Source organism: uncultured Pseudoteredinibacter sp. (genome assembly GCF_947500695.1).
Lineage (GTDB): Bacteria > Pseudomonadota > Gammaproteobacteria > Pseudomonadales > Cellvibrionaceae > Pseudoteredinibacter.
Window position 1 is genome coordinate 230,686 of sequence record NZ_CANMSS010000006.1, and the last position, 57,671, is coordinate 288,356.

Consider the following 57,671-nt stretch of genomic DNA (forward strand, 5'->3'; position numbering starts at 1 on the left):
GGCCAGCGGTGGGCATTGCCCATAAACCATCATGACATTGGAAGGCTTCGCAGCCATCGGTGGCTACCCACATATTACCTTTTGGGTCGAATGCTAAATTATCGGGGCAAGCAAACCAGCCATTTTCCGAAACTGTTTCACCCTTTGGGCCGGTGCCATAAAAACCGCGATCATTAATTTTATTACTATTGGGATGGCCACCTAGGGCGAAAGTATTCCACTGGAATGTTTGGCTGCTATGATCGCGCTTACCGTCAACACCAGGGTGCAAGATTTCGAGAATATGCCCTGCGGTATTTTTCGGGCGCATATTGGCAACATCGCTTTTTTTGCGCTTTTTGTTTTTGGTTAGCATGACGTAGGTGCAATCGTTAACCGGATTGGTTTCGATATCTTCTGGCCTATCCATAGGCGTAGCGCCAATCAGCTGCGCAGCACGGCGGCACTCGATAAGTACATCAGCCTGAGAGACAAAACCTTGATGCTCTGTTAATGCTCCTTGACCGTGCACTAACGGAAGCCACTCGCCACTGCCGTCTTCATTAAATTTGGCAACATATAAAACACCCTCTTGCAGAAGGCTGCGATTAAGGTGCTCGGCTTCTGGTTTGTACTCCTCATGGGAGACATATTTATAAATAAACTGAAACTCATCATCATCGCCAGTATAGGCTGCGATGGGTTCACCGGGCTTTGCTACAATAGTGGTGCCCTCATGTTCGAAGCGTCCTAGCGTAGTGAGTTTTTTGGGTGTCGATGTAGGGTCGTAGGGATCAAACTCCAACATCCAGCCAAAGCGATTAGCCTCGTTGGGCTCCCATTCGATATGAAATCGTGAAGCAGTTTTACCCCAGCGCCTGCTATCTTCACCACCAATACTTAGGCGCTCGAAGTTATCTTTTTCTTGCTCGCTTAAGGTATCTCGGTTGCCCATAAAGAAGCCGCCAAAACCCTCTTCGGCGATCAGTACTGTACCCCAGGGCGTTTTGCCTCCAGCACAATTCCCAACCGTGCCCAGCACCTTTTTGCCACTTGGATCTGCCATCGTTTGTAAGCGAGGATGGCCTGCTGCTGGGCCGGTTATTTCGCAGGGAGTGTCCAGAGTAATACGGCGTGTGTAATCGCTGCGCTTGTTAACTCGCCACTCATCACCTCTTAGCTCCACCTCTACAACACTATGACCACAAGCCTGCATTTCAACTTCGGTTTGTTCACGGTTGGCATTGGCAATGCCATCTTCCTCGTCGCTAAAACCAGGGAACATTAAATGGGGTAAAGTGTACTCGTGATTAATGCACAGGAGACCACGCTCACTATTCCCACTATTGTAGTTTTCGCTCGCACTCAGATCTTCATCCTCTAGGGGCATAAATCCGATAAAGTCATTATTAAAACCAAAGCTCTCAGCTTGCTGAGGAGCAGTAATACGACTGGGATCGAATTCTTTATCTGAAAACAAATCATCACCCCAGCGCAGTAATACCTGGGCATTATGATTGGGAGCGACGTGATGTTGCTGATCAAGAGCGTGGGGGATTTCGCTAAATTCCAACTTAGGGTAGGAGCTACACCCTGTTAGGCTACCGGCAAACATCCCCAAACCACCGATACCTGCGCTGCCCTTGATAAAACCGCGTCGATTGATCTTTTTCATCATAACCCTATTGCCCTAGCCTGTTGTGCCGGCCTTCTATTCACTACATCACCAAACTAAATATTATTTGATATTTTTATGACAGCTAAATTAAAGCCTTGTAACAGGCCTATCGATGGCTTCCATTTCTGATCTCATTAACTTTTTTCAGTCAAAAATCTGTCATCATTTTTACACATAGGCGTAACCCAATAGTCACCTGTCCTTTTTAGACTGGCGCGATACTTTTAAGAATTACGACTAAAAACGTCGCTTCAGTAGGCCTAGGCAGTTATCAATTGGCCAATCGATAAACAGGGGACAGCATGAACAAATCACTAAAAGCAATAGCATTAATGTCAGCGGGGAGCTTTATCTTCTCGATGAATAGCATGGCCGATGGCCGCTTAGAAGGCCGCATCAGCGATGCGACTTCCAGCGTTTACTTTGATGGCGCGATTGTAAAAATTAAAGAGCTGAAACTGGAATCCAGCTCTAAAAATGGCGGGCGCTTCTCATTCAACAATCTGCCGGCTGGCGACTACACCCTAGTGGTGGATTACCTTGGCGCCGAAACCGTACAACAGTTAATCAGTATCTCTGATAACAAAACCACTAGCGAAGCGGTTCGCATCGGTGATGACGTTAGCGAGATGGATAATGTGATCGTAATTGGCCAAGCCGCCGGTGCGGCCAATGCCTTGAATAAGCAACGTGCGGCAGATAATTTTAAATCGATTGTTTCGGCTGACTCGATTGGTCAGTTCCCAGATGAAAATGTTTCTGAAGCCCTTCAGCGTGTACCGGGTGTATTTATCGAACGCGACCAGGGCGAAGGACGTTTTGTAGGTGTTCGTGGTGTTAACCCAAACCTTAACAGTGCCTCGATCAACGGTGTGAATATTCCAGCCCCAGAGCGTGATCGCCGCTCAGTAGCACTGGATGTTATTCCATCTGGCCTGCTAGAAAGCTTAGAAGTCACTAAAACAATCACCCCAGATATGGACGGTGACACCATCGGCGCGAACATTGAAATCAAGAGCCTATCAGCCTTTGATCGCGATGGCATGAGTTACAAACTGCAAGCCGAAGGCAACTATAACGATCTGGAAGAAGAAACCAGCCCTAAGCTGGCTGGTAGCTTTACCAATGTGTTCGACGTTGCCGGTGGCGAGCTTGGCGTTGCTGCCGCTGTCAGCTGGCAAGATCGTGATTTCGGCTCTGAAGTTATTGAAGGCGATGGCGAATGGGAATCCGACATTGAAGATTCAGGTGTGCGTGGTGTTAAGGAGCTTCAGCAGCGTGATTACACTGTAAACCGTAAGCGTTTAGGCGTAGCTCTTAATCTGGATTGGCGTCCGAACGAGCTATCTGAATACTATATGCGCTCTTTGTATAGCCACTTTGAAGATCAAGAGTTTCGTCAACGTATCAAGTACAAGTTTGATAAAGGCGATCTACTAAACATAGATAGCAACTCAGCGCTTTGGGACGAAGGCGATATGGAGCGTGACTTCAAAGATCGCTTCGAAGAGCAGAAGATCACCTCTGTAGTATTTGGCGGCAGCAATATCGTTGACGATTGGACCCTAGAATATAACCTATCGTACTCAAAAGCCTCGGAAAATGAGCCAGATCGTCGTGATACTGGCTTTAAGCAAAAGAACATCAGCGAGATGGGCTATAGCTCTTTGGGCAGTAGCCCACGCATCTTTGCCTCGGACGAAGCCTTTGATGCATCCGGGTTTGAACTCGATGAAGTGGTTATAGAAAACAACTACACCGAAGATGTGCAACAGGGCTTTAAGCTGGATATCACCCGTGATATGTACTTCGGCGAAAACCCCGGCTATATCAAATTTGGTTTAAAACGCAGCGAGCGCGAAAAGACTGATGATGTCAATGCCGATATCTACAATGACTTTGGCGATATCGACGACCCAACCATGGACGCCTTTATCAACGGCAACCTGAACTACGCTATTGGTAACTTTGGCCCTGCCCTAAACAAATCCGCCATTGACGCTTTAATTAATGGTCAGATTAAAGGTAATACCGCCCTCCAGGACGAAGAAGCCTTGGCCGAGAGTTTGGTAAGCTCCGCGCGTGATTACAATGTGAATGAAGACGTTACCGCGGCCTACATCATGAGCCGTGTAGACATCAACGATTGGCGCCTTGTGTATGGCGTACGCTACGAGCACACTGACTTCAGTGCCGAAGGTTACAATGCTCGCTTACTTGATGGTGAACAAGCTGAAATCGTAAAAGCCAATTACGAGCGTGATTACAGTCACTTCCTACCTAGCGTTAATGTACGCTACCGTTTTAGCGACGAAATGATTGTACGCGCCGCCTTCTCACAATCGATTTCACGACCTTCTTTTGGTGATATCACTCCGTCACCCGATAAGATCGAAATTGATCAGGAAGACAATGAGCTACAGGTTGAAGCCGGTAATCCTCAGCTTAAAGCGTATGAATCCAACAACTTCGATCTATCGATGGAATACTACCCAGATAATGGCATTGGTGCATTCGGCGCCGCGTTATTTTACAAGCAGATCGACAACTTTATTTTCAATGCCGATGTAAGTAGCGATGCGAATGCTGCGCTTTATGCGCCTGGTGTAAACTTTGATGATATCGAAATTACTCAGCCACAAAATGGTGACGAAGCCGATCTATATGGTTTAGAACTCACCTACACCAAGCACTTTGCTAACGGCTTACTGCTGCAAGCCAATGCCACCTTCACAGACTCGGAGGCCACATTAGATTTAGGTGAAGATCCTGATCGTAATACCGATATCCAATTACCCGAACAAGCCGACCGCGTGGGTAACTTGGTACTGGGTTATGAAAAAGGTCCACTTAGCCTGCGTGTTTCTGCCGCCTATAAAAGTGAGCGTTTGATGGAGCTTAACTACGAAGATGCCAACAATGATTTGTATCAAGATGAGCATATGCAAATCGACCTAAGCGCTAAATACGAAGTGAACGAAAACCTTCAGTTCCACTTCAATGCCATCAACATCAACGATGAGCCATTCTTCCGCTACCACGGCAGCCGCTCTTTCAACGCTCAATATGAAGAGTATGGCCCATCCTATGTCCTAGGTGTGACCTATCGTAATTTCTAAAACACAAGAATAGCTAGCCATAAAAAACCCCAGCAGAGATTACTGCTGGGGTTTTTTATTAAATTGTGTAGCTAACTGCTACCAAGGCCAACTTAGCTTTTACGAGCCGCAGCAATTAGGCAAAACGCCAACAACAAAGTCGCCAACACACCTGTCGCACCTGCAACAGCTGATGGTAAAAAACCATCGCGACCAAATGTGATCAAAATGGCATTAGCAAGTACAGCAATACCGCCAACAAGGGCCGTTAAACCACCCAAGGCTTTGTTGCCCTCAGACATAAGTGCCGAGCCCATTCCCAACGCCGCCATGCCCAATAAAAGTTTGGCCGCGTAATAAATCATAAAGGACAAGGCGACTACACCACTTAGCGCAGGCTTCAATCCTTCTACTTCAGATACCGCCTCATTAAAGCTGCCAAACAGGGTTATCCCAACACTCACCTGAACCACATTAAGCACAGCACTAAAGGCAATAGCCGACCAAATAAGCTGATTTTCTTTTAGTTGTACCATGGCGGCACCCGCAAAAGCGATTAATACCGTGAACAGCAAGCCCTCAGAGCCCCACAAAAATTGCCTTGGTACATCAAGCTTGGCAACATAGAGCGCTGTATAAACGACTTGAGTAAGCGCCAATACCAACAAAATATAGGCGGAGAATTGGGTTAATTGTTTAGGGGTAAAGTTCACAGTCGTACCTCGGCTGGTGTTGTGTTTATTGTTTTGATGTTTTGATGTTTTTATGTTTTTAGTACGGCTTAGATTAATATCTAAGCCACTGAAATCAAACAGGCGACTGTAGCAGCAATAAAATTAAGTCTTTTCTTATATACGGTGACTTGAGAGCTTATGGGGTTAAGCCGGTGAGAATATGGGGTATGAGGAGCCATCGTGCGGCATGCAAGAACACATTGCCCCGATGGTAAGTGTGGTTAAAGGCCTCAATTGTAGATTCAAAACTAATCTAGAGTTTTATCTGCAATGGATTCGATATTTGTGTTAGACGGCGCTGGGGTTTGACTTCGGCGCCGTCTAACACAAGCTCAAAGCTAAACGACTACTTATCGAATGCGGGGAAAATTACCTGAGCAATTTGATCCATAATCGTACCCTCTTGAGTCGCCCCAGTAACAACGACAATCAAGTCTAGCTCCTTGAATACAATAATTCGCTGGTCACCGCCACCCCAGGCCATATCTACCGTTATTTGTTTACCATTAACTGTAAAGTCCGTTGGGTACCAATAAAAACCATAGTAGTAATTGTCAGGAATCCAGTCATCGGTCGGCTGCGTAATTTTACTGGTCGCCGCCTCCAAAAAAACTTTCGAAATTAACTGTTCACCTTTCCATTGTCCGTCGTTTAGCACCAAGGAACCCAGCTTCAACATATCTCGAGATGTGATACTGGAACCGCTCGCGCCTATCGCTACTCCATTGGCATCAGTCCTCCATCGATAAACCGAGATACCAAGCTTGCTCAACAATTCTTTATCAATGAAGTTCATTGATGAGCCCGGCACGACTTCTTCCAACACCTGCATGACTATGCTTAGATCCACACCCTGATACAAAAAGCTCTGTGATTCGGGACTGATGGCAGCCGTTGCTTCTAACAACTGCTGAACAATATTGCTTCCCTTGGTTTCTCTAGCACTGCGCGTTAATTGGCGAAGCTTTTCTTCCTCAATCCTAAGACCAGAGCTCATAGTCATGGCTTTACGAAGGGTAATATGTTCAACGCCTTTGGCCAGCTTTGCTTTATCCAAGCCCTTTAACAGCTGAACAATGGGTTTGTCCAAATCATCCATAGTCAGATAACCCAACTGAATAGCTCGCCCGACAGCCAAAGCCGTATGGGATTTAGTTACAGAAGCTTGAAAGTGCGGCAGATTTACCCGCCCTTTTCTAAAATATGATTCAAATACAAGTTTGTTTTTGTGGGCAATCAGCAAGCTATCGTATTCACCAAACTTTGACACTGCTGCTTCCTTTGCAAAAGCCAAAATATCACTGCTTGCGCTGGTATGTGAACTTAACTTCGCTACCTCGATGCCATCACCTCGATTTAGAGGACTAGGCTCTATATAGACCGGCGATAAGTTCGGCAGATCTTTTTCAAAGGAGTAGGACAGCTTAGCAGGATCTACTTCCGCAAGCTCTGGAGCTCCAGAGCTTATCGCCAAACTTGAAAGGCATAAGGCAAGGGTGCCCACTGCTATATTTAAAAACCTAGTCGAATCCAACATAAAACCCTTCCTCATTATTGTTATTCCTGTGATTTATCCTAGTCATGCTTATCTAGGGCATATACTAGGGGCTCAATAAAAAGGTGAATACTCTATGCTCGACAAAGCGAGTGATAAAGGGGGTTGAATACTACTCATCAAGAATTTCACAAGGCGTAACAACGAAACAATAATTTAAGAAAGCATCTATTTAGATTTTCGTAACGCGTCACAGCTTAAACTAAAGAAGATATTTGACCCACTTGTTAAGACAATATACTGTTTGTTTAAAGATTAGGCTTGGGTGGCTATTTTCCCTGTCTTATCGGCACATAGACGTTATCAGCCAGGAGGGCTCAGATTAATAAACTACTATCTTTATCTGTTTTTATAGCTCTCACATTTACCTTAGCTTGTGCTTGCTTGTCGTTGTTTTTTACCTATTCATTTTACGAGTATGGGAAGAGCTCAATTCGTTTTATCAATGGAGTATTGGTCGCTCACGCCGTTGCATATGGAGGAATTTCAGCAACTTATGCAATCTTGGTGAGCATTATCTTTTGGAGCAGAGTGCACAAGTCGCTAATCATATTGTCATCGATATCCCTCGCCATCCTATTGGCAAGTTTCGGGCTATACACTCTTCTTGAAGGAAAGCTAGGTTTGCTGGGTTAGTTGTACGACAAAAGCGGCTGAAGAAAATCTTCCAACTATACGAACGTCAGCCCGCGTGGTGCGCAATAATCCTCACCACTCTCGATGCTACTTGATCCAATTTCACCGTTAATTAAACAAGCTTTCTACGCCGAAAGAATACCACTAGTGGCATCAACAAACTTAGAAATAGTTGCCCCCAAACCCCAATAGTCGGCACTTGTCTTGGCGGCACTGGCTCATCATCTACAATGGTGCCCATCACCTGCGAAACAATGGTTCCGTTACAGGTAGAATCGTTGAACTCAAGGTTTTTATCTGCTGTGCTACCACCCCCACTTTGAATCGATCCCAAGTTATAGACTATCGTTTCATCACCTTCGTAAATAGCATCGGCACTAATACTCAAGGGCAAAACGATTACCCCCTGCTGATTCAAGCTATTATTTGTTTGGTTAGGATCATACTCCCCTGCCGGTAGAGTAATTTGAATTTCACCACTACCGCTATTGAAGCTATTAACTTCACCCCGACCTGCCAATGCGCCTACAGCGACGCTATAATCCAGTTGCGGCGAGGCGCTTGAAGCCGCGTCTAAAGTTAAATTAAACACCGCATCACTATCTAAGGTGCCGCTAATAATCAAGGCAAACTCCATGCTTCCTACGCTATCTTCAGAACCAGAAGCCGGTGACATTGTATTCAATTGAATTTCTACCAACGGCCTTAGATCGACCGTGATATTATCAATGAAGTTACCAACTGGGCTAGCTGGTGATAGAGATTCAAAACTAAATTGTCGTGCTCCTGCCACTGCATCATTAGTTAAGGCCCCGGAATGCTGCACCCAGCCATCCCCTAAAGACACCGCATCGAGTGGGCCATTAAACACCAGTGCGCCGGCAGCGTCATGTAAAGAGGCACGAGTGGTTTCATTGGCTTGGGCTCTTGCACGATGGTAATACTGATAGTTTACAGATTCATTGGCCGTCAAACATACTTCTTGGTACAAGCGAGCAACACTCTCGGCATTTACCTCGGCAAACTGATTTCCTTCAAAGGCTGGGACTGATAAAAAACCATCAGACCAAATTTCAATGGGTGACCCGTTTGCGGGACCACAACTCAAACCGCCTTGGCTAGGTGCTGTTGTTAACCAACCTTGAACGGCACTTTGATCAATTTGATCAAAGCCCGAACCTGGGATACCACAAGTTGCGTTTAAGTCTGGTCGTTCAAAACCCTCATTAACAATGATACGAGTGGGAATTTGGGCTTTAGTAAGTGAGAATGGCAGAAAAGCGATGGCTAGCAATAGGCATCGAAAGATAATTGAGCGCGACACAAGGACTCCTTAAATACATTATGTCTTTAGCTTTATATCTCCTGTACTGAGCTGCCAATTTTGACAATCAAATCACACCCAATTTATATTTTGGGCAGCAAAGTTTTTGGGAGAAATTTATTAGTGATTGCCTATGCAATTATAATAAATTTCTCTTACTGAATGTAAACTTGACGCGAAATCCAAATTATGAATATCACATATAACAAAAACCCCGCATCGGACGCGGGGCTTCTAAACCTCGAATGACAAACACCAGTGGTAACTACGTCCCCTTAGCGAACATACTGGCCGACCAAATCGTTTAACTGGTTTACACTATTCATTAACTGAACAGTAGCCTCTGACGCCGACTTAACTTGTTGTGACGAGTTTCTCGCGCTGCCAGATACCTCCACTACACTGCGATTAATCTCTTCAGCTACAGAGCTCTGCTCTTCGGCCGCCGTCGCAATCTGTGCGTTCATATCAGTTACCATCGCGATTTCCGATTTGATATTTCGCATTACCTCATTGGATTCTTGTGCTAGCTGAGAAGTTTTACGCGTTTGTTCTACGCCAAGCTTCATTGCAGAAACTGCTTTTTCTGAACCTGCTTGAGCCGCTTCGATAATACTTTTAATTTCGGTAGTAGAGTCTTGTGTTTTCTGCGCCAAGGTTCGCACTTCATCGGCAACAACAGCAAAACCTCGCCCTTGATCACCAGCCCTAGCCGCCTCAATAGCGGCGTTTAACGCAAGCAAATTAGTTTGCTCTGCAATGCCCACGATCACATCTAGAACAGAACCTACACCAGCCACCAAAGATTCAAGCTCTTCCAATGCCTCCGCCGTATTTTCTACATCGGTTTCAAGTGCGTGCATTGAAGTAATGGTTTTATCCATAGTTTGCCTGCCTATCTCGGTATTATCATTTACCGTACTAGCCGAATCTGCAGCGGAAGTGGCATTCCTAGACACTTCTTGAATAGACGCCGACATTTCATTAGTAGCTGTTGCCGAGTGCTCAACATTCTTTTGAATCGATTCTGAATCACGCTGAATCTCGCCAGAGATTATCGATACGGAATCGGAAACTTCAGTCAGATTCTTCGCCGACCCCTCCATAGCTTCCAGCATTGAGACTAGAGAGTGGCGCATTTCTTCTAAACCACCACCAATCTGCCCAAGCTCATCTTTCGAAGAAACCTGAACGGGCTGAGAAAAATCTTTACCCTTGATCAAATCTAAAGATTCAATAAGCGCTCTCGTTGGCTTTACGATATTGCGATTCATAATCGCCGTACCAATCAGCAATACGATAACCTGCCCTAGAAGAATTGATGGTAGTGCCCAGCGTTCAACCGTAGCAGAGCTAGCAATATTGCTTTTAGTTTGCTGGCTTACATCTAAAGATACTGATTTCGCCGTTTCTGCCAGGAGCTTCGACGGCCCCCTATCGATACCACGAACATAGCTATCCGCCGCATTCGAATCTAAATCGCCGACAAAGATATCGTAAGCTTCTTCATACTTAGTCATCATGACACGATAATCTTGCATAAAGCTTTTCAAATTACCGCTTACCGCAGCACTATCCGAGCGCCCCATAATGGCCTTAGTGTCGGCCATAATTGACTGCTTTCGCTCTTGGAAGCGCCCCCAGTACTTTTCTAGATCGGCAGGCTTATGCCCTCGCAGCAGAACATTCTTCCACTCTTGCACCTGAGTTTTAAACTCACTGTTAAGCAAAAGAATATCGCGCTCTATCGCTACCTCTTTGTCGAGAAGTAAACGAAATCTATTTAGCTGTTTGTTTTCAAGGTGTACAGCTACACCCGCAATAATGGAAACAGCAATAGCACCTAGAGCCAAAACGCTCAAAAGCTTGTTTCTCACCGATCCGCTGATAATATTCATTAGTTAACTCTAATAAAACAATTGGTAGACTATTCAATATAGTTATCGGCACTATTCCTTAAAGATTAGGTTTTTTGATTGTTATTTGAGCTAAAAAGGGGAATTTAATAAAAAGGACTAGGGCTGGACTAGCCTTAGCTAGTTAGTTTTATAGGAAGACTTATTGAGAACTATTAGCCCCAAAGACAGGGGCTAATAGTTAGGGTAAGACGAGGCCCTCTATAGATGAGTGGGCGCAGTAAGCTCAGTAGCGAAAGCTGCCTTATAACTTGGTCGACTTCTTGAGCCAGCCCAATATCAACAAAGCAAAACCAGGCAATAGCAAAAACATCGAGGTCCAGTTGCTATTCTCCCAACCGATACTGGCAAATAACCAGCCCGCAGAAAATGCACCGATAGTGTTGAGCACCGCCACTGCAGACTCATTCAAGCCCTGCAACTTGTGGGCATCGCCTGGTAAGGAAGCTACTAAAGAGCTCCCCCCAACGTATAACATATTCCAACCTAGCCCAATACCTATTAGCGCCACCAAAATACCATTGTAACTTTCGAAATTAATGGCAATAAGCATCGAAGCTAGCATCACCATATAGCCCGCAAAGATCACGCGCCCCACACCAATTAAGGCAATAATCCGCCCCATAAACAATGATGGGATAAACATGGCGAGTACATGGCTTTGAATAACCAACATGATGCTAGCGAACTCTATGCCCATCGCATTCATTTTTAGCGAAGACTGCATCATTAATAAAGCCATCAACATATAGCCAAAACCAGAGGCATAAATAGCCAGTATTAACTCGGTTTTGTAATTTTGTTTGGAAGAAGAATTCTTAGCTGTAACTTTGTCAGCGGCCTCCCTACTTTGTGTATTAGCAGGAACAGTACTTAAGACAACTGCCAGCAATACCGCCAAAGCAATAAACATCAAATAGCTGGCACTGAAGGCGTAATCAGGAATTAGTAAACGACTGTGGGTCGTTAAAATAGGAGCTACAAAAGCAGCGACCACACCGCCTAAAGTCACCAGCGATACAGCTTTTGCTGTTTGTTCAGAACTCAAGCCATCGGTAGCAGCAAATCGAAAATAGGCAAAGGCGCTGAAGGCCATTCCAAACAAGGCATGTGCTATGCAGTTTATAACAAAGGAATGGCTGTAAATCGAGTAAGCCCCTAAACCGCCCCCCAAAGCGAAACTAAAGCAAGCCAAATAGAAAACGGGCTTGCGACCAAAACGCTTCATCGCCATAGACAGTAAATAGGAGCACACAATTACTGAAGCAAACTGTAATCCATACGGCAAAGTAGACAATTCAGCGCTGGGTGCCAATACCTTTCCAACCAGTGGTGCGACGGATACGGTAATAACCGCACCACTTAATGCCAAGGCTTGTGCCGCTGAATACAATAGAGTTGTTTTGCGCATAAATACATGTCACTGCAGCAATAAAGTGGGTAGGCATGATACGAGATAAACCGATCAATCCAAAATTTAGATATTAGCCGTTCAGAGTTTATTCAGCATTTACAGATCGGCCCTAAATTGACGCCTTAGGCCGCTTGAATCTTGGCCTCAGTTATTGATAATAGCCGGCCGACTAAAAAATAGTGGTCACGGTTAGAAACTGTACGCATTGCCCAATTAATAGCCGGAACAAATCTTAAGTACGACTTTTAGAACACTGGCTTACGGCACGCGTTAGATACATGGCTCAAATCTCTATAGAAGGCTCTCGTTTAGTTCGTTTTTTGAACGATCTAGATGTATCCAATGCCGACCTTTTCGACAAGGCATTTGCTGAACGTATTAGCCAGCTTATTGGCTTGCACAAATCCTTAGCACTTTCTGGCTTACCCCTGAAACTCGCAAGACTGCGCTTTGAACCGCGCTCTGTAAGCGCAGATAAAGTGCAGCAGGAATTTTTACGGGTTAATCAGGAGCTCATTGAAACACTGATTGAGTGTTTCACCCCCGGCAATGGCAGTGCTCGGGTCCGCTTTCCAGGCTATCGCGAAGATGCTACTGAAGAGCAACTCAATAACTTTGATCTCTATGTGCAGTTCTATAGCGCTAGGCAAAGACAGATAGAGTTAAAAGTTCAGCATCTTCTGTCCTATGTACGCGATGCCGCCGCTGGTCATTCACAAAGACTGGCACAACTGGTTATGCTAGAAAGCTCCTTTGGGGAAGCCATCGTCGGCTACGACAGACAATGTTTGGCCGTAGTGCCCAGATTGTTAGAAGCTTACTTTGAGCAACTGCGCCAAGAGCATCAGGATATACTTGCCGAACAATCTGGCGAATCCATACCCGAAGAAACTCCAAGCTGGATAAATCAATTTTCTGACGACATGCGCGAGTTACTGTTTGCCGAGCTAGAACTACGTTTAATGCCGGTAATGGGACTGATAGAAGCCTTTGACGAGGACAGCCCTGAGCTTGTTAAAAACAGCCTTGAGCCGGATAAAAACAACCTTGAGCCTGGCAAAAGCAGCCATTCGAAAAAACAATCCGCCGAAGCCCTAACCGAACAGGCCAAAGCCTAAAGAATAAATATCCGCATTCCACCACACATAAAGATTTAAGCGTTTTCATAGTAAGACACTGGTGAAGGGAAGCGAAAAAGGAAACAACTAAGAAGACCTTATGAACAGACTATTATTCGCCCTCGCCTTCGCTCTTGGTTCTGCCGCCGTCATTTGGATGGCGCTGATATTTGCCGGCAGTGACGCACTGGCTTTTACCGTCACGGCTGTTATTGGCGGTGTTTTTGTATTGGGCGCCATTGAGTTATTAGGCTTTCGTAAGGCCACCGCCTCCTTAGCTGATGCGTTGAATGAGCTAGATGATAAAAAAGAGGCCCCAGAATCATTAGATCCATGGATTAGCAAATTAGCCCCGGTGTTAAGAAATGCCACCCAAGCCCGTATTGAAGGTGAGCGTGTCGCACTACCCGCACCCGTTTTAACACCGTATTTGGTTGGCCTACTCGTCATGTTAGGTTTATTGGGTACCTTTATTGGTATGGTAGAAACCTTGCAAGGCGCGGTCACAGCTTTAGAGAGCAATAGCGAATTGCAGGCCATCCGAGCCGGCCTTGCTGCACCTATTCAAGGTTTGGGTTTGGCCTTTGGCACCTCAGTGGCCGGTGTTGCTGCTTCAGCCATGTTGGGTTTGATGTCGACTCTTAGCCGACGTGCTCGAATCTTCGAGACTCAACGCCTCGATCAAAAAATCAATAGCAGCCTGAGAACTTTTTCCCTGAATCATAGCCGCCAACAAACTTATCGCGCTTTACAACTCCAGGCCGATACTCTGCCAGCGGTAGCTGAGCGCTTAGACAGCCTAGCACACACCTTGGAAAATATGGGTGAGAAGCTGGGCCAAAACCTGGCCAACAATCAAAATGAACTCAATCAATCATTAACTTCCCTGTTTGGCAATCTGGCAACAACCGTTGAGAAAACCTTGAGTGACAGTGTTGCAGAAACCAGCCGCTTAAGTGTTGAGAATAGCCGCCTAGTTGGCGAGAGCATTAAACCTGTACTGCAAGAAACCCTTGGCGATATTCAAACCGAGTTACAGCGCTGTAATGACAAGAGCTTGCAACAACTTACGGATAATGCCGAGTCAACTCAGCAACAATTGCTAGAACAGACCCAGCAATGTCTACAAGAACTAAACGGTAAAACTGAAACCGTACAAAAACAAATCACAGAGCTGAGCACTGCAACGCTTGAGCAACTTAAGAATACAGCCCAAGATAACCAGCAAGCACTTATTGGCAACGCCCAAGAGACATTGCAAAAAATCGACAGCAACAGCGACGCTACCTATAAGTTACTGCAAGAAAGCACTGAGAAAACCTTATCGCAGTTGCGTGACAGTAGCTTGGCAACCGAGCAGAAACTAGAAGAAAGCAGCGGCGCCACCCATAAGCTGCTACAAGAAGCTACTGAGCAAACGCTATCACAACTGCGCGAAAGCAGCCTAGCAACCGGACAAAAACTCGAAGAAAGCGGCAGCGCTACTCAGCAACGCATCACTGAGCTAGCAGGCTCCCAATTGCAAGCATTAAGCGCGCACTTTAGTAATAGCGCCCAAGATGTTGCGCAAGCTTGGCAACAAGGCCTTGAGGCCCATCAAGAAGCGAATCAGAGCTTACTGGCCCAGGGGAAAGATAATTTGAACGCTTACAGCGCAGAGTTTGAACGACTTTCTAAAGACCTGATGGCACAGGTTGAATCTAACAGTAATAGCTGGCTACAGCAGCAACAAGAAGCCGAACAGCTACGTGTTAATAGTTGGCAGACTGCCTTAGAAAATAACCAGCAACAATCTGCCAAAGAGCTGCAACAGAACGCTGTAGAATTTAATCAGCAGCTGCAGGAGCAAAGCCAGCATCAACAGCAAGCATTTGAGCAGTTATTAACGCGCTTTGAAAATGTCTCCAATGAACTAAATATTCAATGGCGAGAAAATGGCGAACAGCACAAGACTCAGCAACAAGAGCTCGCCCAGACCTTGCAGCAGAGTGCTCAAGATATGAATAGCCATTGGCTGCAAAATGCTAAGCAGATGCTAGAACAGATTAACGGCTTGATGACTTCTTCTGAGCAGTTATTACAGCAGCGTATGGACAGTGAAACCGAATGGTTAACGGCCCAGCAGCAACGCATGAGCGAAGTCAGTAATGTACTAGGCGAACAACTAGAGCAATTGCGCCTGCAAGAGCAAAGCCGTGGTGAAGCCGCCGTGGCTCAGCTAGGCGAGCTTGAAGCTACTGTGGCCAATCACCTAGCTGGCCTTGGGCAGTCCCTTGAAGCGCCAATGACGCGCTTGATTGAAACCGCGTCGCAAGCGCCACGAGCAGCGGCAGAAGTGATAGAGCACCTGCGAGCGGAGATCTCTAAGAACATCGAGCGCGATAACGGCCTCTTAAGCGAGCGTCGCGATGTCTTGGTAGAACTGAACAGCTTATCGGAATCCATCCAACAAACGGCGGCAGGCCAACAGCAAGCCATCGAGAGCTTGGTTAGCGAGTCTACCGATAAACTGGACACCATAGGCGAGCAGTTTACCCAGCAAGTCGCCGATGAATCAGAAAAGCTCAACGATATGGTGGCTCTATTCGCTGGCAGTAGCGCCGAATTAGCAAGCCTTGGCGAAGCCTTTAGTCTCGCAGTTGAAATGTTCCGCGATTCGAATACGTCGATGACCGAGAACCTAGCCCGCATCGAAAGCTCGCTTAGCGAAGCCGGCAACCGCAGCGATGAGCAACTAGGCTATTACGTCGCCCAGGCACGTGAAATCATCGATCAAAGTATTGTTTCCCAGCAGCAAATGCTAGACGGTTTGCGTCAGCTGCGTGAAGAAAAAGCCGTTAACTAAGGTTACGACATGGAAGAACTGGAAGACGCCAATAGCGAATCCTCACCGGTCTGGGCCATTTTCGGCGATCTAATGTCAGGCTTGGTAGGTGTATTTGTTTTAATTCTAGTATGGGTGCTTGGCTTTCAATTAGAGCTGGCCAAAACCCTAGAAGAAGAGGTTAAAAAACGCGAAGCTGAAGAGCAGCGCCGTCTTGCACTAGAGCAAGCTTTGGCAGATCCACTGTCTAGTGGCCGAGTAACGTTGCGCGATGGCCGCATTGGTATTCGTGGTAGCTTCTTATTTGCTAGCAACTCAGATCAACTGCAACCTGAAGGCGAAGCCTTATTGCAAACCTTGGTAGAGCCGCTGCATGTATACCTGACTGATCGCGATCAATTATTGATGATCAGCGGCTTTACCGATAACCGCCCTATCCAAAGTGGCAATCTACACTATAAGGATAATTGGGAGCTTTCTGCCCAACGTGCATTAACGGTTACTCGCGCCTTGATCGACTCGGGCATGCCACAGGATCGCGTTTTTGCGGCTGCCTTTGGTGCTCAGCAGCCCGTGGTTGAAAATAGCGATGATGAAAGCCGCGCGAAAAACCGTCGCGTAGAAATGGCACCAGTACCTAGAAACAAATCACAAACTGGCGCCAGTCAAGCCAATGCAATGGCAATAGACAATCCAGGCAGTCGTTCATGAGCAATGTCGCCGAAGCACTAGCGCAACTGCACAGTCGCGGTGGCCATCATTTCGATCCGATTCGCTATGCCTATATCGACGCCCTGATTCAGCGTGCCATTTTACTCCCCGACGAAGCCTCTAACTTAGTGCTCGCTAAGGCCAATAAAGCCTTGCAGCGCTATCAGCGGGACTTCGAGGCCGCAGAGGCCAAACAACAAAAGATCAAACAAGAGATCGCAACAGAAAATCAGCCCGCCATCAGCAAACTCTCGGCGCTCACCCAAGAGCTCCTGAATCGAGATATTGAGATGGGCGAGCAAAGCCAGGAAGAATCACTCACAGATTTCTTGCAGCAACAAGAAAAGGCCGTGCTTAACAATGTAGGCAAAAGCCCTAGACGTAAATCCGGTAGCCGTAAAGAGTTAAAGTCCTTAGCGTCCTTTCGCAGCTCTTGGGAGAAAATGCGCGGTAGCCGTGTCGCCATGGCAGTTGGCAATGAAGCCCCAGAAAACCCAGGCCCGCTTAACCAGCATATGCTGGTAATCACTACCCTAACCAAGATGCAGGAACTATCACCGGCTTATTTTAATCGCTTCGTGTCTTATATGGGCTCACTAATGTGGTTAGAAGAAGCGGCTCAGGAAGCTAAATCCAAAAGTAAATCAAAGGGCTCTAAGAAAGCAAAATCTTAAGGGCCAGTCCGAATCTGGCACAAGGCTGCTGAGTTTTGACATCCAAAGGGCGTCTTAGGTAAGGTAAGCACCATCTTTTAGCTCTGTTCAGGCTTCACGCCAAGCCTTGTATATAGGTTTCCACTTTATGCCAGCCACGCAGCACGATTTAGTTAACTGCCACGAATGTGACTGGCCAAGCGCTCTACCTGAGCTTGCACACAATCAAAATGCCCATTGCCCACGCTGCGGCTATAAACTAGCCGCACAAAAGCATAATCATGAACAGGCGATAGTGGCGCTATCTTTAACTGCGTTGATTTTCCTTGGTTTTTCTCTGCCCTTTGAGTTTCTATCGTTTTCTAGCCAGGGCTTATCTCAATCAATGAACTTACCCGGCAGTATTCAGATATTAGCCAGTAGAGAATATTTATCATTGGCGACTTTACTGCTTTTAGTCATTTTTATCTTACCGGCAACAATCCTATTAAGTTTATTCTACCTTTATTGCTGCCACCTTTGTAAATTCAGTCCCTGGGGCGCCAACCGCATTGCCAAGCTGATTTACCTGTTTTTACCCTGGAGCATGGTAGAGATCTTCCTAGTAGGTGTAACCGTTAGCTTGATCAAAATCGTATCTTTAGCCGATGTTGGATTAGGCCCCTCTTTTTACAGTTATATTGGTTTTACTGTTGCCACTGTCGCGACATTACTCTATGTCGACAAACAGCAATTAAAAACACTTTTTGAAGTTGAGTTTGCACACCGCCCCGTTCAGCAAGAGCTTAGTATTCAGCGAACTTGGGCCTTGTTACTGACATCCCTGATTCTCTATATACCAGCAAATGTTTTACCCATTATGTATACCCGCACCCTAGGGCAAGACGAGCCCAGTACCATTATGGGGGGCGTCATTTTGTTATGGGAACTGGGTTCTTACCCCATTGCGGCCATCATTTTTATTGCCAGTGTCGTTGTGCCAATAGCAAAGCTGATTATTCTCTGCTGGCTAAACTACAGCGTGCAAAAAGGCCTAAGTAGAAACCGCCAAAAGCGAATCTACTGGTATCGTGTAACAGAGTTTATCGGTCGCTGGTCTATGGTGGACGTATTTGTGGTTGCGATATTGGTAAGCCTGATTCAGCTGGGTAATATAATGAGCATCTACCCGGGGCCAGCCGCTATGGCTTTTTGTGGTGTGGTCATAGCAACCATGCTGGCGGCGATGAGTTTTGATACACGATTAATTTGGGCCAATCGCCACTGGTCTACTATAACATCTGGAGCAGGTAAGCCTGTATGAGCGAAGACAATCAATACTCTGATATAGCCGATATACAAGACTCTAGAAAGCTATCCGCTGTCTGGCTGGTTCCCTTTGTCGCACTCATTATTGGCTTGTGGTTTATTTATTATCAATGGAGCAACCAAGGCCCAATGATCAGCATCGCCTTTGAACATGCCGAAGGTCTTGAAGCAGGTAAAACTAAAATCAAAGCCAGGGAAGTTGATATTGGTCTAGTTAAAAGCATTAAATTGAAACCCGATTTAAGCGGTGTGGTGATCACAGCGCAAATGTCCAAAGAAGCTGAGGACATGTTGACCGAAAACACCGAGTTTTGGATAGTTACGCCTAGAGTGTCACTTAACGGTATTTCTGGCATGAGTACCCTGCTGTCTGGCCCTTACATTAATATGGAGCCTAGCTTAGAGGGCAAAGCCGAAACAGATTTTGACGCCCGCAATGAGCCACCAGTCACCCCGATTGGCACACCTGGGTTACATATCACCCTAAATAGCAATGATGAGTTTGCCTATGAGAAGGGTGATGCCGTTGTCTATAAAGGCTTGAAGGTGGGCGAGTTCGAAGACATCTACTTTAACCTCGAAGAACGTATCGTCTATTACAATGTTTTTATTAAAGCCCCTTACCACCAACTCATAACCAAAAACACTCGCTTTTGGAATGTCAGTGGAGTTAAGTTTAAACTGGGAGCAAATGGCCTAGAAGTTCAAACCGGCAGCGTGGAAACACTTTTAACCAATGGGGTCACTTTTGATGTGCCCAAGGGCATGCCCCTAGGTCAACAAATTACCGAAAGAGACTATTTCGATATTTATCCCGATTATCAAAGTGCCAGCGATCAGCGTTATAAACACGGAGTAAAGTTCGCCCTAATGATCGATGACACCGTGCGTGGTTTGAAAGTAGGAGCACCTGTCGAATACCGCGGATTAGTCGTCGGCAAAGTGCTTGAAATCAACCCCGAAATCTACGCCAAGCAACTGGTCATGGATAACAATTACTCCATACCAGTAATTATCGAAATCCAACCAGGGCGAGTTCAGCAGGATGACAGCCCAGAAGGTGTAGCAATCTTGGAAAAGCAAACACTAGCCGAAATTAAACGAGGCATGCGGGCGACACTGGAAACCGGGAACCTAATTACCGGTGCGCTTTATGTCGATATTGATATCTACCCAGAAATGGATGCCCCGGATTCAATTAGCAGCTTTAACGGCTTTACCGTGATACCGACAGTGCCAGAAGAAATCGGTCAAATAGCTGAAAAGATGAACCAGGTACTTAATAAAATTAATCAATTACCTCTAGAAGAGTTCGCCAAGAATGCGAATGAGCTACTAACTGATTTGTCGAGAACGGCTAAGGCTTTACAACATACCAGCCAACAGGCAGACAAACATATAATTGCTGAGATGGGTAATACGCTGACAGAGCTGAATGTACTCTTGAAGGATTATCAGCACGGCTCAAATACCAACAGTGAAATAATCCGCACTATGAAAAGTGTACAACAGGCTCTAGACGAGTTTCAGCCTCTATTAAAACAGCTTAACCGCGCACCAAATAGTTTAGTTTTTCCGAGTGCAGCGCGTGAAGAAATTGAGCCTACGAGAGAAAAGTAAGGTAACTATATGCGTTCTAAAATAATCACAATATCTCTTATATGTACGGCTGCGCTGTTATCTGCCTGTGCATCGCAGCCAGAAGAGGTCAGCTATTACCTACTGCACAACCCAACTAGTAGCGAGGTTCATCAAAGTAGAGATTCGGTAGAACAAACTATTGTTTTGCAACAACTGGAGTTAGCTGACTACCTAAACAGCCAACATATTGTAATGCAACTCAGCTCCAGCCAGCTGCAGTTTTCCAATAAACACCGCTGGGCTGAGAGCCTGCAAGTAGGGGTTAAGAAGGCCCTGCTGCATGAACTTAATAAGACGTCTGTCTCTACTCAATATGTAGACAGCAGACAATTGGGAAGAGCCAAAGCTAAAGCCTTGCAGGTAAATATCGATCACCTTCTAATCACAGATAATTCCAAGATATTAGTATCTGGAAGCTATTGGCTTCAAAACGACAAGGCGCAAGCTGCCATACACAACTTTGAGATAAGCAATGCCCTTAGCCACGATGGCTATGAGCACGCAATAGCACAATTACGACTTGCACTTGTGGAGCTCGCTAGAAAGATAGATCAGTCAGTTAACAAGAACTAAAATATAGATGGGCTCAACACCATAAGAAAAATAAACGGATAGAATTAGGCAAAAACATCTAGCGATAGGCCTGTATAAATTCAGCAAGCCCATTGACAGATAAGGGCTTACAGTAAAAGTATCCCTGCATATTGCTGCAGCCACTTTCAAGAAGAAAGTGCTCCTGCTCATCGGTTTCCACACCCTCGGCCACTACACAAAGGCCCATTCTATCTGCCATCCCAATGATTACTTCAGTAATAGTATTGTCGTCCTGACTGCCGATATCACTAATAAAGGTTTTATCAATCTTCAACTTATCGATTGGCAGCTGCTTAAGGTAGCTCAGCGATGAGTAACCCGTTCCAAAATCGTCAATAGCAATAGAAACTCCCAGTTTCTTTAGCTGCTCTAATTGCCGAACTGCGAATTCTGGATCTTCCAACAACATACTCTCTGTGATTTCCAACTCTAAATACTTCGCATTCAGTGAAGATTCTGCAAGTGTTGAAGCTACTCGCTCTGGAAAGTCGCCTTTTAGTAACTGACGACTAGAAACATTTACAGCCACATTCGATATTCTATAGCCTTCATCAATCCATTGCTTAACACTTTGACAGGCACCTTTCAGCACCCAACCTCCAATCTCTTCAATCAAGCCAATCTCTTCAGCCAAGGGAATAAATTTATCTGGAGGAATAAAACCTAACTGCGGATGAATCCATCGCAATAATGCTTCTAGAGAAACAGAGTCCGGTTTTTCCATATTAATCTGTGGCTGATAATAGATTTGCAATTGACCCTTACGAATAGCATCATGCAAATCAGCTTCTAGAGACATCCGCTCCATGGCATTAAGCGTTAGTTCTTCAGTATAAAATTGATAGTTCATTTTTCCTGAAGACTTAGCTCTATACATCGCTGCATCGGCATTGCGGATCAAGGTCGATCGGTCTTCACCATCATTCGGGTATACTGCCACGCCCATGCTTGTCGACACACGAATATCTTGCCCTGCCAGATTAACTTTAGAATTCACTTTTGCCATAAGCTTTTCGACGACATAAGCTACATTTTCTGGGTCAGCTATATCCCCTAAAACCAACAAAAACTCATCACCACCAATTCTTGCTACGGTGTCTTCGGCCCTAACGGTCTCACTAAGAACCTCAGCAACCTGCTTTAATAGGAGATCGCCAGTTGCATGACCCATCCCATCATTCACAAACTTAAAATTATCGAGGTCAATAAACACCACTGCAACATATCGCTTTCGCCGCTGGGCATGCTTCAGAGCCTGTTCCAAGCGTTCGTTTAAAAGCAGCCTATTGGGTAAGCCCGTTAAAGCATCATGATGGGCCATATGATAGAGCATCTGCTCAGATCTTTTGATTTCACTAATGTCCGTCATCAAGCCTACGTAGTGAGTCAGTGTGTCTTCGTCATACACACAGCTGATTGTTAACCAGCTCGGTCGTTTACTCTTGTTTTTGTGGTAGGTCCAGATTTCCCCTTGCCACTGTTTAAAGTGCTTCAAACCATCCCAAACATTACTGTAACTAGAGCGATGCTTGCGCTCAGAAGAAAACATTTCCGGGCGGCTACCTACTACCTCAGACTTCTTAAACCCGAGAATTTTTTCAAAGGCACTGTTCACATCCATAACAACGCCACTTCTGTTGAGGATCATTACGCCCTCAGCAGCATTTTCGTAAACACTCGCAACTAGTCGTAGGCGCTCATCCAATCGCCGGCGTTCGGTAATATCGAATTCAGAACCAGCCATTCGAGATACCGAGCCGTCATCTTCGAATTTTGCAACTCCGCGATCGGCGACCCACCTAATGTCACCATTTTTACAGACTATTCGGTACTCTTCTTGGAATACCTCGGTCTTACCATCAAAATGGTCATGTACCGCCGCCATAACACGCTGAACGTCGTCCGGGTGAATCCCCCGAATCCACTCGTCTTGTGAGTCAGACAACTCACCGAGAGTATAGCCTCGTAATTGAGCCCAACTCTCTGAAAAATAAACAGACTGAGTTTTTACGTCCCAATCCCAAATCGCGCCATAGGAACCTTTGACAACTAATTCATAACGTAGAATCGTTTCGTTTAGCTGCTTATCAATACGACGCTGCTCAGTCATATCGCTTAGGCTGACAGGTACTAAATAGTAATCTCTATCTTCCTTTGGCAGTTGGATATTAAGCTCTACAACAATTGTTTCGTTAAGTGCATTAACGAAGTTGAACTCAGCCTTGAAGGACTCATCCTGTCGCCACAGTGCCGCAACTTCCTTTTTAAACATACTAACAGCACCAGGGCCTAGCAGTTTTTTAGAAATTGAATAGAATTCTTCCTCACTAGCCACCTTAAATAACTTCAGGCAAGCGGAATTGATTTTTAATATGGGCATCTTTAGAAGTATTGAATAAACCTCTTTGCTATTTTCTTCTAGATATTTATCGATATCTTGGATGCCGCGTTTTCTCAAGCGCTTCAAGTAGTCATTTAGCTCGCTCAGGTCTTCGCACCACATAGGAGTTTCGGAGTTGTCGAAAAGCAGACTCTGGCTCTTTAATCTATGGAGAGTGCATATATTTTTCTTAAACTCGTCCGACAGTTTAGAAAAATGCAAAGTCTCATGCGGAGTGTAAATACGCTCACTGTCTCGGTGTGATACCCCCAACAACATGGGCTCACCTGTTTCGATTTCAATTTTTGCAAACAGGGTCTGTTGAACGATTAAAGGTTCAGTAAAGCAGGGGTTTAAAGCTTGCCCATCAAAATGGAGCGAGGAAAAACAAGCAAATACTTGCTCTGATAGCCCATGGCTATTTGGGAGAAGCTCATCAAATACTACATCGTAGACCGAAAAGCCGTTACCCCCAGATACTGAATAGGCCTTAGCAAGCAGCACGTCGCCGCCGAAAGGGGTAATTAAAAATGCCTGATCTACTTGGAAATATCTTCGAATGGCTTCCAGCGCATTCTCGAAATACTCACCTGAACCGGACGATTGATGAAAGATGTCATAAAGATCGGTAATGGCTTCTTCGCAATTTATATTCAATTGCTTATTTAGCTTAAGCTCATCTAATTCGTTTTGGAGGTCAATCAGGAGCTTATTATTATTTTCATTAGTAGCAAATTGGGTCACGAAACTATTCAACCTCATCAGGCTCTAAAACTTCGACCACCATTAAAGCCAGATTGAATCAGGCTAGTTGTCATATCACCATAAAGAACTATATGTATAACAGACAATCAGTACTATTCAACTATTTTGTATACAATCACACAAAGTTTTAGCACAAGAAGATAAAACAGCACAATATTGTGCCAAAAATGAATCTGGCGCCACGAATTTGGAAGGCAATATATTGATTAACGCTTGATTTAGTCCCTGTAATTTATGCGGGTAAAACAAAATACAAGTTCAAGTATTGCTGTTTTATAAGGATCCATTCAGGAATAATGATTCGGGTTTTACCCAAAGCTAAAGAAGATAAACTAAATAAAATAAAGGGGGGTGTTGGCTAAATAGATCCTATAATGATTTCTACAACCACAATAGGACCATTTTCACCTATAGGCTATAGCTTATGATGCTTGAAAATATCTAACAGCAAACGCTCAATCATTTCTGTATTGAAGAAAACTGTACGCGGCAAATCACCCTCTTCTACTTTAAGATAGTAACTTCTCGAAGAATCCCAGCGTTTTCTAAGCTTAGAAATTTTTTTCTTCACTTTTTCCGGGTAACCATTGCTTTCAATTTTAGCTAATCCGTCATCAAAGGTTTTTACCGTATTACTGGTTTGCTTGGCAACGTTAAAATCTTTGAATCCTGCTATAGAAATGATGTACAACTTCGCCATACGTTCAATCAAATAGCGCTGCTGCTCGATAACATCAATCATTTCACCAGCATCAGGGCTCGTTCCGTAGAGAACTCTAGCAATATTTTCAGATCCTTCCAAAAGTACTTCACCCATATCAATCACTAGTAAACCTGTGTCTCGGCTGTACTCTTGATTGAGGGTATCCTTAAACTCAGCCCATATCATTTCAACAAACATTAAATCATCTTCAATCTGATCTTGATTCTTGAATGATTTCAGCTTGCTCAAGCTCGCATCCACATTAGCAATATGCTTGCTTAGCATCTGCTCTGAACGTGAGGCATTTAAGTTCTCCCCTAGGTAGAAATAGTTTTTTACCAAGCTTTGACTCATCACTGCGATATCTTCTGCAGCAGTTAGGTAATCAATATTTTCCACCTTTCCAAAGGCGGCCTGGCTTAGACTCAAGATCGATAACGCCAGTATCGCAGCTTTTTTAGCGAGGGCACTGGCCAGTATATTTAAGAAACTCATTTTACTTCTCTTCAATCGCCACAATTAAATCATGTATGACGTCGTTAATTTGTGTCACTAGTCGGGTTGCCGACCGTTGCCCTAGGGCGGGTACAAAGCGGCCAGATTTGCTCTCAGCCATTCGCTCGAACACTAGAAAAGATTTTTCAATCTTATCCAATTTCACTTTGGTAGCATCACTCACGTACTTCGGATAAGCTTTTTCAATAAGCTCATGATAGTAAGCTTCAAACTCCTCCAAGATGGTTCGCACCTCCTCAAAGTACTTTGGATTTGGCACATCCCAAGCTCTCATCATGTAGAGTGCAGCTAATCTTTGAACTTCCATTCCCAGTTCTGCCGCCACTATGACGTAGTGCTCTCCTTCAATACGAGTTTCAGCAGCAATTAGCTCCGCGATTGCCCAACACTCCTTATCAAAATCCTCGATAATATGATGCAACTCTAGGACTTTTTCTCGATCAGGATTGGCGAGAGCAATCTTCTTGATCTTTATCCAGGTCTTCTCCTTTTCGATCACCATTGCGTCAATCTTAGGCCCCAAATGGTGCCCTTCTTTCAGAGCCTGAAACTCAGCATCGATCTTCTCAATGGTTTTCTTTAGGTGCTTGGCGGGATCATCGTATTTAACCCCCATCCCGACTAGGGAGTAGTCTTTTAGAACGGTCTGAACGTTGGTGCAGATATCCGCAATATTATGCACATCCTCAACCGAGGCAGCTGCATACACACGGAAATTGACACAACAGAGAAACAACAAACAACTCAGTATTTTGGGCCTCCACAAGCGCCCTCTATCTATATATTGCACGGCTATAGATTCCTACGATCTAGTTAATGATTAAAAGCTCTTCACTCGAATGTATCTTCGATTATGAATATCAGCCTTTCTCCGTAGAATAACGGAGGACTTAGTATGCCTATAATATTATGACTGCCCAATGAATAGGCTATATCAAACGCATATAGACGCCTCACCCTTTTACACCGACTACTCTAAACAGCGCTCACTTCCCGGTGTTAGCCGTTTAAAAATCGCGCGGAAAACTAACACATTTTCTTAGTTATAAATTGGCAGCAAAGAAAGTTTTCAAGCCAATTAACAACAAATAGTTACTTTATCTGATTAACGGTAGCTATTTTATGATTACCAAAAAAGACAAGTATCAAAGCCAAACAAGCTACTTGCCTAGACGACTTCAAATTTGTCATTTTTGGCAATACTCAAATCTGAGCGGCACGCTAAGTGCCTAAATAGTTAACTCAATGTAGGAGCCTCAGATGATTAACTCGATTAAGCAATCAGGTGAGAGATTGAGCTTAGCGTGTTTGCTTATTCAGGTTTTTCTATATGCCGAAACATTATCCGCGGGGCAGCAAAACCCATCTACTAAACAAGGGTTTATCAGTGCTAGCACAGTTGGGTTGAGTTTTCGCCTGCGTCATGAGCTGGTAGACCAAGATGGTCTAAGCGAAGACGCTAAAGCCAACACTGTTCGTACACGTGTAAGCTGGCAGTCGGGCACTTCCTCTAACATTTCAGCTAAAATTGAATTTGATGATGTTCGAAGTATTGGGGATGATAATTACAATAGTACTAGCAATGGCAATACTCAATACCCTGTGATTGCCGATCCAGAAGGCAGCGAGATCAATCAAGCCTTTATCCAATATAAAGATAAGCTCTTCAGTGCTATCTTGGGAAGACAGGGAATTAAATTGGACGATCAGCGATTTGTGGGCACTGTTGGCTGGCGTCAAAACGAGCAGACCTATGATGCATTGAGACTAAAATACCTTGGTGATTCCAAGCAGTTCGACTACAGCTATATCGATAATGTGAACCGTATATTTGGCCCTGATGGCGATAAAGCAAACCTCAAAGCTCAAAGTCACCTATTCAATGCAAAATTCACACTTACCGAAAACCAACAATTAGCGCTTTTCAATTATTACTTAGATTTTGATCTCTCGGCAGCACTTTCTAATAACAGCTATGGTTTACGTTATGCAGGGAAGCATAAATCTCTAAGCATTACCGCCAGCTACGCTCAGCAAACTGATGCTAGCAGCAACCCTACTTCCTACAGCGCCGATTACTGGATGCTAGAAGCTTCGGGGAAAACCGGCATCGTGAAATGGAAAATCGGGCAGGAAACACTTGGAAGTGACAATGGTAAAAAAGCATTTACCACGCCGTTGGCAACACTACACAAATTTCAGGGCTTTGCTGATAAATTCCTGGGTACCCCCAATAACGGAGTCGAAGATCGATGCATGGGTTTCGGCAGCAAGCTTTCAGATATCGCAATCAACGTTAGCTATCACCAGCTAACATCGGAATATGGTAATGATAGCTTGGGCGATGAGTGGAATGCTTCTGCCGCCTATACGTTTAACAAGCATTTTAATGGGCTTTTAAAATATGCAGACTACAATTCAGATAGCCATGCTACCGATACTCGTAAGCTATGGTTACAACTACTTATAAGCATTTAAGCGAGCTGCCTATAATATAGGTGATCACATAGATTGGTAATTACACACCAAGCTATCTACAAAGAAATACGTCAAGGGCAAGCGCCCGTCAAAAAAGCGCTTTGGTAAACCCTACAAGCTTATCGCTTCCAAACTCCGCCCAATCTCCTTGCAAATACGCAAGTTGTTTTTAACTCTATACAAACCATAAAATACGCTTTACCATATATATGAATAAACGCATTTATATAGAAAGGTAGTCGCTATGGGTGTTTTCGAGAGGTTCCTGTCAATTTGGGTGGCAATCAGCATCTTAGCCGGTATTGCTCTAGGAAATGTTTTCCCCAATACATTTCAGGTTTTGGCAGGCCTTGAATTCGCCCATATCAATATCTTAGTGGCTGCGCTGATATGGCTGATGATTTTTCCAATGATGCTGCAAATTGAGTTCCGAGCCTTAGCTAAAATCAAGCAACAACCTCAAGGATTACTGCTCACTATTATCCTAAATTGGCTGCTAAAGCCCTTTAGCATGGCGTTTTTAGCCTGGTTGTTTTTCAAACTGATTTTTGCTGATTGGGTAGACCCTAAGAGCGCTGAGGAATACATCGCGGGTATGATTCTGCTCGGGGTTGCACCTTGTACAGCGATGGTATTCATTTGGAGCCAACTCACCAAAGGAGATCCAAACTACACCTTGCTGCAGGTATCACTCAATGATGTCATCATGGTATTCGCCTTTGCACCAATCACTGCTTTGCTACTAGGCGTAAGTGATATTCAGATTCCATGGGGCACGTTGCTATTATCGGTGCTCCTCTATGTTATTCTCCCCTTAATCGCAGCTGTGCTTATACGAAACCTCTATGAAAGATTCCAACGAGAGAATCAGCTGAGTTCACTGCTGCAACAAATGAAGCCTTGGTCGATCGCGGGCCTCATGGGGACAGTAGTCTTACTATTTGGTTTTCAAGCACAAACGATCTTACAAAAGCCCTATGAAATTGTATTAATTGCTATACCCTTATTGATTCAAACATATGGCATTTTTGCTATTGCCTACTTTGCCGCTTTAAAGCTAAAACTACCCCATAATATTGCCGCGCCCGCTTGTATGATCAGCACCTCAAATTTCTTTGAATTGGCTGTTGCTGTAGCCATTTCTTTATTTGGCTTGCACTCTGGTGCTGCACTGGCGACAGTGGTTGGAGTATTAGTAGAAGTGCCGGTAATGCTTAGCCTTGTAGGCTTTGCTAATCGAACAAGACACTACTTCGATTGATAACTAAGGTTTCAATTTGCTTGGAGTCGTGTGGTATTGCTTTTTAAAGGCACGCGTAAAGTGAGCCTGATCATTAAAGCCGCATTCTATCGCGACCGATGATATGCTCTTGTTTCCTGCGATAAGCTTTTCACGGGATAAGGTCAAGCGTTGATTAATAAGGTACTGATAGGGTGTTACTCCGGTGAGTTTTTTAAATTCTCGTAAGAAGTAAAATTTGCTGCAATTGAGCAGCCCAGACATTTCTTCAATCGTGATCGACCGGCTAATATTTTGCACTATAAGTTTATCAATCTTTTCCAATTCTTGATGAGAAAATTTCGAACCATCTTCTTGCTCTTTTTGCTTATCTAAATAATCGGAATAATTATTAATATAATGCACTGCCAACAAAGACAGTAAATTTTCCAAATAGGCTGACCCATTTCGACCTAGCGCTTGAACTTCATGCAAAAATAACTCAAGGGTAGCCCTCAGACTATCATCTTGTACATTGTAGTTTTTGAGAAAACGTAATTGCTTACCCTGCAAATCAATAGGGCAAGCATCTATAAACCTCTGCTTTTCGATAGCGACAATAAGGAAGTAACAGGGCTCATCAATGCTATGGGTAAAAGGTGTTGCTGGTGGATTAATCCATATCTCACCAGGTATTGTATGCAACTCAGATAAAACGCCTTCAGTATCAGCCTGCCAATTCAGGTCCTGCTCCAACCCTAAAGCGAAATAGAAATAGGGGGTTGAGACATGGCTAGGGTAAAAATGGGGAGATGAGCCCTTTTCCACAACAATACCACGCCAGCCCAGGCTGCGACTCGATATTTCGATATCAAGAACTTCGCCACAGTTCGATGGCTCCCCAGTATTGTGATCAATAAATTTTAGCAGCGATTCCACATTAATCCTCAAGGCACATGGTTTTTGAAGCCCCTCTCAATACAACGCATGGATCAATATTAACGCCACTTTGGACAACACAAAAGCCCTACGACAGGGCAATTGTGCTGACTCATTTTGAAAGTAACGACTAAAGCTCGTTTGGCAAAAGCGATTGTCTGAGCCGATGCTTAGCCCCAGCAAGGCTAGGGGCTTGCTGGAGAATTTCTCGACTCCCCTCCTCCCGTTGCAGCTCAACCACTACCGAATCTATTAGCCAATGACCATCCAATCTGATCAGCCCAAAGCGGTATTGACCATCTATCGACCAATAACCTTCTTGTCCCAGCCAGTGGCTGGCAGTGAAGTTAGCCGCAGCATTTGCACGACTGCCCTCGATACTGACTTGAATACTACTCAAGTTGTGAAATGTTTTGTCGAACCCCGGCAGGAAAGCCATCCAACGTTTCATCAAATCGATACGTTGAACTCGCTCAGGTTCCCCTCCAAAGATAGAGCGATAATCCAACTCCACTTCAGGAGCGAGTACGCGAGCTAAATATGAAAATGCACCATGATCAGCGAAGACCGAAAAGCCATTGATGGCGTTTCGTATTTCAGCCTCATCTTTGTCAACAGCTTGTACATTACTACTCATCACAACAACCCCAATAAACAGGATAAACCACAGCTTTGCAGACATAGCGCCCCCTCAACCTAAAGCGTCTTAGTGAAGTGCTCACTTACAGCATCAACCGCTTTCTTTACAGCCAGCTCTTGATCATAGAAATCAAACTGTGAAATATTATCCAGCCAAACCGCCTTAACATTAGGGCCAGATTTTTCTACATACTGTTCGGCACCGGCGGGTAATGCCATCGCCTCAGAGGCAACCACTAGGACCGGTTTTGTTTGTTGGCTTGCGCTTTGCAGTGCATTGTAGTTCAACCAACCTTCCCAAGACGCTAAGTTAAATTGGTTATCGTATTCGGGAATTAAGCCTCGATTTACCTCAGTATAGTAAGGTGCCTGAAACATCAGTGCTTCTTCATTGCTCCGACTCGCTGCTTCGATAAATTGGTTTAAACCTCTGAATTTTTCCGCCACTGAGAGTAGATTTTCGACGCCCTCAGCTCCACCATAAATAGATTCCACTAGAACCCTATCATGTAGCCAAGGCGCGACAACGGCCACGGACTTCAAATTGTTCGAGCTAATAGCGGCATCCAACATATATCCAGATGAAGCACAAATGCCCAAACCAGCCAATCTCGAAGAATCAACACCCTTTATCGAGCCAGCAGCCTCGATCACCGCGGTAATATCTTCAATTTTACGAGTAGGATCTTCCAAAAACTTGATATCATCGGCCGATTGCCCCCAGCCCCTGAAATCAAAGCTTAATGCGGCGAAACCTTTCTCAGCCAAAGCCTTTGCATAGACTGCCGGCATTTGCTCTTTCACGGTTGTCCATGCGCCAGTTACGATAACCAAAGGCGGATTCTCTTTACCCTCTGGCAAATATAAGTTAGCAGCAAGTTTGCCTACCCGAGTTTCTAGCTCTAAAGATTTCATCTCAATAGACTCCGTTGTGATAATAGAAGATTGTCCATTCGCTAATACGAATGGCGTAAATAGAACCAACAGAAATATGAAAATAAACTTTTGCATCGACGCCTCCAGTTCAATAGTTGATAGGAGGCATCATAGGGCCTGTCGGCTATCAATGATTGAACAAAGCTGCTCAATCATTTGTACTTTATTGCAACACTTCCACCCTATACTCACTGATGCTGATAGACTGCTGATCATCAAGCTCTAGCTGCCAGTATTCATTCACCAGTAAGTTTAAGTCCTCACCATTAAATGGCGAATCACTCTGGGTTTGAGCAATCAAACGTACACGAATCTCGACTTGGTATTGATCACCTTCGAGCGCTTTGATGGACAGCTGTTCTACCTGATGTTCACAGGGTGATTTAAAGTTTTCGCGTGCCAATTGATACCAATCTTTAAAGCCTGCATGGCCCTTGAACTCTCCTTCGGGGGAAGACCATACTAAGTCCTTGGAAAGATGTTCGAGAAAGAAGTCCGGGCTTTCCCCCAAATGATCAAACTCAGCAAACCAGTCGGAAACAAACTTAGAAATTAGGTAGTCGGCATCGCCATGTAGTGTTTGTAAGCGTTTAATCAACGCATCACCATGAACATCAGCTCTTCGCTCAACCTCTTCCAAAGTGTTATACACCCCAGGGATATAGACCATTCGATGACTATAAACTGCTTTGACAAAGTTCATGCCAGCCAAATAGGCGGTTTGCTGCAGTGGGTGTAAGAACTGCTCGATACTAAAGTGGTTGTAACCCAAAGGTTGATAGGATTCTGCAGGACCACCAATCGTAAATGATAGTAAAAGATTCTTACCTTTTAACTTGTCGCCGTTTGCGCCATAGGCAAAATCGTAGGCAAACACATCGTCCAACCATTTTTTCAATAAAGCGGGAACGGAGTACCAGTAAAATGGGTACTGCAAAACCACAGTATCTGCCGCAAGTAGAGCCGCTTGCTCTGCCTCCACATCAATCTGATAGTCTGGGTACAAAGCACCTAGATCTCGTACGCTCACATTATCGAGCTGTTCTTGCAAGCGATTGATTACGCGTTGGTTAGCATTAGATTCTGCTAGATTCGGGTGCCCAGAGATGACTAGGACCTGTGGTTTGCTCATGTTATGACTCCTTCGACGAATTTGATCATTAGCGATTTGCCTGGTCTACCATGCTACCCAGTGCAACTGTTAATTTTTAGATGATCTTTACTTAGTTCACTATTTGATAAAAACTAACAATCAGTAGAGGCATGTGTGGTAGTCAAGCACCCCAGAGGCCTAGTCAGGCCGCTAAAGGAGAATCACAATGAAAGGCTCAACTTTTAACCAATTAAGGATCTTTGAAGCCATCGTAGCCGAAGGCAGTATCCGTGGGGCTGCTCGTCGCCTCTCTATGGCGGCGCCCAGCGTGAGCCTGGCCTTGCAACAACTGGAGACGCAGCTCGATTTACCGCTGTTTCAACGCAGTACTCGCAAGATTGAACTTACCGAGGCGGGTCTTTTGTTATCGCAGAGAATAGATGGACTAATGAATGAATTAGATCTGGCCTTTGAAAGTGTGCAGGATTTAAGCTCACAACCCAGCGGGGTCGTCAGTTTAAATCTGCCTCATTTTGCTTTTGAGTGTTTAATAAAACCGATTTATGCCGAATTTTGTGAGCGCTATCCAGATATTGAGTTAGAGCTTTATATCGATGATGCCAAGGTGGATATTCTCGAAACAGGACATGATATAGGCATTCGATTCGGGCATATGTTGGCACCCAATACGGTGGCTTACCCACTGAGCAAGGAATTAAAAGACGCACTCTTTGTTTCGCCGGCTTATGCCGAAAAACACGGCGTCCCTACAACTCCAGATGAGCTACAAGGACACAAGCTAATTCGTTACCGTTTTATTGGCTCGAATAAGCTCATAAATCTACGTTTAAATAACAATGGCCAAGAAATCCAACTTGCGATGCCCACCGCCTTAGTGGCGAATAATACCGACGTTATGGTAGATGCAGCCATACAAGGTCTAGGGGTAGGACGTATGGCACTTCCGCTGGTAGAAGCTAAGTTTGATAAGGGAGAATTAATTCCGGTAATGGAGGATTATTGGTTAAGCATACCAGCATTGCATATATATTTTTTGCAAAACAGTCAAAAGACAAAACGAGTTAGAGTTCTTGTCGATTTTCTCAAAGAAAAATATTTCTGAGTAAACCGGTAAGTGGATACTTTGAAAAATTTGGAGTTAACACTAAAAATAGGCTCTATAAATTCGAACACTAAAGACAAATTATTGGTGATATGCGCCAGCAAATTAAGAAATGTAAGTCCCACTAAGCTTATAACTGCAATATCTTTGGCAAAGCCCTGCACTTGCAATTAAGCTAGTGGGGTATTTATATCTAATCAAATTTTCTTTTGCCGAGGCCATTTTATGAGCGAGCAAGAATATACCCCAGCGGCGGTTTGGACTTGGGACAAAAACGATGACAATCGATTTGCCAGCATTAACCGCCCTATTGCCGGACCAACCCACGATAAAGATCTACCTGTAGGCGAGCATCCATTTCAGTTGTACTCCTTAGCCACTCCTAACGGTGTAAAAGTTACCGTGATGCTCGAAGAGCTACTCGCCCTTGGGCACCAGGGCGCGGAGTATGACGCCTGGATTACCAACATTATGGAGGGTGATCAGTTCGGCAGTGGCTTTGTATCGGTAAACCCTAATTCAAAAATTCCAGCGCTGCATGATCGCAGCAGTGAAGAACCAATCCGGGTATTTGAATCTGGAGCAATTTTGATGCACCTTGCGGAGAAGTTTGGTGAGTTTTTACCAACTGAGCCGGCCGCCCGCGCGGAGTGTTTATCATGGTTATTCTGGCAAATGGGTAGCGCACCCTATCTTGGCGGTGGTTTCGGACACTTCTACGCTTATGCCCCAACCAAACAGGAATATCCGATAAATCGCTTTACCATGGAAGTTAAGCGTCAACTAGACGTGCTTAACCGCAATTTGTCGGAGCGTCGTTTTTTATGCGGTGATGAATACACTATCGCCGATATCGCTAACTATCCTTGGTATGGCGTCTTGGTCGAAGGGCATTTATACAATGCCGCCGAGTTTTTGGATGTTGAATCTTATACTCATGTGCGACGCTGGGCAGATGAAATTAGCGCCCGCCCTGCTGTGCAACGTGGCCGTAAGGTCAACCGTGTTTGGGGTGAAGAGCATGAGCAAGTTAAGGAGCGACACAGCGCTAGCGACTTAGATTAAGAGCTGATAAGCGGCCTGCTGTGCAGATTCATAGCAGGCTTCCTTTGATCACAGCTGCTCAATTAACCCCTACACTGGCGATTGCCCCCACCCCTGCTTGGCCTTACTATAAATACGATAACAACAACGAATAAAGGCTTTGCAATGAGCTACGAATCTTTGATGTTTTTGCATTTACTGACCGTTGGCCCAGCCGCCTTAATCGGTATATATCTTTTTTTACGCCGCAAAGGCACTGCAATACATAAGCTCTTAGGAAAGATTTACATGGTGTTAATGTTACTCACAGGGCTTATCACTCTTTTCATGCCAGCTGCTATAGGTAGCCGTCTTTTCGGGCATTTTGGCTTCATACACCTATTTAGCCTGCTCACACTTTATGCTGTGCCTTCCGCGTACCTAGCTGCACGCAGGGGAAATATAGTCGCGCACAAGAGCGCAATGTTAGGGTTATTTATCGGCGGCGTATTGATTGCTGGGACCTTTGCTTTTATGCCGGGGCGCATCCTGCACAGTTGGCTTTTCGGCGCCGCCTAAAACCCCAAATGAAAACCATTATCACTTTCCATATTCAGTGTTATGTTATAACATTATGATTTCACTTCCCCCCTAGCTAACAAGGACACCATGATTAAAGCCAGCCAACTGGGTGATAGATTCGCCATTAGCCTTTCCGCACTTTGTAGCATTCATTGCCTCGCGACACCTATTCTGCTGGCGGCATTGCCCTCTCTGACGGGCTTAGCGTTACTGGACGAAGCATTTCACAGCTGGATGGTTCTGGCTGTAGTACCATGCAGCCTGTTAAGCCTTTTAATAGGCTGCAGAGAGCACCGTCAAGGCTCCGTCGCCTGGCTTGGCCTACTTGGTATTGCCATCTTGCTAGCGCCACTGGTATTAGGCCATGAAACCGTTGGCGAGTGGGGTGAAAAAGCCTTGAGTGTGGTAGCGGCAATCGTTATTGCCTTGGCACACTGGAAAAACTACCGCCTTTGCCAAACAGAGCGATGCACATGCGATGAGAAACCTATTTAGATTAAGCCATGACTATTAAAGCTGTACCTTGCAACATCATTACCGGCTTTTTAGGTGTTGGTAAAACCAGCAGTATATTAAACCTGCTCAAACAAAAACCCGAAAATGAGCGCTGGGCTGTTTTAGTCAACGAGTTCGGTGAAATTGGCATCGACGGAAAGCTCATCGAATCACAACAACAAGATCAAATTTTTGTCCGAGAAGTGCCCGGCGGATGTATGTGTTGTGCCGCGGGCCTGCCCATGCATATTGCCTTGAATCAATTGCTACAGCGAGCCAAACCTGACCGCCTACTCATTGAACCAAGCGGCCTGGGCCATCCAAAAGAAGTCATGGAAGTATTGCATGCCGAGCACTATCAAGATGTGCTGGATATTCAAAAGTGCCTGACCTTGATTGATGCTCGCAAACTCAATGATGAGCGATACACAGAAAACCCCATCTATTTACAACAGGTGACTATTGCTGATGTTGTAGTCGCCAATAAAGAAGATCTATATCGCCCAGAACATAAGCAGTTATTACACAGCTTTTTAGACTCCCAAGGAAAATCACAAGTAAAGACAGTCTTTTGCAGTCAAGGTGATTTCCCTTTCGAGCTTTTATCAGGAGCCAGTGGCTTTCAATTGCAGAAATGCTGCTCTCACCATCATGATTCGGCAGCCGAGGAAGAATCAGCAGAAGAAGCGTTAGCTATTAATAGTTTTGAAGAAGCCGTTATCCCCCAAGAAGGCTTTATTAGTCAAAGCAATAGCTCCGAAGAGTTTTCCAGCATTGGTTGGCGCTTCTCCCCCAATGTACTGTTTAATCATTCTAAGCTTTATGCTTGGGCAAACGAGCTATTGGCCGAGCGAATGAAAGCCGTTTGTATTACCGAAAGCGGCGTTTGGGGCTTTAACAAAACCCCAGACGGACTACAGGAAATCGAACTAGATGACTGTATGGAAAGTCGATTCGAGATTATAGCTAGCAAGCTCGACCCGAACTGGGAAAAGGAATTGTTGGCCTGTCGCCTGCCAAGCGCTTAACAAACTCACTCAAAACGCCTAGGTCACTCTAGCATTAGCCTAGGCGTTCAAAGTTTTGGCTTTAGTTTTTACAACTTACCTCTGCAAGGTTACTCAGCCTTGTCATTGGCATACTGCCACTTCCCATGGAACTGCTGCTCCAACTCAGTGTCGCTTTGCTACAGTCCTCTGGGTCGAGCGCGAGGTCTAGACTTCCCCAATTACTACGAGTGATATTATTTGCATTAAAGGCCGTACCAAATTCACCACCTGACACAGTAATCGCTTGAGTTTCTATGGCGGGCCCAACGACTTTGCCGGTGCCTACGATCCACAGTGGCGCTCCGGCCTGATCGAAGGTATACCAATAAATCACGGCTCTGCCATCATTCAAAACCTCTACCGACAGACCGTGCCCCGATTGCTCTGGGTTATACCAAGATGCACTGGCATTCGCCGAGGCTACTGGATAAAACAAAGGATGCGCCTTAAGTACAGTCGCCTGCTGAGCGCTCATATTAAAAGGCATAAAATCAGCAACGCCACTGTAAAACATATAATTGCTGGCGCCACCGTCTCTACCACATTCAAAATCATCTACGGCCTTATCTCCAGCACGGCCATCAACACCTAAGTTGCTACGCCCATCGAAATCTCGCAAAGCACACTCCAAAGTATCACTAAAGCTATCATGCTTTTCGCCACTTTCTTCGGTGGTATGCGGTATAGACATCAAATGTGACATCTCATGCACTAGATTTGCCGCGTGCCCCGCTATATCACCACCATAAGCTCGCTCCGACATCAATACACAACTGTTACGATAATTTTCATGCATGACCGTTGCAGGTAGACCAGGTGAAACACCAGCAATACCACTTACCTGCGATGAGCTAATCGTCTCGACCAGACCAATATTCAATGCGCGACCAGAACCAAAATCCTGCCCCAAACGTTGGCACAGTGCCGGTATTTCATCTTCGTTGGTGTCCGCGAAGCTAGCAAGCAAGCTCTGATCGGCTTCCTGAATATTTAATTTACCAGGACGCAGCTGGTGTGGGCGCATTAATCGGCTTATTTCGCTCACTAAACCCGTTTTAAAACTGTCACTCAAACTACGCTGGCGAGTGTTTGCACTACGATCTAAAACCAAGATATTAATATCTATGGCCTGACTACCATTAACGTGCTGCTTGAAAACAGCGCGCACATCCATAGCTCGGGTATCGCCACCATTCGAAATGGCACGAATTTTATATTTTCCTGCCTTTAGCTGACTATCTGGGTGATTATTACTAGGTAACAATACAGCAAAATCAGCAAGGTTACCGAAGGCGTCTTTACTTACATTGCCCGTCACATCAATACTATCGCCATTGATAGCCGCTGAATAAATAACCTTACCTGTTGGATCAACAATCCGGTCAACCAACACTTCTGCATCTGCAGCTACCGTTCGCCCAGTAATATACATAGAACGATCCGAGCTTAATACGTCAACAGTAAACTCTTGTCCAAATTGTACATTCTGTATTTCTACAATACGCAAGTCATCCATTGTGGCGGATTGCGCCCAAATAGAATGCGCAGTCGCTACTGATAACAGGAGCAGCGCCGTTCGAATAAAAGGTCTAAACATTTCTGTGCTCTCTCATTTAAATTTAAGTACTTTCAAGTTCAAATTTCATTAGAAATCGCTCAGCATTTCTTCGCGAATCTGTGTTTGTTTTGGAAAAATATCATTGTGCTTTTTAGCTTTTTTAAGAGGCTGGGTAAGCACTGGAAAGGCCGATATTTCTTTCTCACTCATCCAGTGAATATCGTCGGCTTTAGCGGCTTCTAATGTGTACCAATAGAAATCATCGCTACCCACCATCGCTTGGTAGAAATCACGATAAGGTTTATGTTCTGGCGCTGTGCGCGGATACTCCAGTGCCTCCTGAAAACCATCACTCCAGGAGTGAACCCCCAACTGAGCTCCAGACTCCATTTCACGCTCAACCCCAGACATAAAAAGATCTACTGCGCCTGATGCAATAACACTGTCGCTTCTCAGATAGGTCGACAAGCCCTGATTTCGAACGAAATGACACATTTGCAAATTTGTTTCGTCATCAATGCTGCCTGGCATCACCGTCAGAACGAGTGTTTTGACTTGGGGGTTGCTTTCAATAACAGTTTTCATCTGCTCATAGCTTTTAGAATTGATAATGCCCATCAGATACAATTTATCGCCTTCAACCTTAGTTTCGGTTAAGCTTAGGTGATTCATCTGGAGCATAATCAACTGCTCACAGGCTGTTAGGAAAAGCGACGAAAAAAGCAACAGTGTAAGCGCCAGTGTTTTGGCTTTGAATAAGCGCAAGCGCTTAAATATCGGTCTTAGATTCATTAGCTAACCTCCATAGTTGAGACTCACCCTCACGGCTGAGCCCTTGGAGCACTAATTATCAAAAAACGATAGCAATTAGATAAGTTGCAAAGAGTATGACTTTGTCAGGGTTTGTAAGTAGGCACGAGCCTACTTCAAAGGCAGGTAAAAGCTGAACCGAGCGCCACCAGAGGGAGATTCACTTAAATTAACTTCACCGCCGTGCAACTCTATAGCTTGACGAACAATGGCGAGCCCTAGGCCATAGCCACCATATTCTTCGGAGTTTCGGCTTCTAGCACTGTCAATTCGATGAAAGGGGTGAAAGATAGCTTCTCGCTGATCTTCAGGAATTCCTTCACCATCATCATCATCATCAAAATGAATAAAAATAGCTTGTCCGTCGGACTGAAGGCTGACTTCGATAAGCTCTTTTGCGTATCGAAACGCATTTCGGATAATGTTCTGTACGGCTCTTTGCATCAGCGCGCAATCAAATGAGTATTGACAAGCCTCTTCGGAATGGGAATATCGAATTACAATTTCCGACTCCAACTGCAAACCTTGTAGTGACTGAAGTAACCAAGTCACGATTTCCTGCGGCTCACGCTGAATACGATACTGCGCATTTTCCATTTTGGCGTGTTGCAGCAGCTCTTCAACAAGATAACTAAGTTCCTTTACATCTTCGTCAAGACCTTTAATGTATTTAGCCCTAGTCTCAGCACTGTGTTCATCTGCTAGCATATCCAGCTGGCACTGCAAACGAAATATTGGCGAGCGTAGCTCATGAGCAATCGCATTGCTCAATTGTTTATGGCTTTCGATAAGCTTTTCGATACGCTCGGCCATTAAATTAAAGCTCAGGTTTAACTGCCCAACCTGCTGATTCTTGGCTTTGGGAGCACGCGCCCCCAAATCGCCACTGGCCAGTCTTTCGGCGGCCTTGTTTAAGGCGACTAATTTAGCATTCAAAAAATATACCCAGGCTCCAAGCACTAGCCCCAAGGCTATAAAAACAGCTATCAAGGTTAAATCAGTGCTCAAACTTAATTGATCTAATAATGGGTGATTTTCCCGATATTGAAACCTGTAAATTTTGGAATCTTTAGGAATAAGGAAATAGCTAAGAGCTTCATCGGAGTTAACAACAAGGACACCCTTTTCCCTTAACAGCTGTAACTCTTTTTCAAAGAGCTCATCTTCCTCAGCAACGCTAAGCTCAGCACCCATTTCTTTCGCCAATGCATGCATATGAGAAATTTGCTGCTGGGGTCTATCTGTCAACGTAATTGCAAGCTTACGATAGGCTTCAAACTGCTGTGAGAACAACTTATCCTGAGCATCACCCCAGATTCCAAGGAATATGGACTGCAAAACGATTACCGCAAATAATGCACTGGCAATTAAACCGAAATAGAGCTTAAAAAACTGGCTTTTCACTGGCGGTTCCGATTAACAGTTAAACTAGCATCATCATTCCATATTGACTCGCCGAATGCTGCAGGATTTTTGTATGGCTTTGTATGGGCCTACCACTGATCTGGCACAAAGCGGTAGCCTTTACCTCTTACTGTAACAATACGACGTGCTTTATTTGGATCCACTTCTAGCTTTTTTCGCAAGCTAGCAATGCGGTTGTCGATGGTTCTGTCTAGCCCATCATATTCGATACCTCGGGCATCCAAAGTGAGCGTCTCGCGGCTGTATATTTCATCGGGTTTGGATGACAGCAGCCAGAGAACATCAAATTCGCCGGGCGTTAGATCAATCTCAAGGCCTGCGAGGGTACAACGGCGCAGTGAGCTATGCAGAGTCAATCGACCAAAACGGCGCTCTCGGCTTGAAGCAGATACTGAGGGCTTAGACGACGCCTCTGCTGGCGGCATTGGCCGGCGCAATAGCATTCTAATACGAGCTAAAAGCACACGTGGCTGCAGTGGTTTGCAGACATAATCATCTACTCCAAGCTCCAATGCAGCCACCTGATCCATATCATCATCATTCGCCGTCAACATCAGTATCTGCCCAGCATACTGATTGCGAACCTGGCGACAGATACTCAAACCATCCAGCCCGGGAAGCATAAGATCCAGAATCACCAACTCAGGAGCCTCAGATAGGATCCGCTCAGGTGCCAAGGCACCATCGCCCACCCAAGACACCTTAAAGCCTTGCTTGGCCAAATATTCTTGCAGAATATCGGCCAGCTTTGCATCGTCCTCGACTAAGAGGATGTGGGGCCCTGCCACTAACCTAGGCCTTGACTCATAGACTTACGCTGTATCAGCTCAATCGCATAACCATCAGGATCGCGAACGAAAGCAATTTCAGTGCTTCCGCCTTTCACAGGGCCTGGTTCTCGACTGATCTCACCACCCGCTTCCCGAATAGCATCACAAGTTGCGTAGATATCTTCAAATCCAATCGCCAAATGACCAAAGCCCGAACCAAGGTCGTAGCTCTCGGTATCCCAGTTGTAGGTTAGCTCGACCACCGCTTGACCACTGGATTCTTCACCGTAACCAACAAAGGCCAAGGTATAACGATACTCAGGGTTTTCAGATTTGCGTAATAGCTTCATACCTAAAATACGGGTATAAAAGTCGATACTACGATCCAAATCACCAACGCGAATCATAGTGTGTAATAGTTGAGGCATAATCACTCCAATAATAAAAATACTCAGTCTTAGCTGAGTTAAAAAATAAGCTGCTTGCCAGTAGCTAAGTACATTATAGCTAGAGTTAGACAGGGAATTAAGACAATTGCAATATAGGTAAATGACCCATGGTAAAAACCTATTAACCGAACTTGCCAGCCTTCAAGCTCTACTCCTTCTGCTTGCATCTTGCTGTAACGCGGCAATAAATAGTTAGCAAGCAGTATATCTAGCAACTCCAAAGGCAAAAGCCCCCAAAACACCAGTATTAATTTTTGCTGCAGCCAAGGCGATTCGAACAAAGAATAATTGGCTGCCATCCAGACACCACTGCCTAGAAGTAAAAGGAGAGCCACATGTTCTAGTGCAATAAGACGGTAGAACAGTCGATACTGTTGATATAGCTGCTGAGGATCTTTAATAGTCCGCTGCGCTCTGCGCAACATCAGCCAAGCCCCTAAAGGTGGGCCCAGCCAAAAAACCAAGGCCCCCAAATGCAGTACTTTGACTAAGGCGTATTCCATTTTTCTTTAAGAACCTGTGGTGTAAAACGGATATAGGCTATTACCAGCATCCAGCTAGTACTAAGCACCATGCTAGTGGCGGTGAAGAACTCAGCGCCGGCCATGTAATCAATAGCTATGGACGCCGACAGAGACAAGCCCAATATCCAAGATGTTAAGCCCCATATAAATGCCCAGATTGGAAATACTCGCTCTCGCCAAGCTATTATCGTCAGTGCCAACCCGCCAAGATTATATAAGCCATTACCCAAAAAACCTGTCAAATGACTGGCAATTAATTCTAAGCTTTGCATGATGTCTAGGTTTAGCTCAAGCAAGACCACCTTAGGAATAATAAAAGCATAAATTACTTCGGCAATTAAGTCGGGTCCGATCCCCATCGCGACGATAGTCAAAGCGATGCGAGCTCGCATTCGAGATTTAAGCTCCCCTGCCAAGATAGAACAGAACACAAACAGACCAATAGCTGACGCCATCCAAACCATCCAAGACATAACCCATAATGCCTGATTCGCAACTATAAACTCTGCTCTTTCCAGCACAGTGGTATCAATCGGAAGACCGGGCCTCATAGGCCCATTCATTAGCAAGCAAGCCAATGTGATAATGGCAACAATAATATGCAAACTAAAAAACTTGAGTTTATCTGATCGCTTTTTCAACATAAGAAGATCCCTGTGCTTTGCCCCATATCACCCATCTATCTCACCAAGCTATCTCGGCTACCTATCTCGCTTACCTATATTGATCACTTCTAGGCAAGTTAATTCTAGAGGGCTACAACTCAATTTATCCCTGCTTGCAACTTTACCATAGACAGGCAGCAAGCATCATAATAGGGTGTTCACTAAGAAATTTAGGGCGCTGTTTTCCCTGCCTCCAAGGTTGGTAATAATATTATGTGTGGTCGATTCAATATCAGTGACTCTCCGGCAGTGCAGCAGCTGTTGCTGCGCCTGGGTATAGATAGCCATAACTGGCCTGTTCGCTTTAATGATTTTCATCGGGCCTGTAATACCATCAGCATTGTTCGGCATGATGGCCAAAATACTGTGCTAGAGGACGCCACCTGGTGGCTGCTGTTGGAGTTCAAAGACGATCGTTTCAAACCTTCTCGTTATACCTCTTTTAACACCCGCTACGACAAACTCGACGTACCTCGCTCGGCAGGCTATCGCCCTTTTCGTCAAAGTCGCTGTGTCATTCCTGCCAGTGGTTTTGGCGAAACAGAGTATGAAACGGTTAACGGTAAGAAAAAGCCCATGCGCTATACCAATTTTAACGCCAAAGAAGCAATTGCCTTTGGCGGGCTTTATCGGCAGTGGCAGCACCCTTTAAGCGGCGAAATAGTTAATAGTTGCAGTATTATCACACTCCCCCCACACCCCAAGCTTAACCCTTATCACAGCAAAGCATCCCCACTCATGTTACCGCAAGAGGGCCCGTGGCTAGAGCAATGGTTAGATCCAGAGATTAGAGAGGTGGAACAATTCGCTCCACTATTGCAACCAGCCATCCGCCAGGACTTAGAAGCTCAGATAATTAATAAACCATCTGAGCGTCTCGCAATTGGCCGTTCAACGACTATTTTAGCTGACTGAAAGCCCAGACATGCGATCAAAATTCACCCACGCTTGCACGATAATTCGCTGCACGTCCTCGGCCGGTATATCGCTATCTACCAAGCAACAAAAGCATTCTCGAGTCCATTAATCGCAAAGTGCTGTTTCAACTAGCTCAATTAATCGTTCAAACTCAAAAGCTTTCGCCAATTCCATCAGCTCATTAGCGGTTTCGCTATTTTCTGCGGGAATACTATTAATGATGCGATTAATGTTTTCGCTATCTAAGGACTCTAAGGCTTGTTGCAACTCCATTAGCAATTGCCTGTCGAGCATCAATACCAGCTCCGAAAGATCCAAGTTGGGTAAACCTGTTTCACATTGATCCAGTTCATCAACATAGTTGTATTCTATATTGAGGTAGTCCGCCATGGTGGCAAATATTTCGTCCTCTTGATACGGTTTGAGTAATACCACCTTGCAGCCAGCGTCCAAGGCTTTCTGATCTTCGCCTGGCGCAATACTCGTGGTAATTGCCGCGACTACCGGAACCTTTGCACTTGCATTTGATAGAATTCTCTGGCAAGCATCAATTCCATTGACCTCAGGCATCCGAATATCTAGCCAAATAAAGTCGGGCTGATAACTAGGCACCGCCGCTATAGCTTGCGCACCGTTGTTGACCGTAAGCACATCAAAGCCAACACGCCCTAGTAGCTTTTTCAGTAAGTTACGGTTGTGCTTTTGATCTTCAGCGATCAATACTCGAATAGTTTTTTGGGAGTTTTTCAGGGAGGCAACTCTTCGCTGCTCACGATTGAGCTTTTCACTGTCATTCGCTAACACCACTTGGCTGCTAAAACTTACTGTAAAAGTGCTGCCTTTATTCGGTTCGCTGTGGACTTGAATTTCACCCCCCATTAGCCCCACAAATTTTGATGTAATTGCCAAGCCTAAACCTGTTCCTTCGATGGCTCTACCGGAAATTTGTTCAAAGGGCTTAAAGATTTCCTGAGCCTGCTCAGGCGTCATACCCAAACCGCTATCCTTCACTTCAAAATACAGCTTTTGAAAGCCTTGATCTTCTGTAGACAGCACGGGCTCAGACCAGACCTTCATGATCACGCCGCCGGATTCGGTATATTTAACAGCATTGCTAAGAAGATTGATGAGGATTTGGCGGATCTTAATTAAATCCGACCTTACAAATTGAGGAACATTGGGCGAAATATCTACGGTATATGAAAGCTCTTTTTCTACAGCCTTGGGCCTAATCAGCTGGCCAACATCCTTTATGGTTTGCAATAACTCTACTTCGCTTTCATCATAATCCATTCTGCCCGCTTCAATCTTAGACATGTCCAAGACATCGTTAATCAAGCGCAGCAGGTGCTCCCCGCTAAATCGAATAGCTTGCAGGTCATCCAAGCTGTTGTCAGAAAGGCCACTTTCCTCTTGAAGCATCTTAGAAAAACCTAAAATGGCGTTTAGTGGCGTTCTTAACTCGTGAGACATATTGGCCAAGAATACGCTTTTTGCCTTACAGGCCGCTTCGGCTTTTTCTTTTGATTTGATTAGCTCATCTTGAGCATTGATTAACAGCTGGTTTTCGTAAATGGTTTTAAGGCTTAGCTGAACACTTTGCTGAAATTCTCTTAGCAGCTCTTTGTATTGATCGTTATAGTGATTCTCTTTGCCATCCAGCACACAGATGGTTCCGAACACTTCACTATTCGGCCATCTTAAGGGCATTCCTAAATAGGAGATCATATTCAGTTTTACATCAGGATTATTAGCCCAAACAGGGTCTGTCAGAGCATTAGGGACAAGTAAAGTATCATTGCTAGACATGACCGTCTCGCAATATAGTCCCGTGTGCAAATCAGCCAACTCATTGGGCTCATAGACATTATCGCTATTGCTCGAAGCGATACACACCTCAATTTGTTTTTGATGCACTCGCATAATCAGACCGGCTGGAACACCCATGGCCTGCGCCATTAAATCGATCGTTTTCTGCCAGCTCTGCTGAATATTCTCTGGGATCTGCAAATTATTGAGAATGGTGTACTTACCCGTACAATCAGCATCTAGTATCGCATTCATTACCTTGTCCCTTTAACCTTGTTTATTTATCGTCATCCCCATATCACCGAGTGAAAGATCACCCAATTGAAAACTCGTCCTAAATTCGATCTAAGCTTGCTGGTCTTATTTATCGAAAAACTAATTATTTTTTTGCAAATTAATCGTCGAAAAAATCGACCTCAATTCGGATGCCTTTATAGGCTTGTAGAATTTATAACCTTGGTAGTAGTCACAACCATCTCTTAACAAATGGTCAAACTCCTCTTCTTCCTCAACACCTTCAGCGATGGTTTCTAAACCTAGATTTTTTGCCATACCGATAATGGTGGAAACAATCGTCGCGGCCTGCTGATTGAGATGCACATCAGTCACAAAGGAGCGATCAATTTTCAACATATCGATGGGAAGCTTAAGTAGATACGACAAGCTAGAATAGCCCGTTCCAAAATCATCAATGGAAAACGATACTCCGAGATTTTTCAACTCGTTTAACTTAGCGATAGTAGTATCCACATTGGAAAGCATTAGTCGCTCTGTCACCTCCAACTCTAAATTCTCAGGCGACATATTAAAGTGCTCTAGAGTTTCTCTAACATTGCTAACAAATTGATCACTGGAGAAATGACGTGGGCAAATATTGATTGCCAATCGTTTAAAGGCTTTCGGCAACAAGCCCTCTTGCTGCCAATGCATAAACTGTGAGCAAGCCGAACGAATAGCAAAGAGATCTAAATCAACAATAAGGTTTGATTCTTCTGCCAATGCAATGAAAATATCCGGACGAACAAAACCAAACTCTTCACTCTCCCAACGCATTAAAGTTTCTAGACCTACAATCTCGCCGTTCTTATTAACTTGCGGTTGGTAGACCATATAGAGCTCATTATTTTTAACCGCTTGCCGCAGGCCTTTTGTTAAGGCCAACCTAGATTCGGCTCGCGATTGATACTCCGGTTTGAAAAATTGAATGGCATTTTTACCCGTCTTCTTGGCCTGATACATCGCCGCATCGGCTTCAACGAGATAATCCTGACCCTGTTTATCACCCTTACCAAATAGAGTAATTCCGACGCTAATCGACATTTGGACTTCATGGGCGTCGATATGGAACGGGCGAGTGATAGCTTGTCGAATTTTATCGGAAACAAAGTGCGCTCGTTCGGAAGCATTAGCCCGGTCATCGCTTAACATTGGCAACATAATGACGAACTCGTCACCGCCCCATCGGGCACAGGAATCCGTGGAACGTAATACCTCTTGAATACGCTGTGAGGTGATTTTGAGCACTGAATCACCCACCTCGTGACCTAATGCATCATTCACCAGCTTAAAGTCGTCCAAGTCAAGGTAAACCAAGGCTCCCACCATACCCGTACGGCCGGAGACATTAATTTCATGAGCGATACGATCATTCATTAAACGACGATTGGGCAAACCTGTTAGCTCATCGTGATAAGCGAGAAATTCAATTTTCCTATCGGAAGAACGGCGTGCAAGACTACTACCAATTACTTCTGCTACCTGCCGGTAGTAATCAATATCTTCTTCTCTAAATGCCTGATCAGGTGGAATGCTAATGGCCAGCAAGCTGAGTAGAGTATTTTTGACTTTGATCGGCACAATGAGAAAGTTGGTCTTAATATCACCTGCAGCAAGGCCTAGCGGACGCTCTTCGTTTTGCAAGACAATGCGTGTTGCTGAAAAACCTTCATATAGTACTATCAGCGTGTTTGCCTCTAAAAAACCTCCGAAGCCCAGCTCATTGATAATGCAAACCATCAAGCAGTTCAGTTGCTGATTTAGGCTTTTATCGCCCAAGGTAAATGAATTAAAGGCATGGCTTTTGGGGTGATCGTTGAAGGTAATGACTGCCGCACTGGGGTTTTGGTCGTGTTTGTCCAATACTTGGCTTAGTGCTTCAAGTATTTTATTGATATAGCTATTGACGGCTAGATCATCGATTGGTGTACGCAGGATTTTAGCGAGCGCTTTCTCTCTTATGCTTAGGTTTTTATATCGACTAATTGCCTCTTCCAGCTCTTTGGTTTTTCCTTGTACCTTTGCTTCCACTTCTTGATTTGAGCGCGCCAGCTGCTTACGCATACCACTTAAACTCAAGTGAGTGTTTACTCTGGCTAAAACCTCCTCTATCTGGAAAGGCTTGACGATATAATCTACGCCACCGCTTAAAAAGGCTTTAATCTTGTCATTAATAGTATCTAGTGCACTAACGAAAATAATTGGTGTATCTTCAAAACCCTTGGTTGACCTGATTCTCTCACAGGTCTCATAGCCATCCATTCCCGGCATATTTATATCAAGAAGAATGAGATCAGGCTGCACCTTTTCAAGGCTGCGCAAGGCAAGCTTGCCGCTAATGGCGGGCAACACTCGATAACCTCGCGACTCCAACATTCGCTGCAATACTTGCAGGTTTTTTGAGTTGTCATCGACGATCAATACTGAAAACTCTGTCTGACATTGATCAGTCAATATTGACATTGTATTCTTAATCCTAAGGCCTAAAAACGACATTCCTTAATAGACCCTAGACCAATAACTAATTCTCTGCCAAAGCAAATAGTACTAACTCAAACCCTTTTGTTAGCTAATGTGAATATACCTCCCTGAGAATCGTACATACTGGACCATTTGGGTTATATACCTTGCTGCTGGCCTCTGGTTAAGCTGGCAGCTTATTGCATAAACAACCAATAAAGAGAGACTAAAGTGATAGCATGACACGATGCCCTTCTTATTATTCCGCTAGCATCAACGAAGAATCCAATTACCCCACCCTAAAAGACGATCAAAACTGTGATATAGCCATCATTGGCGGCGGTTTTACCGGTGTCGCCACAGCACTTGAACTTGCCGAAAAAGGCTTTTCAGTTAGCCTAATAGAGGCCAATAAAATTGGCTGGGGCGCCACCGGAAGAAATGGTGGACAAGTGACCGGCAGCCTCTCTGGCGATCAAGCCATGTTAAAGCAATTGAGGAAGACCATTGGAGCCGATGCAGAAGATTTTGTCTGGAACTTAAGATGGCGCGGTCATGAAATCATTAAACAACGTGTCGCCAAATATGGTATTGAATGCGATCTAAAGTTTGGCCACCTACAAACGGCCTATAAGCCCAGCCACATGAAAGGCCTGAAGGCTTTCTATCAAGAAGCTCTTAGCCGCGGCATGGATGAAGAGCTAGAGATTATCAGCGCCGCCGACATCCCCAATTACCTGGATAGCCCCATCTACCACGGCGGATTACTCAATCGTCGCAATATGCACCTGCACCCACTCAATCTTTGTCTTGGTGAAGCTAAAGCAGCTAGCGGCCTAGGTGTTCGAATTTTCGAAAACAGTCCGGTTATCGATATTGAAGAAAACGACAAAATAATAGTTAAAACTCAGCATGGTCGAGTTACTGCTGACCGAGTAATGATCGCGGGCAATGCATACCATAAATTGGGCAGACCAAAACTCGGAGGAATGCTCTTTCCGGCGTCATTAGGCAACATGACAACCGCTCCGCTAGGCGATGAGCTGGCTAAACAAATTAACCCTCAAGATCTCGCCGTTTACGATTGCCGATTTGTTCTCGACTACTATCGACTAACTGCCGATAAACGCTTGATGTTCGGCGGCGGCACTAACTACTCAGGTAAAGATTCTAAAAGTGTTTCGGCCGAGCTACGTCCTGCAATGGAGAGAACCTTTCCGACATTAAAAGGAATCGATATCGAATTTGAATGGACGGGTATGGCCGGTATTGTAATAAACCGCATCCCCCAACTGGGTAAGCTCAGCGATCGAATCTATTATTGCCAAGGCTATTCTGGCCATGGCGTCGCCGCCTCTCATATCATGGCAGAAATTATGGGTAATGCGATCGCGGGGCATATGGAAGACTTCGATACTTTCGCTGCCTTTAAACATATTAGAGTTCCTATTAATGACTGGCTTGGCAACCAGGCTTTAGTCCTGGGCATGTGGTATTACAAACTGCTTGAGAAATTTCGATAAGACTATTTAATCACGAGCTGTTGTTGCCGTTAAATACTGCAATAACAGCTCGCTCAGCCTTCTATTTTTATCATCTCTCTCACCTCTCACCTCTCAGAACTCAACCAGAATTAGCGTTTCGGTAGCTGGCCGCGCTATAGATTATGTAGAGTTTTGGCGAGCATGTTCGGCAATCCCAACGGGATTAACAAATAATAAACCCTGTGTTTTGTGGCGGAATATAAGCCAAACAATCTATGTAAAGAACGTCTAAAAAGCACTAGGTATTTCGCAAAATACCCATCTAGACTCAAATAATCTTGGCTGAATTTTGTACAAGATTTGTCAAAGCCTTATATAAAAAGTGGTTAAAAAATTAACAATTAACCCTTCAGAGGCTTCCCAAATGACCGTTAACTACTGATAGAGAATTCTAACTGCCGAGGTACCCATGCTGTCATTCCTAAAGCCCCGTAATAATAACGACGAAAAGACCGCAACAAAGACCGCCGAACCCACTCTTGATAGTGCAGCACAGAGCCGTGTAGACACTCAGCTTATGGAAAATATGCTTGAGCAGTCTGAGCAAGGCGTTGTCATTATCGATGGAAAGAATTGTATTACATTTATGAATTCTGCAGCGGAAAAGCTATGGGATATCAGCAAGTCCGATGTTATGGGGCAAAACGTCAAAGCCTTAGTTCCTAAAGCGATACAGGCTGATCACGACAGCTACGTAAATAACAATCGTCGAACTAGCAAAAATATTATTGTTGGTACCAGCCGTGAAGTTCAGCTGGAGCGTCACGATGGCAGTACGGCTTGGATAAGCCTATCACTGTCCAAAATCGACCTAAATGGCGAGCAAGGTTACGTTGGATTCGCACGCGATGTGACCGCAGATCGACGTGCCCGTGAAGAAACCCGCCAAATTCTCGAGCAAGCTTTGGATGGTGTTATTACTATTGATAAGCACAACAATGTCACCTTTATGAACAAGTCCGCAGAAGATCTTTGGGGATATTCGCGAGATGAAGTCATAGGGCAAAACATTAAGATGCTAGTCCCTAAAGAAATCCAAGCGAATCACGATAGCTACGTCAATGCCAATAGAACAACCGGAAGAAACACTATTGTCGGAACTAGCCGTGAAGTTGACGTAGTACGTAAGGACGGCAGAGTCATTAACGCGGCTTTGTCACTATCTAAAGTAGAGGTAGATGGTGAAATTGGCTATACCGCCTTTGTTCGCGACATCAGCGCGGAAAAAGCGTCCAGGGAAACTATCAAGCAAACCCTATCCCAAGCTTTAGATGCCGTAGTTAGCATTGATGCTGATAATCGAGTATCACTATTTAATGCAGCCGCCGAGGCATTATGGGGCTACTCAGCGGATGAAGTGATCGGCCAAAACGTAAAAATGCTGGTGCCCACCAATATCAAAGACCAACATGATACCCTCGTAAACCGAAACCGAGAAACGGGCGAAAATAAAATTGTTGGCACTAGTCGAGAGGTCCCCGTCTTCCGAAAAGATGGCACTCAAAAGTGGGGCAATCTATCGCTCTCTAGAATTGAAGTTGCTGGTAAAATTATGTACACGGCATTTGTAAAAGATATCACAGCCCAGGTAGAGCAACGCAACGCCATGGGTGAAATCATGAGCAAGATTACCAAATCCAGCCAGGAGATTGGGGAAATCTCTAAGGTGATTGATGGTATTGCTAGTCAAACAAATCTGCTCGCTCTGAATGCAGCTATTGAGGCTGCACGAGCTGGTGAATACGGCAGAGGTTTTGCTGTGGTTGCCGATGAGGTTCGTCAACTTGCCAGTCGCTCCTCAGAATCCGTGACTAAAATCAACAGTCTTTCAGAAGACAGCCAGCGCTTCCTCAGCGAATTAGCCGAGAACTACCAAATAAATAAAGAGGGCTAATAAAGCCAAGCCCTTACAGTAAGGACTATCAGTAGTATACTGTAAGGGCGCTCAAGAGGTTTAATTCCTAATATCTAAGTAGCAGGATGCCTATAGATATCCCACTTCCCGCCGCGAAAATCTATCTCTCTATCAAAACAAGCGCCAACTGCTAAAGCCAGTTTTATCGAAGCTTGGTTTTCTTTAGCGATTAAACTGATCAGTGATATTTCCGGCAGGTATTCTTTGCCGATTTTTTGCAGTGCCCTCGCCGCTTCGCTGGCATAGCCCTTGCCCCAATAGGCTGGCGCCAATGCCCATTTTATTTCTGGGCTGGGCCAATCATTCGGGCACCAAAAGCCGGCCGTGCCGATTACCTTGCTACTGCTTTTTTCTTCCAGAGCGTACGGGCCATAGTCCCTCAGTATCCAATGCCCCAACATAGCACTCATTATTCTCCAACTTTCGCCTTCACTGAATGCACGCCCTACTGTATAGCGAGTGGCCTCTTCTGAAGAATAATACTCATGAAGGTCTTTCCAATCCTCGTCTTTGAACTGACGTAGAATTAATCTTTCCGTTTCAATTTGCTCGGGAACTTTAAATTTCATAGCTAAAAATCTTATTCAAATTCTAAACACTGAGGCAAATGACTATCTATAGAATACCAACTTGCTTTTTGCGACACCCAAATATGGTTTTTCTCTTTTAGTTGAAGCGAGCCTTCCATTGAATCGTCCATTGACTCATCTAAGGAACCTAGGCGAAGTACGATATGCTGGGATGTTTTTCGCTTCGCATATATTTGTGTACCACAGTGAGAACAAAAATGGCGAATTTTCCCGGGGGAAGACTCAAACTGACTTAAATGCTCATCCCCTAGAACTGTAAAATCATCCACTTTAACAGCCGCCACACTGGAAAATGCGGCGCCATGGGCCTTACGACAAGTAACACAGTGACAATGCACTACATCCCCAATATTGCCATTGATTTCATAGCGAACTTTTCCACACAAACAACTGCCGGCTGCCATACAATCCCCCCGTATTCTTACTTATCTTCTAAGTTTCGATAGCGCAATAGTTCTTTGGTCAGCCAATCTACACTTTTTATTTCATTTTTTATCGCCTTACCCTCAGCACAATGAACCTTGTAATACTTCCCAGACATTGTGCTTTTGGTAGCGGAAAGGCGAATAAAGTCTTCTGCTGTCTTTATCTCATCGGCAAAATAACGGTACTTTCTTTGTATATGTTTTACCGCTTCCTGCCCGCTATGCCGCTTGCCATTGCGCTCATATTTGCAATTGGTGCTTTTCACATAGGCTAGCAGGTGATTTATTTCTTGTTGAGATTTAGCTGGCTCACTTGCATCTGCTGGTACCACCCCAATAGCCAAGACCATTAAAAAGAGTAAGGCAAAGCATTTTTGTTGCATTAGAACTCCTAATAAGACGCGGTGTTTCAGTTTCCCGAGCTATAGCTCGATCACCATATCAATACGATGCATACCCGGCCCCCAGCCATCAGGCGTCTCACGAACAACCTCAGCGCCAAACTTCTTAAAAAAAGGGGCCGACTTATGACTAGCTGCAATTTTTAAGGCCTGAGTCCCGAGCAAACTAGCCCGATTTAAAGCCCGTGACATAAGCTCGGTTCCAATTCCACTACCCTGCATATCGGGGTCGATCAAAATCCAATTTAACGAGGCATTCCTTGCTTCCCTACCATCACCACCCATCGCTTTCCCTTCTGGAAACACCCCAAATGCCGCTATAAGCTTGCCCGAAACAATGCAAAGCTCGTAAGCTTTGGGGCTTGCTTCAAGAAAATCTTTGTAATCATCTCGCTCATTGGGCGCAAAGTACTCGGGGCAATTTGCATCGAATAGCTTCAAGCAATCATCCAAGCTTGCCGAAACATAGGGCCGATATAAAAGCTCTTCTTTCACACTAAATATCCACCACAAGCTTACTCCACATTGCTAACACCGCAACAAAGTTAATGGTAAAAACCACCCCGCGTAATATAATACTGGAATGAAAAATCTGCACCGCACTGTGCAACACCCTACCCGCCACAAAAATCCAAGCCATAAGAATGTAGAAGGTCGACGACTCAAGGTCCTTCAGGACTATCAATATACAAGCAACATGAAAAAAAAGCGGCCATTCAAATTGGTTACTTAGATTGGCGCTTATTTTTACCTGGACTGATTCATAAGGATTACTGCCATCACTACGATTTCCGATACCCCACACCTTCGGTGCTCTAGCGACGGTCAACATTGCATAAAGGGCTGAACACAGCAGGATATGGACCACCATAGGAATTACTATACTTTCCATACTTCAATACTCCTTTTGACCCTTACGTGACTTTTGTCTTTGGCGACGACGCTCTTTACGAATACTTGCTCCTGTAAGCTCCAACTCACAAACTTTCGCGAAGGCTAGTTCCACTAGCAAAGGACCCGCTAAAATTAATAATGCGAATGTCAAAAAACTATCTGTCTTTATACCAATATATACAGCGATACTAGCAATACACATTAGAAGTAAAGACAAACAGCATTTAGAGAGAGTTGTGTACTGATAGTTATTGAAACAGCTATGACAATCCATGCTAGTTGCGAAGGACAGCATTTTTAATCCAAGCTCATACTCCTTACAGTTTGGGCACTTGCGTTTCATAGCTCCTCAATCCCTCTTCAACACTCACTACTCAGGCGGTTATAGCGTTAATCTATTGATAAGCTCTGATCAACACAAGTCCTATCCCCATTTGCCTTTACTATCTTGCATAGCCTCTCTACTTATCTTATATTTATCCTACCAACCGGTAGGTAGACACCATATTGGTTAAAATTAGGAAAACCCAGAGCAAATGACCCCATGACCAAGCTGAAATCCGTCAAAACACCTGAGTTGGATACTAAAAGCCGCATTTTGCAGGCCGCTTTAGAGGCCTTTTCCCAAAGTGGCTTCTACGGCACCAGCATTAATAGCGTTGCGGAAGCAGTAAATATCAAAAAGCCCTCATTGCTGCATCACTTCTCAAGCAAAGAGAAGCTCTATGGCGCGGTTTTGGAATCCATCTCCACCCGCCTGTTAAGTGAGCTAGAAGCGGCTATGGACAGCTCTGAAAACGAAAAAGAACAGATGTTGAGCGTGATGGATAGCTTCTACCGTTGGAATAAAGAATGTCCCAACGAGACTGTCCTGTTACTGCGTGAAATGCTAGATAACCCCCAGCGCGCCGCCACTGCTCACAATTGGTATTTAGCGCCCTGGCTAGAGCGATTAGTCGAGCTCATTCGCCGTGGCCAGCAGAACGGCCGCTTCCATGAGCTGGAGCCTATGGCATTCCTCTACAACATTATTGGTGCGCAGCATTATTTCGTGGTGTCCCTACCCACCTTAAAACAAATACTCAGAGCCAGTGACTTCAAGGCCCTATTAAAACAACAACGCCAAGAGCTGAAGACACTGATCGAATTGCGCCTGTTCAAATAAGTTAAAAAAAATTTGTAGAATAATGAGAAGCCTGATATGAAACATCAACGCCAAGTCGAGCTGCTGCGGCAGTGCTTAGATTATATCGATATGAAAACCACTCAGCACGAAGAAGAAGAGTACTTATCGCCGGTTTATAAGTACCACGATCAAGAGTACTTTGAGCAAGAGCTTGAAGCCGTATTTAAGCGCATGCCCAATATGGTGGCTCATGTCAGTGAGATAGAACTTGGCAATGGCTTTATCACTCGGGATTTGCACGGCATCAGTGTCATTATTGCTCGTCAAAACGACGGCTGTGATGATAGTAGCTTTAAGGCGATGCTCAATGTCTGCAAACATCGAGGCGCTCGCTTAGAAGGAGCTGAAAGCGGCTGCAAAAACCGTTTTGTATGTCCCTATCATGGCTGGATGTTTAACAATAAAGGCGAGTTAAAAGGCGTCCCTCATCAAGAGGGCTTTCCCAAATTAATAAAAAGCGATAGCGGTCTAAATGAACTATCGCTTTGGGTACGTAACGGCTTTATTTTTGTCTTACCAAACACAGATGTAGAGTTTGATTTTGATAAGTTCTGGGCACCGATCGCCGAAGATCTTAATGATTACAATATTGAAGATATGATGGTCTATCGCCCGGTGACTAAAACCTGGAACAGCAACTGGAAGATTGTCTCCGGTGGCGGCTTAGAGTCTTATCACTTTCAAGTGACTCATGCGAAAACTATTGCGCCCTACTTCTTCAGCAACACCTCTTACCTCGAAGACTTTGGCCCACATTTTCGCTTAATTTTACCACGTCAATCGATCAATAAATTACGCGAGCAAGATCAAAGTGAATGGCAAATTCGCGATCATACCCATATGGTGTACCAACTATTTCCCAACGTTGCTTTGCTGGTACAAGAAGACCATATCGCCATGTTTATCATGAGGCCTGTTAGCCCGAGCGAAGTTGAAATTACCTTTCAAATGCTAATTCCCAAAGATGGATTCGCACAGCGAGAACAAGCTCACTGGGATAGGAATCACCAGATCACCGAAATGACGCTAGAAGAAGATTTTGAAATGGGTGAGTCAATCCAGTCTGGCATTCTATCTGGCGCCAACCAGCATTTGCGCTTTGGCTTGTCTGAATGGGGCTTAGCAAGGCTTGAGCAGTTTATCGATCAGGCCATTGCCGGCCAACCTCCAGGGCAATAGGCATAAAACTGTCATTTTGAGCGAAATAAACACTAAAAGGGTCACCAAATACAATTGGACTGCTTTGGCATTCTTGTCATTATTCAAGCTATACACTATAGCTTGAATAATGAGGCCTAGATATGTCCCAGAATTATGACGACTCTGAATTGGGTTTATTTCGTGAAATGGCAGTACGCTGCTTAGAACAAGAAGTTGAACCCCATTACGAAGCCTGGGAAGAAGCCCACGCCACCCCTAAAGAAATCTGGCAAACCCTTGGTGCTGCTGGCCTACTAGGACCAGATCTACCGGAAGAATACGGCGCCGCCGCCACCTCCTTCCGCGTTGCACAAATGATCACCTATGAAATGTCCCGCATGGGCTATGGCGGCCTTGGCAGTGGCTATAACATCCACTCAAACATTGTAATGCCTTATATTCTGAATATTGGTACCGATGAGCAAAAGCAGCAATGGCTACCGAAGATGGTAAGCGGTGAAGTACTGGGTGCTATCGCCATGACCGAACCTGGCGCCGGCAGTGACCTAGCCGGTATGAGCACCAGTGCCGTACGCGATGGTGACGATTGGATCTTAAATGGCTCCAAGGTATTTATCACCAATGGTATCTATGCTGATCTCGTTATCGTATGCGCCAAAACCGATCCAAGTGCTGGTGCAAAAGGTATCTCCCTATTCTTGGTAGACACTTCATTACCTGGTTTTAATCGCGGTAAATCTATTCGTAAAATTGGTCAGCATTCTAGCG

General features: G+C 44.8%; 48 protein-coding genes (2 of these 48 only partly in view). 21 read left to right on the forward strand and 27 right to left on the reverse strand.

Annotated elements, in window-relative coordinates; all coding sequences use genetic code 11:
* Positions 1 to 1,657 carry the 5' portion of a PhoX family phosphatase gene (locus Q1A08_RS12915; protein WP_299773536.1) on the reverse strand. The gene continues 239 nt to the left of window position 1, outside the view, so 1,657 of the gene's 1,896 nt are visible here — the first part of the coding sequence; the start codon lies at positions 1,655 to 1,657; its stop codon lies off the left edge, out of view.
* A 302-nt stretch (positions 1,658 to 1,959) separates the two neighbouring features.
* Between Q1A08_RS12915 and Q1A08_RS12920 the strand changes: the two genes are divergently transcribed.
* Entirely contained in the window at positions 1,960 to 4,776 is a 2,817-nt protein-coding gene (locus tag Q1A08_RS12920) for a TonB-dependent receptor (RefSeq protein WP_299773538.1), read from the forward strand.
* Between the two features lie 92 nt (positions 4,777 to 4,868).
* On the opposite strand, the gene Q1A08_RS12925 is transcribed toward Q1A08_RS12920, so the two are convergent.
* The 5 genes from Q1A08_RS12925 to Q1A08_RS12945 form a co-directional block, all read right to left on the reverse strand.
* A complete protein-coding gene (locus tag Q1A08_RS12925) occupies positions 4,869 to 5,468 on the reverse strand; it encodes a thiamine biosynthesis protein ThiC (RefSeq protein ID WP_299773540.1) in 600 nt (199 codons plus the stop codon).
* A gap of 367 nt (positions 5,469 to 5,835) precedes the next feature.
* Positions 5,836 to 7,026, reverse strand: coding sequence for a serine hydrolase (locus tag Q1A08_RS12930; RefSeq protein WP_299773542.1), 1,191 nt, complete (start codon positions 7,024 to 7,026; stop codon positions 5,836 to 5,838).
* 766 nt (positions 7,027 to 7,792) lie between these two features.
* Positions 7,793 to 9,004 carry a hypothetical protein gene (locus tag Q1A08_RS12935; RefSeq protein ID WP_299773544.1) on the reverse strand — a complete coding sequence of 404 codons (1,212 nt, stop codon included), beginning with the start codon at positions 9,002 to 9,004 and terminating at the stop codon, positions 7,793 to 7,795.
* Positions 9,005 to 9,279: 275 nt separating this feature from the next.
* Complete coding sequence (locus tag Q1A08_RS12940; RefSeq protein ID WP_299773546.1) at positions 9,280 to 10,902, reverse strand: HAMP domain-containing methyl-accepting chemotaxis protein; 1,623 nt, start codon at positions 10,900 to 10,902, stop codon at positions 9,280 to 9,282.
* Positions 10,903 to 11,164: 262 nt separating this feature from the next.
* Complete coding sequence (locus tag Q1A08_RS12945; RefSeq protein ID WP_299773548.1) at positions 11,165 to 12,331, reverse strand: MFS transporter; 1,167 nt, start codon at positions 12,329 to 12,331, stop codon at positions 11,165 to 11,167.
* Between the two features lie 281 nt (positions 12,332 to 12,612).
* Between Q1A08_RS12945 and Q1A08_RS12950 the strand changes: the two genes are divergently transcribed.
* From Q1A08_RS12950 to Q1A08_RS12980, 7 genes are all read left to right on the forward strand, one after another.
* Positions 12,613 to 13,452, forward strand: a complete 840-nt coding sequence (locus Q1A08_RS12950; protein WP_299773550.1) for a DUF3348 family protein — start codon at positions 12,613 to 12,615, stop codon at positions 13,450 to 13,452.
* A 100-nt stretch (positions 13,453 to 13,552) separates the two neighbouring features.
* Positions 13,553 to 16,297 carry a DUF802 domain-containing protein gene (locus tag Q1A08_RS12955; protein WP_299773551.1) on the forward strand — a complete coding sequence of 915 codons (2,745 nt, stop codon included), beginning with the start codon at positions 13,553 to 13,555 and terminating at the stop codon, positions 16,295 to 16,297.
* A gap of 9 nt (positions 16,298 to 16,306) precedes the next feature.
* On the forward strand, positions 16,307 to 16,987 hold the full coding sequence (locus Q1A08_RS12960) for an OmpA family protein (protein ID WP_299773553.1): 681 nt from the start codon (positions 16,307 to 16,309) through the stop codon (positions 16,985 to 16,987).
* Positions 16,984 to 17,661 (forward strand): DUF2894 domain-containing protein, encoded by a 678-nt coding sequence (locus Q1A08_RS12965; protein ID WP_299773555.1) that lies wholly within the window; start codon positions 16,984 to 16,986, stop codon positions 17,659 to 17,661. The genes Q1A08_RS12960 and Q1A08_RS12965 overlap by 4 nt, the downstream gene beginning before the upstream one ends.
* A gap of 127 nt (positions 17,662 to 17,788) precedes the next feature.
* Positions 17,789 to 18,943 carry a paraquat-inducible protein A gene (locus tag Q1A08_RS12970; protein ID WP_299773557.1) on the forward strand — a complete coding sequence of 385 codons (1,155 nt, stop codon included), beginning with the start codon at positions 17,789 to 17,791 and terminating at the stop codon, positions 18,941 to 18,943.
* A complete protein-coding gene (pqiB, locus tag Q1A08_RS12975) occupies positions 18,940 to 20,568 on the forward strand; it encodes an intermembrane transport protein PqiB (protein WP_299773559.1) in 1,629 nt (542 codons plus the stop codon). The genes Q1A08_RS12970 and pqiB overlap by 4 nt, the downstream gene beginning before the upstream one ends.
* Before the next feature lie 9 nt (positions 20,569 to 20,577).
* On the forward strand, positions 20,578 to 21,162 hold the full coding sequence (locus tag Q1A08_RS12980) for an ABC-type transport auxiliary lipoprotein family protein (protein ID WP_299773561.1): 585 nt from the start codon (positions 20,578 to 20,580) through the stop codon (positions 21,160 to 21,162).
* A 58-nt stretch (positions 21,163 to 21,220) separates the two neighbouring features.
* Here Q1A08_RS12980 and Q1A08_RS12985 read toward each other — a convergent pair whose 3' ends face one another.
* The 3 genes from Q1A08_RS12985 to Q1A08_RS12995 form a co-directional block, all read right to left on the reverse strand.
* Positions 21,221 to 24,307 carry a GGDEF and EAL domain-containing protein gene (locus Q1A08_RS12985; protein WP_299773563.1) on the reverse strand — a complete coding sequence of 1,029 codons (3,087 nt, stop codon included), beginning with the start codon at positions 24,305 to 24,307 and terminating at the stop codon, positions 21,221 to 21,223.
* A gap of 436 nt (positions 24,308 to 24,743) precedes the next feature.
* On the reverse strand, positions 24,744 to 25,526 hold the full coding sequence (locus Q1A08_RS12990; protein WP_299773565.1) for a hypothetical protein: 783 nt from the start codon (positions 25,524 to 25,526) through the stop codon (positions 24,744 to 24,746).
* Between the two features lies 1 nt (position 25,527).
* Positions 25,528 to 26,229 carry a hypothetical protein gene (locus Q1A08_RS12995; RefSeq protein WP_299773567.1) on the reverse strand — a complete coding sequence of 234 codons (702 nt, stop codon included), beginning with the start codon at positions 26,227 to 26,229 and terminating at the stop codon, positions 25,528 to 25,530.
* A 578-nt stretch (positions 26,230 to 26,807) separates the two neighbouring features.
* Here Q1A08_RS12995 and Q1A08_RS13000 point away from each other — a divergent pair.
* Complete coding sequence (locus tag Q1A08_RS13000; RefSeq protein ID WP_299773568.1) at positions 26,808 to 28,025, forward strand: alginate export family protein; 1,218 nt, start codon at positions 26,808 to 26,810, stop codon at positions 28,023 to 28,025.
* Between the two features lie 244 nt (positions 28,026 to 28,269).
* Positions 28,270 to 29,286, forward strand: a complete 1,017-nt coding sequence (arsB, locus tag Q1A08_RS13005; RefSeq protein ID WP_299773570.1) for an ACR3 family arsenite efflux transporter — start codon at positions 28,270 to 28,272, stop codon at positions 29,284 to 29,286.
* Positions 29,287 to 29,289: 3 nt separating this feature from the next.
* Here arsB and Q1A08_RS13010 read toward each other — a convergent pair whose 3' ends face one another.
* The 4 genes from Q1A08_RS13010 to Q1A08_RS13025 form a co-directional block, all read right to left on the reverse strand.
* Complete coding sequence (locus Q1A08_RS13010; RefSeq protein ID WP_299773572.1) at positions 29,290 to 30,183, reverse strand: AraC family transcriptional regulator; 894 nt, start codon at positions 30,181 to 30,183, stop codon at positions 29,290 to 29,292.
* 130 nt (positions 30,184 to 30,313) lie between these two features.
* Complete coding sequence (locus tag Q1A08_RS13015) at positions 30,314 to 30,865, reverse strand: nuclear transport factor 2 family protein (protein ID WP_299773573.1); 552 nt, start codon at positions 30,863 to 30,865, stop codon at positions 30,314 to 30,316.
* A 14-nt stretch (positions 30,866 to 30,879) separates the two neighbouring features.
* The gene (locus Q1A08_RS13020; RefSeq protein ID WP_299773574.1) at positions 30,880 to 31,833 is read right to left on the reverse strand and encodes an alpha/beta hydrolase; all 954 of its coding nucleotides are present in this window, start codon (positions 31,831 to 31,833) and stop codon (positions 30,880 to 30,882) included.
* A gap of 88 nt (positions 31,834 to 31,921) precedes the next feature.
* Positions 31,922 to 32,890, reverse strand: a complete 969-nt coding sequence (locus tag Q1A08_RS13025) for an NAD(P)H-dependent oxidoreductase (protein WP_299773575.1) — start codon at positions 32,888 to 32,890, stop codon at positions 31,922 to 31,924.
* Between the two features lie 187 nt (positions 32,891 to 33,077).
* On the opposite strand from Q1A08_RS13025, the gene Q1A08_RS13030 reads away from it, so the two are divergent.
* From Q1A08_RS13030 to Q1A08_RS13050, 5 genes are all read left to right on the forward strand, one after another.
* Positions 33,078 to 33,974 carry a LysR family transcriptional regulator gene (locus Q1A08_RS13030; RefSeq protein WP_299773576.1) on the forward strand — a complete coding sequence of 299 codons (897 nt, stop codon included), beginning with the start codon at positions 33,078 to 33,080 and terminating at the stop codon, positions 33,972 to 33,974.
* Between the two features lie 225 nt (positions 33,975 to 34,199).
* Entirely contained in the window at positions 34,200 to 35,039 is an 840-nt protein-coding gene (yghU, locus tag Q1A08_RS13035; protein ID WP_299773577.1) for a glutathione-dependent disulfide-bond oxidoreductase, read from the forward strand.
* Between the two features lie 144 nt (positions 35,040 to 35,183).
* A complete protein-coding gene (locus Q1A08_RS13040) occupies positions 35,184 to 35,576 on the forward strand; it encodes a DUF2306 domain-containing protein (protein ID WP_299773578.1) in 393 nt (130 codons plus the stop codon).
* 90 nt (positions 35,577 to 35,666) lie between these two features.
* The gene (locus Q1A08_RS13045) at positions 35,667 to 36,074 is read left to right on the forward strand and encodes a MerC domain-containing protein (RefSeq protein ID WP_299773579.1); all 408 of its coding nucleotides are present in this window, start codon (positions 35,667 to 35,669) and stop codon (positions 36,072 to 36,074) included.
* An 8-nt stretch (positions 36,075 to 36,082) separates the two neighbouring features.
* Positions 36,083 to 37,102 carry a GTP-binding protein gene (locus Q1A08_RS13050; RefSeq protein WP_299773581.1) on the forward strand — a complete coding sequence of 340 codons (1,020 nt, stop codon included), beginning with the start codon at positions 36,083 to 36,085 and terminating at the stop codon, positions 37,100 to 37,102.
* A 61-nt stretch (positions 37,103 to 37,163) separates the two neighbouring features.
* Here the strand turns inward: Q1A08_RS13050 and Q1A08_RS13055 are convergent, their stop codons facing one another.
* The 7 genes from Q1A08_RS13055 to Q1A08_RS13085 form a co-directional block, all read right to left on the reverse strand.
* Entirely contained in the window at positions 37,164 to 38,720 is a 1,557-nt protein-coding gene (locus Q1A08_RS13055) for a hypothetical protein (RefSeq protein ID WP_299773583.1), read from the reverse strand.
* 48 nt (positions 38,721 to 38,768) lie between these two features.
* Positions 38,769 to 39,362, reverse strand: coding sequence for a hypothetical protein (locus tag Q1A08_RS13060; protein ID WP_299773585.1), 594 nt, complete (start codon positions 39,360 to 39,362; stop codon positions 38,769 to 38,771).
* A 240-nt stretch (positions 39,363 to 39,602) separates the two neighbouring features.
* Positions 39,603 to 40,895: an ATP-binding protein gene (locus tag Q1A08_RS13065; protein ID WP_299773587.1), complete on the reverse strand. Its 1,293-nt coding sequence runs from the start codon at positions 40,893 to 40,895 to the stop codon at positions 39,603 to 39,605.
* 89 nt (positions 40,896 to 40,984) lie between these two features.
* Entirely contained in the window at positions 40,985 to 41,704 is a 720-nt protein-coding gene (locus Q1A08_RS13070; RefSeq protein ID WP_299773589.1) for a response regulator transcription factor, read from the reverse strand.
* The gene (gene gloA, locus Q1A08_RS13075) at positions 41,704 to 42,114 is read right to left on the reverse strand and encodes a lactoylglutathione lyase (RefSeq protein WP_299773591.1); all 411 of its coding nucleotides are present in this window, start codon (positions 42,112 to 42,114) and stop codon (positions 41,704 to 41,706) included. Before gloA ends, Q1A08_RS13070 begins: the two co-directional genes overlap by 1 nt.
* A 38-nt stretch (positions 42,115 to 42,152) precedes the next feature.
* Positions 42,153 to 42,560, reverse strand: a complete 408-nt coding sequence (locus Q1A08_RS13080) for a hypothetical protein (protein WP_299773593.1) — start codon at positions 42,558 to 42,560, stop codon at positions 42,153 to 42,155.
* 62 nt (positions 42,561 to 42,622) lie between these two features.
* Positions 42,623 to 43,303, reverse strand: a complete 681-nt coding sequence (locus Q1A08_RS13085) for a hypothetical protein (RefSeq protein ID WP_299773595.1) — start codon at positions 43,301 to 43,303, stop codon at positions 42,623 to 42,625.
* A 234-nt stretch (positions 43,304 to 43,537) separates the two neighbouring features.
* Between Q1A08_RS13085 and Q1A08_RS13090 the strand changes: the two genes are divergently transcribed.
* Positions 43,538 to 44,239 (forward strand): SOS response-associated peptidase family protein, encoded by a 702-nt coding sequence (locus Q1A08_RS13090; protein ID WP_299773597.1) that lies wholly within the window; start codon positions 43,538 to 43,540, stop codon positions 44,237 to 44,239.
* A 108-nt stretch (positions 44,240 to 44,347) separates the two neighbouring features.
* Here the strand turns inward: Q1A08_RS13090 and Q1A08_RS13095 are convergent, their stop codons facing one another.
* Positions 44,348 to 46,306 carry an ATP-binding protein gene (locus Q1A08_RS13095; RefSeq protein ID WP_299773599.1) on the reverse strand — a complete coding sequence of 653 codons (1,959 nt, stop codon included), beginning with the start codon at positions 46,304 to 46,306 and terminating at the stop codon, positions 44,348 to 44,350.
* A 120-nt stretch (positions 46,307 to 46,426) separates the two neighbouring features.
* Positions 46,427 to 48,790, reverse strand: a complete 2,364-nt coding sequence (locus Q1A08_RS13100) for an EAL domain-containing protein (protein ID WP_299773601.1) — start codon at positions 48,788 to 48,790, stop codon at positions 46,427 to 46,429.
* A gap of 236 nt (positions 48,791 to 49,026) precedes the next feature.
* On the opposite strand from Q1A08_RS13100, the gene Q1A08_RS13105 reads away from it, so the two are divergent.
* Positions 49,027 to 50,310, forward strand: coding sequence for an FAD-binding oxidoreductase (locus Q1A08_RS13105; RefSeq protein ID WP_299773603.1), 1,284 nt, complete (start codon positions 49,027 to 49,029; stop codon positions 50,308 to 50,310).
* A 430-nt stretch (positions 50,311 to 50,740) separates the two neighbouring features.
* Entirely contained in the window at positions 50,741 to 52,225 is a 1,485-nt protein-coding gene (locus Q1A08_RS13110) for a PAS domain S-box protein (RefSeq protein ID WP_299773605.1), read from the forward strand.
* A 74-nt stretch (positions 52,226 to 52,299) separates the two neighbouring features.
* Here Q1A08_RS13110 and Q1A08_RS13115 read toward each other — a convergent pair whose 3' ends face one another.
* The 5 genes from Q1A08_RS13115 to Q1A08_RS13135 are packed head-to-tail and all read right to left on the reverse strand — an operon-like array spanning position 52,300 to position 54,554.
* Positions 52,300 to 52,815, reverse strand: coding sequence for a GNAT family N-acetyltransferase (locus Q1A08_RS13115; protein WP_299773606.1), 516 nt, complete (start codon positions 52,813 to 52,815; stop codon positions 52,300 to 52,302).
* Between the two features lie 11 nt (positions 52,816 to 52,826).
* Positions 52,827 to 53,240, reverse strand: coding sequence for a GFA family protein (locus Q1A08_RS13120; RefSeq protein ID WP_299773608.1), 414 nt, complete (start codon positions 53,238 to 53,240; stop codon positions 52,827 to 52,829).
* A gap of 17 nt (positions 53,241 to 53,257) precedes the next feature.
* A complete protein-coding gene (locus Q1A08_RS13125; protein WP_299773610.1) occupies positions 53,258 to 53,644 on the reverse strand; it encodes a DUF5329 family protein in 387 nt (128 codons plus the stop codon).
* Positions 53,645 to 53,683: 39 nt separating this feature from the next.
* Positions 53,684 to 54,157, reverse strand: coding sequence for a GNAT family N-acetyltransferase (locus Q1A08_RS13130; RefSeq protein ID WP_299773612.1), 474 nt, complete (start codon positions 54,155 to 54,157; stop codon positions 53,684 to 53,686).
* Between the two features lies 1 nt (position 54,158).
* Positions 54,159 to 54,554, reverse strand: coding sequence for an MAPEG family protein (locus tag Q1A08_RS13135; RefSeq protein ID WP_299773614.1), 396 nt, complete (start codon positions 54,552 to 54,554; stop codon positions 54,159 to 54,161).
* 546 nt (positions 54,555 to 55,100) lie between these two features.
* On the opposite strand from Q1A08_RS13135, the gene Q1A08_RS13140 reads away from it, so the two are divergent.
* From Q1A08_RS13140 to Q1A08_RS13150, 3 genes are all read left to right on the forward strand, one after another.
* Entirely contained in the window at positions 55,101 to 55,721 is a 621-nt protein-coding gene (locus Q1A08_RS13140; RefSeq protein ID WP_299773616.1) for a TetR/AcrR family transcriptional regulator, read from the forward strand.
* A gap of 36 nt (positions 55,722 to 55,757) precedes the next feature.
* Positions 55,758 to 56,921 (forward strand): aromatic ring-hydroxylating dioxygenase subunit alpha, encoded by a 1,164-nt coding sequence (locus Q1A08_RS13145; protein ID WP_299773618.1) that lies wholly within the window; start codon positions 55,758 to 55,760, stop codon positions 56,919 to 56,921.
* A gap of 122 nt (positions 56,922 to 57,043) precedes the next feature.
* Positions 57,044 to 57,671, forward strand: partial view of an acyl-CoA dehydrogenase family protein gene (locus tag Q1A08_RS13150; protein ID WP_299773620.1) — the 5' portion only. 518 nt of this gene lie beyond the right edge of the window; 628 of the gene's 1,146 nt are visible here — the first part of the coding sequence; the start codon lies at positions 57,044 to 57,046; its stop codon lies off the right edge, out of view.

Excerpts from the sequence above, each read along its gene's own strand:
- Q1A08_RS12920 (WP_299773538.1), top strand. The coding sequence starts at position 1,960 with ATGAACAAATCACTAAAAGCAATAGCATTAATGTCAGCGGGGAGCTTT.
- Q1A08_RS13060 (WP_299773585.1), bottom strand. The coding sequence starts at position 39,362 with ATGCTCCAGATGAATCACCTAAGCTTAACCGAAACTAAGGTTGAAGGC.
- Q1A08_RS13045 (WP_299773579.1), top strand. The coding sequence starts at position 35,667 with ATGATTAAAGCCAGCCAACTGGGTGATAGATTCGCCATTAGCCTTTCC.
- Q1A08_RS13000 (WP_299773568.1), top strand. The coding sequence starts at position 26,808 with ATGATTAACTCGATTAAGCAATCAGGTGAGAGATTGAGCTTAGCGTGT.
- Q1A08_RS12945 (WP_299773548.1), bottom strand. The coding sequence starts at position 12,331 with ATGCGCAAAACAACTCTATTGTATTCAGCGGCACAAGCCTTGGCATTA.
- Q1A08_RS13030 (WP_299773576.1), top strand. The coding sequence starts at position 33,078 with ATGAAAGGCTCAACTTTTAACCAATTAAGGATCTTTGAAGCCATCGTA.
- pqiB (WP_299773559.1), top strand. The coding sequence starts at position 18,940 with ATGAGCGAAGACAATCAATACTCTGATATAGCCGATATACAAGACTCT.
- Q1A08_RS12955 (WP_299773551.1), top strand. The coding sequence starts at position 13,553 with ATGAACAGACTATTATTCGCCCTCGCCTTCGCTCTTGGTTCTGCCGCC.
- Q1A08_RS13055 (WP_299773583.1), bottom strand. The coding sequence starts at position 38,720 with ATGTTTAGACCTTTTATTCGAACGGCGCTGCTCCTGTTATCAGTAGCG.
- Q1A08_RS13135 (WP_299773614.1), bottom strand. The coding sequence starts at position 54,554 with ATGGAAAGTATAGTAATTCCTATGGTGGTCCATATCCTGCTGTGTTCA.
- Q1A08_RS13110 (WP_299773605.1), top strand. The coding sequence starts at position 50,741 with ATGCTGTCATTCCTAAAGCCCCGTAATAATAACGACGAAAAGACCGCA.
- Q1A08_RS13020 (WP_299773574.1), bottom strand. The coding sequence starts at position 31,833 with ATGCAAAAGTTTATTTTCATATTTCTGTTGGTTCTATTTACGCCATTC.
- Q1A08_RS13080 (WP_299773593.1), bottom strand. The coding sequence starts at position 42,560 with ATGTTGCGCAGAGCGCAGCGGACTATTAAAGATCCTCAGCAGCTATAT.
- Q1A08_RS13085 (WP_299773595.1), bottom strand. The coding sequence starts at position 43,303 with ATGTTGAAAAAGCGATCAGATAAACTCAAGTTTTTTAGTTTGCATATT.
- Q1A08_RS13105 (WP_299773603.1), top strand. The coding sequence starts at position 49,027 with ATGACACGATGCCCTTCTTATTATTCCGCTAGCATCAACGAAGAATCC.
- Q1A08_RS13025 (WP_299773575.1), bottom strand. The coding sequence starts at position 32,890 with ATGAGCAAACCACAGGTCCTAGTCATCTCTGGGCACCCGAATCTAGCA.
- Q1A08_RS13100 (WP_299773601.1), bottom strand. The coding sequence starts at position 48,790 with ATGTCAATATTGACTGATCAATGTCAGACAGAGTTTTCAGTATTGATC.
- Q1A08_RS13050 (WP_299773581.1), top strand. The coding sequence starts at position 36,083 with ATGACTATTAAAGCTGTACCTTGCAACATCATTACCGGCTTTTTAGGT.
- Q1A08_RS12930 (WP_299773542.1), bottom strand. The coding sequence starts at position 7,026 with ATGTTGGATTCGACTAGGTTTTTAAATATAGCAGTGGGCACCCTTGCC.
- arsB (WP_299773570.1), top strand. The coding sequence starts at position 28,270 with ATGGGTGTTTTCGAGAGGTTCCTGTCAATTTGGGTGGCAATCAGCATC.
- Q1A08_RS13125 (WP_299773610.1), bottom strand. The coding sequence starts at position 53,644 with ATGCAACAAAAATGCTTTGCCTTACTCTTTTTAATGGTCTTGGCTATT.
- Q1A08_RS13015 (WP_299773573.1), bottom strand. The coding sequence starts at position 30,865 with ATGTCTGCAAAGCTGTGGTTTATCCTGTTTATTGGGGTTGTTGTGATG.
- Q1A08_RS13120 (WP_299773608.1), bottom strand. The coding sequence starts at position 53,240 with ATGGCAGCCGGCAGTTGTTTGTGTGGAAAAGTTCGCTATGAAATCAAT.
- Q1A08_RS13090 (WP_299773597.1), top strand. The coding sequence starts at position 43,538 with ATGTGTGGTCGATTCAATATCAGTGACTCTCCGGCAGTGCAGCAGCTG.
- Q1A08_RS13145 (WP_299773618.1), top strand. The coding sequence starts at position 55,758 with ATGAAACATCAACGCCAAGTCGAGCTGCTGCGGCAGTGCTTAGATTAT.
- Q1A08_RS13040 (WP_299773578.1), top strand. The coding sequence starts at position 35,184 with ATGAGCTACGAATCTTTGATGTTTTTGCATTTACTGACCGTTGGCCCA.
- Q1A08_RS12960 (WP_299773553.1), top strand. The coding sequence starts at position 16,307 with ATGGAAGAACTGGAAGACGCCAATAGCGAATCCTCACCGGTCTGGGCC.
- Q1A08_RS12980 (WP_299773561.1), top strand. The coding sequence starts at position 20,578 with ATGCGTTCTAAAATAATCACAATATCTCTTATATGTACGGCTGCGCTG.
- Q1A08_RS12940 (WP_299773546.1), bottom strand. The coding sequence starts at position 10,902 with ATGAATATTATCAGCGGATCGGTGAGAAACAAGCTTTTGAGCGTTTTG.
- Q1A08_RS12990 (WP_299773565.1), bottom strand. The coding sequence starts at position 25,526 with ATGAGTTTCTTAAATATACTGGCCAGTGCCCTCGCTAAAAAAGCTGCG.
- yghU (WP_299773577.1), top strand. The coding sequence starts at position 34,200 with ATGAGCGAGCAAGAATATACCCCAGCGGCGGTTTGGACTTGGGACAAA.
- Q1A08_RS13140 (WP_299773616.1), top strand. The coding sequence starts at position 55,101 with ATGACCAAGCTGAAATCCGTCAAAACACCTGAGTTGGATACTAAAAGC.
- Q1A08_RS12965 (WP_299773555.1), top strand. The coding sequence starts at position 16,984 with ATGAGCAATGTCGCCGAAGCACTAGCGCAACTGCACAGTCGCGGTGGC.
- Q1A08_RS12950 (WP_299773550.1), top strand. The coding sequence starts at position 12,613 with ATGGCTCAAATCTCTATAGAAGGCTCTCGTTTAGTTCGTTTTTTGAAC.
- gloA (WP_299773591.1), bottom strand. The coding sequence starts at position 42,114 with ATGCCTCAACTATTACACACTATGATTCGCGTTGGTGATTTGGATCGT.
- Q1A08_RS13095 (WP_299773599.1), bottom strand. The coding sequence starts at position 46,306 with ATGAATGCGATACTAGATGCTGATTGTACGGGTAAGTACACCATTCTC.
- Q1A08_RS13115 (WP_299773606.1), bottom strand. The coding sequence starts at position 52,815 with ATGAAATTTAAAGTTCCCGAGCAAATTGAAACGGAAAGATTAATTCTA.
- Q1A08_RS12970 (WP_299773557.1), top strand. The coding sequence starts at position 17,789 with ATGCCAGCCACGCAGCACGATTTAGTTAACTGCCACGAATGTGACTGG.